At 35.3% G+C, this 57,671-nt stretch carries 36 protein-coding genes (2 of these 36 cut by a window edge); 20 read left to right on the top strand and 16 right to left on the bottom strand.

Annotation, left to right across the window (positions count from 1 at the left end; all coding sequences use genetic code 11):
• Together VB798_RS13970 and VB798_RS13965 are read left to right on the top strand one after the other, a co-directional pair.
• Positions 1 to 992, top strand: the end of a protein-coding gene (locus tag VB798_RS13970; protein ID WP_323259319.1) for a DUF7133 domain-containing protein. The gene continues 1,810 nt to the left of window position 1, outside the view; the window shows 992 of its 2,802 coding nt (coding positions 1,811-2,802); its start codon lies beyond the left edge, outside the window; it ends in the stop codon at positions 990 to 992.
• 1,004 nt (positions 993 to 1,996) lie between these two features.
• Positions 1,997 to 3,046 carry a sugar phosphate isomerase/epimerase family protein gene (locus VB798_RS13965; RefSeq protein WP_323259317.1) on the top strand — a complete coding sequence of 350 codons (1,050 nt, stop codon included), beginning with the start codon at positions 1,997 to 1,999 and terminating at the stop codon, positions 3,044 to 3,046.
• A 115-nt stretch (positions 3,047 to 3,161) separates the two neighbouring features.
• Here the strand turns inward: VB798_RS13965 and VB798_RS13960 are convergent, their stop codons facing one another.
• Both VB798_RS13960 and VB798_RS13955 read right to left on the bottom strand, forming a co-directional pair.
• Positions 3,162 to 4,256 carry an AI-2E family transporter gene (locus tag VB798_RS13960; RefSeq protein WP_323259315.1) on the bottom strand — a complete coding sequence of 365 codons (1,095 nt, stop codon included), beginning with the start codon at positions 4,254 to 4,256 and terminating at the stop codon, positions 3,162 to 3,164.
• Positions 4,257 to 4,453: 197 nt separating this feature from the next.
• Positions 4,454 to 5,338, bottom strand: a complete 885-nt coding sequence (locus tag VB798_RS13955) for a diacylglycerol/lipid kinase family protein (RefSeq protein ID WP_323259313.1) — start codon at positions 5,336 to 5,338, stop codon at positions 4,454 to 4,456.
• Between the two features lie 62 nt (positions 5,339 to 5,400).
• On the opposite strand from VB798_RS13955, the gene VB798_RS13950 reads away from it, so the two are divergent.
• The gene (locus VB798_RS13950; RefSeq protein ID WP_323259312.1) at positions 5,401 to 6,387 is read left to right on the top strand and encodes an App1 family protein; all 987 of its coding nucleotides are present in this window, start codon (positions 5,401 to 5,403) and stop codon (positions 6,385 to 6,387) included.
• A gap of 54 nt (positions 6,388 to 6,441) precedes the next feature.
• On the opposite strand, the gene VB798_RS13945 is transcribed toward VB798_RS13950, so the two are convergent.
• Positions 6,442 to 7,644 carry an MFS transporter gene (locus VB798_RS13945; protein WP_323259310.1) on the bottom strand — a complete coding sequence of 401 codons (1,203 nt, stop codon included), beginning with the start codon at positions 7,642 to 7,644 and terminating at the stop codon, positions 6,442 to 6,444.
• Between the two features lie 63 nt (positions 7,645 to 7,707).
• On the bottom strand, positions 7,708 to 8,274 hold the full coding sequence (locus VB798_RS13940) for a Crp/Fnr family transcriptional regulator (protein ID WP_323259308.1): 567 nt from the start codon (positions 8,272 to 8,274) through the stop codon (positions 7,708 to 7,710).
• 149 nt (positions 8,275 to 8,423) lie between these two features.
• Between VB798_RS13940 and VB798_RS13935 the strand changes: the two genes are divergently transcribed.
• The 5 genes from VB798_RS13935 (at position 8,424) to VB798_RS13915 (ending at position 13,404) form a co-directional block, all read left to right on the top strand.
• Complete coding sequence (locus VB798_RS13935; protein ID WP_323259307.1) at positions 8,424 to 9,845, top strand: MBL fold metallo-hydrolase; 1,422 nt, start codon at positions 8,424 to 8,426, stop codon at positions 9,843 to 9,845.
• Between the two features lie 141 nt (positions 9,846 to 9,986).
• A complete protein-coding gene (locus VB798_RS13930) occupies positions 9,987 to 10,397 on the top strand; it encodes a rhodanese-like domain-containing protein (protein ID WP_323259305.1) in 411 nt (136 codons plus the stop codon).
• 8 nt (positions 10,398 to 10,405) lie between these two features.
• A complete protein-coding gene (locus VB798_RS13925) occupies positions 10,406 to 11,500 on the top strand; it encodes a c-type cytochrome (protein ID WP_323259303.1) in 1,095 nt (364 codons plus the stop codon).
• Complete coding sequence (locus VB798_RS13920; protein WP_323259301.1) at positions 11,497 to 11,925, top strand: DsrE family protein; 429 nt, start codon at positions 11,497 to 11,499, stop codon at positions 11,923 to 11,925. Before VB798_RS13925 ends, VB798_RS13920 begins: the two co-directional genes overlap by 4 nt.
• An 81-nt stretch (positions 11,926 to 12,006) precedes the next feature.
• Entirely contained in the window at positions 12,007 to 13,404 is a 1,398-nt protein-coding gene (locus tag VB798_RS13915) for a hypothetical protein (RefSeq protein ID WP_323259299.1), read from the top strand.
• A 40-nt stretch (positions 13,405 to 13,444) separates the two neighbouring features.
• Here VB798_RS13915 and VB798_RS13910 read toward each other — a convergent pair whose 3' ends face one another.
• The 9 genes from VB798_RS13910 to VB798_RS13870 all read right to left on the bottom strand — a co-directional run bounded on the left by VB798_RS13910 (position 13,445) and on the right by VB798_RS13870 (position 31,756).
• Positions 13,445 to 15,010, bottom strand: a complete 1,566-nt coding sequence (locus VB798_RS13910; protein WP_323259297.1) for a M61 family metallopeptidase — start codon at positions 15,008 to 15,010, stop codon at positions 13,445 to 13,447.
• 127 nt (positions 15,011 to 15,137) lie between these two features.
• Positions 15,138 to 15,398 (bottom strand): hypothetical protein, encoded by a 261-nt coding sequence (locus tag VB798_RS13905; RefSeq protein ID WP_323259295.1) that lies wholly within the window; start codon positions 15,396 to 15,398, stop codon positions 15,138 to 15,140.
• A 248-nt stretch (positions 15,399 to 15,646) separates the two neighbouring features.
• Positions 15,647 to 17,353, bottom strand: a complete 1,707-nt coding sequence (locus VB798_RS13900; RefSeq protein ID WP_323259293.1) for a RagB/SusD family nutrient uptake outer membrane protein — start codon at positions 17,351 to 17,353, stop codon at positions 15,647 to 15,649.
• Between the two features lie 141 nt (positions 17,354 to 17,494).
• The gene (locus tag VB798_RS13895) at positions 17,495 to 20,635 is read right to left on the bottom strand and encodes a SusC/RagA family TonB-linked outer membrane protein (RefSeq protein ID WP_323259291.1); all 3,141 of its coding nucleotides are present in this window, start codon (positions 20,633 to 20,635) and stop codon (positions 17,495 to 17,497) included.
• A 29-nt stretch (positions 20,636 to 20,664) separates the two neighbouring features.
• Positions 20,665 to 21,573, bottom strand: a complete 909-nt coding sequence (locus VB798_RS13890; RefSeq protein ID WP_323259289.1) for a carbohydrate kinase family protein — start codon at positions 21,571 to 21,573, stop codon at positions 20,665 to 20,667.
• 34 nt (positions 21,574 to 21,607) lie between these two features.
• Positions 21,608 to 22,951 (bottom strand): sugar porter family MFS transporter, encoded by a 1,344-nt coding sequence (locus tag VB798_RS13885; protein WP_323259563.1) that lies wholly within the window; start codon positions 22,949 to 22,951, stop codon positions 21,608 to 21,610.
• A gap of 171 nt (positions 22,952 to 23,122) precedes the next feature.
• Positions 23,123 to 25,819, bottom strand: a complete 2,697-nt coding sequence (locus VB798_RS13880; RefSeq protein WP_323259287.1) for a substrate-binding domain-containing protein — start codon at positions 25,817 to 25,819, stop codon at positions 23,123 to 23,125.
• A 247-nt stretch (positions 25,820 to 26,066) separates the two neighbouring features.
• Positions 26,067 to 27,653, bottom strand: a complete 1,587-nt coding sequence (locus tag VB798_RS13875) for a glycoside hydrolase family 32 protein (RefSeq protein ID WP_323259285.1) — start codon at positions 27,651 to 27,653, stop codon at positions 26,067 to 26,069.
• A gap of 269 nt (positions 27,654 to 27,922) precedes the next feature.
• The gene (locus VB798_RS13870) at positions 27,923 to 31,756 is read right to left on the bottom strand and encodes a PAS domain S-box protein (RefSeq protein ID WP_323259284.1); all 3,834 of its coding nucleotides are present in this window, start codon (positions 31,754 to 31,756) and stop codon (positions 27,923 to 27,925) included.
• A 542-nt stretch (positions 31,757 to 32,298) separates the two neighbouring features.
• On the opposite strand from VB798_RS13870, the gene VB798_RS13865 reads away from it, so the two are divergent.
• Positions 32,299 to 33,354, top strand: a complete 1,056-nt coding sequence (locus VB798_RS13865; protein ID WP_323259282.1) for a glycoside hydrolase family 76 protein — start codon at positions 32,299 to 32,301, stop codon at positions 33,352 to 33,354.
• Between the two features lie 111 nt (positions 33,355 to 33,465).
• Here VB798_RS13865 and VB798_RS13860 read toward each other — a convergent pair whose 3' ends face one another.
• A complete protein-coding gene (locus VB798_RS13860; RefSeq protein ID WP_323259279.1) occupies positions 33,466 to 35,913 on the bottom strand; it encodes a glutaminase family protein in 2,448 nt (815 codons plus the stop codon).
• 282 nt (positions 35,914 to 36,195) lie between these two features.
• On the opposite strand from VB798_RS13860, the gene VB798_RS13855 reads away from it, so the two are divergent.
• From VB798_RS13855 to VB798_RS13810, 10 genes are all read left to right on the top strand, one after another.
• Positions 36,196 to 39,255: a ligand-binding sensor domain-containing protein gene (locus VB798_RS13855; RefSeq protein WP_323259278.1), complete on the top strand. Its 3,060-nt coding sequence runs from the start codon at positions 36,196 to 36,198 to the stop codon at positions 39,253 to 39,255.
• 18 nt (positions 39,256 to 39,273) lie between these two features.
• Complete coding sequence (locus tag VB798_RS13850; protein WP_323259276.1) at positions 39,274 to 40,044, top strand: response regulator; 771 nt, start codon at positions 39,274 to 39,276, stop codon at positions 40,042 to 40,044.
• 469 nt (positions 40,045 to 40,513) lie between these two features.
• Entirely contained in the window at positions 40,514 to 41,062 is a 549-nt protein-coding gene (locus tag VB798_RS13845) for an RNA polymerase sigma-70 factor (RefSeq protein ID WP_323259274.1), read from the top strand.
• 178 nt (positions 41,063 to 41,240) lie between these two features.
• Complete coding sequence (locus VB798_RS13840) at positions 41,241 to 42,209, top strand: FecR family protein (RefSeq protein WP_323259272.1); 969 nt, start codon at positions 41,241 to 41,243, stop codon at positions 42,207 to 42,209.
• Between the two features lie 286 nt (positions 42,210 to 42,495).
• Positions 42,496 to 45,864: a SusC/RagA family TonB-linked outer membrane protein gene (locus VB798_RS13835; RefSeq protein WP_323259271.1), complete on the top strand. Its 3,369-nt coding sequence runs from the start codon at positions 42,496 to 42,498 to the stop codon at positions 45,862 to 45,864.
• A 13-nt stretch (positions 45,865 to 45,877) separates the two neighbouring features.
• On the top strand, positions 45,878 to 47,254 hold the full coding sequence (locus VB798_RS13830) for a RagB/SusD family nutrient uptake outer membrane protein (RefSeq protein ID WP_323259269.1): 1,377 nt from the start codon (positions 45,878 to 45,880) through the stop codon (positions 47,252 to 47,254).
• An 80-nt stretch (positions 47,255 to 47,334) separates the two neighbouring features.
• Positions 47,335 to 48,462 (top strand): TlpA disulfide reductase family protein, encoded by a 1,128-nt coding sequence (locus tag VB798_RS13825; RefSeq protein ID WP_323259267.1) that lies wholly within the window; start codon positions 47,335 to 47,337, stop codon positions 48,460 to 48,462.
• A 118-nt stretch (positions 48,463 to 48,580) separates the two neighbouring features.
• The gene (locus VB798_RS13820) at positions 48,581 to 49,651 is read left to right on the top strand and encodes a PLP-dependent cysteine synthase family protein (RefSeq protein ID WP_323259265.1); all 1,071 of its coding nucleotides are present in this window, start codon (positions 48,581 to 48,583) and stop codon (positions 49,649 to 49,651) included.
• 28 nt (positions 49,652 to 49,679) lie between these two features.
• Positions 49,680 to 51,716, top strand: coding sequence for a protein-disulfide reductase DsbD family protein (locus VB798_RS13815; RefSeq protein WP_323259263.1), 2,037 nt, complete (start codon positions 49,680 to 49,682; stop codon positions 51,714 to 51,716).
• 79 nt (positions 51,717 to 51,795) lie between these two features.
• Positions 51,796 to 54,633 carry a M16 family metallopeptidase gene (locus VB798_RS13810; RefSeq protein ID WP_323259261.1) on the top strand — a complete coding sequence of 946 codons (2,838 nt, stop codon included), beginning with the start codon at positions 51,796 to 51,798 and terminating at the stop codon, positions 54,631 to 54,633.
• Positions 54,634 to 54,712: 79 nt separating this feature from the next.
• On the opposite strand, the gene VB798_RS13805 is transcribed toward VB798_RS13810, so the two are convergent.
• Positions 54,713 to 56,245: a SulP family inorganic anion transporter gene (locus VB798_RS13805; RefSeq protein ID WP_323259259.1), complete on the bottom strand. Its 1,533-nt coding sequence runs from the start codon at positions 56,243 to 56,245 to the stop codon at positions 54,713 to 54,715.
• Positions 56,246 to 56,536: 291 nt separating this feature from the next.
• On the opposite strand from VB798_RS13805, the gene VB798_RS13800 reads away from it, so the two are divergent.
• Positions 56,537 to 57,049 (top strand): RidA family protein, encoded by a 513-nt coding sequence (locus VB798_RS13800; RefSeq protein WP_323259257.1) that lies wholly within the window; start codon positions 56,537 to 56,539, stop codon positions 57,047 to 57,049.
• Between the two features lie 81 nt (positions 57,050 to 57,130).
• On the opposite strand, the gene VB798_RS13795 is transcribed toward VB798_RS13800, so the two are convergent.
• Positions 57,131 to 57,671 carry the final stretch of a sensor histidine kinase gene (locus VB798_RS13795; protein WP_323259255.1) on the bottom strand. The gene runs 1,139 nt beyond the window's last position, so only the last 541 of its 1,680 coding nucleotides appear in the window; its start codon lies off the right edge, out of view — the gene reads right to left on this strand; its stop codon occupies positions 57,131 to 57,133.

The raw sequence follows: 57,671 nt of genomic DNA, 5'->3' as shown, positions 1-57,671 counted from the left end.
GCAATATCAAAATGGCGATGGAAAAGAACAAAGCTCTAGGAGTAAAATTAATTGGTGAACAAATTATCACACCTCCGAAAAGCAGAAATATGGGTCCATTTGGTGCGCCAGAATTAAGTAAAGAACAAAAAGAAGTAGTAGCGAGAGGCGCAGTAATTTACAATGAATTATGTTCGCAATGTCACGGAAATAATGGAATGGGTACACCTGCTGGAGCTGGCAAATTAATGGCACCTGCTTTGGCTGGGTCACTTCGTATTCAGTCACATCCAGAGTATGCAGTAAGAGCAATTTTGCATGGAATGGAAGGTGCAATTGACGGTAAAACTTACACTGCTGGCATCATGGCAAGTATGAAAGAACAATCTGACGAATGGGTTGCAGACGTAGTTTCCTATATCAGAAATGGTTTATCGAATGATGCTTCTTTGATTACGCCTCAACAAGTAGCGAAAATTAGGGCTAGAACGGCGGAGCAAAAAACAATTTATCAACATGATAAATTATTAAAATCTGTTCCGAAAGAAATCTTAGTGCAAGATGGTTTGAAAGTTACTGCAAGCCATACAGCTTCTACTCGTATTGGCGGAAACGTTTCTCCATTGAGTGCCTTTACTTATGAAGGTTGGTCAACTGGGATTAATCAAGAAAAAGGAATGTGGTATCAAGTAGAACTTCCTACGGTTATGGCTGTTTCGGAAATACATTTTAATGCGCCACAGAATGTTAAAAAAGGTTGGCAGTTCAAACCCAATACTCCTATTCCGTTTATTCAAACCTATCCGAGAGAATTTATTCTTGAAACGTCCGTTGATGGCAACACTTGGCAAGAAAATATACCAAATATTAAAGGAAATGAAGGCGAGAATATCATTTCATTGAATTCCACAAAAGCTAAGTTTGTACGCATTAAACTAGAAGCAAGTGTTCCAAAAGATGGCGATGATATTCCTTGGTCGATGCGACAATTGAAAATTTATGGGCAGAAATAATGTCATGGCTTTCAGCTTTCGGTTATCGGCTGTCAGTGATTGCTGACAGTTGCTGACAGAAATTGTGTTTTAGAAGCATTTTATAAAGTATTTCCCCCCTGCTTGGGGTAGTGTTTTTCACTACGTCAGTGTGTACTACAATGTTACATTGCAAAAATGCAAGGCATTTTATAATTATTCCAAGTTGTGTACTTCATATACCACTAGCCGTTGCTTACTAGGTATTTCCTTCTAAGAAGGACTTACACTCTGACGTAGTCTAAGACTACGCCAAGCGAGGGGTATGCTATGGTTGATATCCAAGTCCCCAATACATATAAACAAAAAATACTATGATATTTATTAATATATATTTGGATGCATCATCAATATTTAATGACAATTTAAAGGTCTTTTTAAACAAGACAGCGAATAAAAATATTAGTAAATTTACTAATGAACTTAAAAATATTAATCCCGAAAACATTACACCAGTATAATCGTCAATAAGTAAAAATCTCATATTGTAGACAACACTAATATAAATATATAAGAATGCCATTGCATTAAAAATGGCTAAAAGTTTAATTATTCTATTAAAATCCATAGCAATCTATTTTATTTTTTAAGTATTTAATTACAGATTCCTTGGTAATACCATCAATATTATAATGATTGATTTTTTTTTAGGGCAGGTCGTTGGTTGAGCAAAGCACTCCTACAACCACTTAAAAATCTTACTTTACAAATCTATCAAATCTTAAGAATATCAGCTTATCTAAACTGAGTAAAATTTAAGATACTTTAATATTTACAAATGCTAAATAAATCGAAGCAATAGGCTTGATTATCTGTTATTCTCTGTCACTTGTCGTTTTTCGGCTGTTTTTTTATGATAAATGAATTACTTTTGAGAAAATGCAATTTATTGTACAATTATATCTAAGAATAATTAAAATAAATTGCTTTTGTACTTTCTTTTGAAAGATATTTCAACCGTATCAAAAACACTAAAACTGAACAACATGAAAAACGAACAAAGCTCATCCTCTTCTCGCCGCCAGTTTTTAGGAACTACTTCGGCTTTGGTTGCTGGTGCCGTATTAGGAGCTAACAAAATTTGGGCTGCTCCAGCCATTATTCGTAATCTTAACCAACCTAACTCGCTCATTAATGGAGTACAAATTGGCGTTATTACTTATTCTTTCAGAGATATGCCCGACCAAAGTGCGGAAGCTACGCTAAAGTATGTATTGGATGCTGGTGTAAGTGCCATTGAATTGATGGGTGACCCGGCAGAGTCTTTTGCAGGAAAACCTAAAAACCCAGTGGATATGCGTGCGGTTTTCCCATTAATGAGAAAAAGAAGTGAGAAAAAAGAACTTACTGAAGACGAACAAAAAACCTTAGCAGAAGCAGAAACGCAAATGAAAGCCTATAATACCGAAGTAAGTAAATGGCGTTTGTCGGCTTCGATGGATAAGTTTGAACAGGTTCGTAAGATGTACAATGATGCAGGTGTGAAAATTTATGCTTTCAAACCGAATGCTTTCGGAATGCAAAATACGGATGCTGAAATTGAATATGGTATGAAAGCCGCTAAAGCTTTGGGAGCAAGCCAAGTGACGCTCGAACACCCAAGTAATGATGCTCATACCTTGAAATTGGGAACAATTGCCCAAAAGTATGGTATCAAAGTTGGCTATCATGGTCACGAACAGCAAACGCCTACTTTCTGGGATACTGCTTTAGCACAGTCGCCAGCGAATGCACTGAACATAGATTTAGGACATTTTGTGGCTGCTGGTAATCAGAATCCTTTGGATTTTATTAAACAAAAGCATGATAAAATTGTCAGTATGCACATCAAAGACCGCCAAACACCAGAGCATGGCAAAGGCAATGTGATGTGGGGACAAGGCGATACGCCTATTACAGAAGTATTGAATTTGATGAAAACTCAAAAGTATAATTTCCCTGCTACGGTAGAATTGGAATACAAAATCCCAGAAGGTTCAACTTCGGTTGCGGAAGTAAAAAGATGCGTAGAGTATTGTAGAAAAGCTTTGAGTTAAATGTTTTTTCAGTCGAAAACCATTTTTTAAACGATAACGAGTGTCAAAAAAGCTTAGGAGTAAAATCTTAGGCTTTTTTGATTTTTATCATAACCTGCTGAATTAATTGTATGATTCATTTACGCTTACTGAGTTTTAATATTTGCTTGTTCAATTTTGTTAGCAAAGTATTCTCTTGGTTTTCGTATTCAATTTCGCCGATTAAAAAACCATAAGGTTTCAAAGATTCGATATGGTCGCACACAATCTTTAAAATGGCTGTCAATGGTATCGCTAAAATAATTCCCGGAATACCCCAAATCAGCTCGCCAACAACTAAAGCAATGATGGTAAATAAGGGATTGATTTTTACTTGTGGACCTAAAATAAGTGGTTCTAACACCCAACCTTGTATAAATTGAACGGTGCCATAAACTGCCACTATACCACCCAGTACAGAAAGAGGCGCACCGTGCAAAGCCGTTACCAAAACAGTAAGTGTAGTACCAGTAATGTTTCCAACGAAAGGTACAATTTCTAATAAACCACAAAGAATAGCGAAAAAGATGGCATTCTTTACGCCTAAAATACTAAACCCGATGCTATACATAATCCACAAGCAAACAATCATTTTTGATAAGCCGAACAAATATTGTTGTGAAACGTGAGTGGCTTTGCTGAGAATTTCGCTCATTTCTTGTTGCTGAGCAGGTTTCGCCAGTTTCAAGAAAAATTGTTTAATATGTTTCCGATAATACAAAAGGAAAAAAACATAAGCAAGTAATAAAATAAGGTTCGTAATCAGTGAAGTAATAGAGGAAAAAGTCAATTGCATAATACTACTGAGCGAAGGCTGTTCTTGCTTTAATATGTTAGATTGTTGTTCAACCGAAATACCAAGATGATTGAAGATGTACTCTTGAGCTTCAACACCTGAAGCAATCGCTTTTTGTTTAATTAATTCAACATCGTTGACCAATTCTGCAATTTTCCAAGCAAGCAAAGCCACTAATCCCGACATAATCAACACCAAAGTGAGCAGGCAAATAAAAGCTGCTAATACTTTCGGAATACCATATTTTTCAAGAAGATTACTAAAAGGAATAAAAAGTGTAGCCAAAATACTGCCGATAAATAAAGGAATCAAAAATGCTTTAGCAAAAATTAAACCTGCAATAACTAGAAAGATAAGAAGCGTTTTTTTGATAACAGAAGTGTTAGTAATAGTCATAATTAAATCTTTGGTTAGCAAAAAGCCAAATGAATTGCTTGGACTTCACAAGAATATTTTGGAAGAAATAATCGCTTCGCAATTTTCAAAATATTTAGGGTTTATCATATTATAGAAGTCATTTTAGGTAATTTTTTCGGAAAGTTTATTAAGATAGTACTACTTAAGCTTTAGTCCTGTAAGCTAGAAATGGCGGTCTATGACATTTCAGGAACAATAATTTCAAGCGCATCAGGAATGATGTCGGCATTTACTTCTTTTACTTTGCCCAAATATTCTCCATCAATTTGAAAATGTACTTTTCTGACAGAACGCATTTTGAGTGATGAGGTCTGAAAAATCTCTATTTTTTCAGCATCGTATTCATCATTCAAAAATGTCATTTTGAAGATTTCATAAGGTGATATTTTTTTCAAAACCACAACCTCAAACAGACCATCATCTAACTTCCCGATTGGATTAATTACAGCACCACTTCCATATTGTGTAGCGTTGGCAATCACAATCATTTCTGCCTTTAAATGATGGATTTCACCATTAGTTTCTATCTCTATTTGCATCAAAGGGTTTTGCCAAAGTACCTTTAAAGAGGCGATTAAATAGCCCCACATCCCTCTAATTCCTTGATGTTTAAATTTTTTCATCGCATAGGCATTCAGTCCAATATCGCTCAGATGAATACATAATTGTTCATTGATATTGGTTAAATGGACTTTCTTCGTTACTCCCATCAGTAGCGTTTCTAAGGCTTTTTCTGGATTATTGCTAATTCCTAATTCTTTTGCCAAGCCATTTGCAGAACCTGCTGGGAGTATCCCTAAAGGAATATGACTATGAATTAAAGATTCTGCAACCAATTTTACTGTTCCATCACCGCCAACAGCTACTACTTGACTAGGGGCAAACTGTGAAATTTTTTCTTTAATGCCCTCGATGGTACAATTCTTTTGTAAATCATATATTTCAATGATTGTTTTTTTTAAGACAAAGTATTCAGCGATTAATGAAGACCAATCTCTGGAGCTACTCCCTGCACCAGTATTGATGACAAAGAGTATTTTAAGGGTGTGTTTTTCAAGCATAAATAACTCGTTCATAATTGCGCTAAGCAATCTATTTTAGTACCTTTCAATTTTATATTATTATGACTAAAAAATCATACCAAGCCCCTGCCACCGTAAAAGTATATCATGGATATGGGCATCAAGATAATCTTATTGTTTATGGTCATGTTTTAGCAGGAAAACCGCCAAAGGCTTCCACAAGTAATGGCGTTTTATCAAATATCAAACATTTAATTAAAGTATTTTCTGTTAAACCTATTGCCGGTGTTAAAGTACGCTTAAGATGGGAGAATCAGTTTTTTTATAGCACCACAGCCAAAGATGGTTTTTTTAAGTTTGAATGGAAATCCACCCAAAAGATTACTGCGGGTTGGCATGATGTATCGGTGGATTTAGTAAACCCTGAAAATAAAATATTAACTACTGGCGAAGGTAAAATTTTTGTACCAGAAGCTACTCAATATGGCTTTATTTCCGACATCGACGATACCGTATTGGTTTCGCATTCGGCTTCTACAGGGAAAAAATTAAGAGTAATGTTTACTAAAAATCCACTGAGCAGAAAAACTTTTGCCGATGTGGTGAAGTTCTACAAATTACTTTCGTTGGCTCATACCGAACCCCGTTTATTGAATCCTTTCTTTTATGTATCCAGTAGCGAATGGAATTTGTATGATGATTTGAATGTCTTTTTTAAGCATAATCAATTACCAAAAGGTGTATTTTTATTGAACGAGATAAAACGTTGGTATCAATTATTAAAAACAGGGAAGACCAAACATCAAGGAAAATTAATTAGAGTTGCAAGGATATTTGAAGCCTTTCCGAAGCAACGATTTGTATTATTGGGTGATAATTCGCAAAAGGACCCGGCTATTTATGCAGGAATTGCCAATAAATATCCTGATAGAGTAATGGCAATTTATATCAGAAATGTTAGTCCTAAAAAAGTAGGAATCACTTCATCCTTGATGAAGGCTATAAAAAATAAAGCTATCCATACTTGTCAGTTTGAGCATACAGACCAAGCCATTTCTCATGCAAAATCAATAGGATTAATTGTTTAGTCTGTTATTTTTTGTCACAGATTATCGAACAAAATATTATATTCCATCAACGCATTATTTTTCGGGCATTCTCACTTGAATAATAATTGATGACAGAATGGTAAGTACACCAATGAAAACAATAGCATAATTCAAGCCCATCCGGTCGGCAATAATACCTGAAATGATAGCACCGAAAGCATAGCCTAAATCTCTCCAAAGGCGAAAAACACCAATGCTTTCTGCTCTTTGGCTAGGGTTCGTTGCTTGCCCAATACTGCTAAGAAATGTAGGATATACCAAAGCTGTGCCAATTCCCAATAAAGCGGAAAGAATAGCCAATAAGTAGAAATTGCGGGTATAAATCAGTAAAATAATAGCGATTCCTTGCAAAAACATTCCCCAAAAAAGCATTTTCTTTTTTGAAAGTACATCCGATAGGCGTCCTGTAACAATTTGCCCGACACCCCAAATACTTGGATAAATAGCCGTAATAATGCCAATCTGTGGCGTCGATAATTTTAATTGCCATAAGAGAATGGGCAATAAACCCCAAATCATCCCATCGTTCAAGTTATTGATGAGCCCTGCTTGGGTAACGGAACTCAAGGTTTTGTCTTTAACAGTAGTGTTCCAAAATACATTTTCAGCTTTGATGATGTTGGATTCTTTTCCTTCTTGTGCTACAAAATGGCGAGTATCTTTCACCCAAAAGAGAGATAAAATTAACCCAACAACAGCCATGAAAATGCCCAAGTAAAATGGATAAGGACGAATGCCATAATTGTCGGCAATATAAGCTGTGAGAAAAGCGACCATCCCAACTGATAAATAGCCCGCAAATTCGTTTAAACCCTTTGCTAAACCTCTGTTTTTTTCGCCGACTAAATCCATTTTCATTACAACGGTACTGCTCCAAGTAATCCCTTGGCTAAAACCCAAAAGCATATTGGCAACAATTACCCATTGCCAATTATTTGCATAAATCAAGATAAATGGAATTGGCAAAGCCATCAACCAGCCGATTGTCAAGAGATTTTTCCTTCCTATTTTATCAGCAAAACGTCCTGCAAAATAGTTGGCAACAGCTTTACTAAAACCAAAAGCTGTGATAAAAGAAAGTATCGCTACTTTAGAAACAATTCCAAATTCATGTTCCGCCAATTGAGGAATAATAGAGCGCTCTAAGCCAACCATTCCGCCCACAAATGCGTTGACAATCACTAAAAGTGTGAATTGTTGCCAGTTTTCTTTAAGCCCTAATTTTGCTTCCATCATTTTTAATCCTTTTTGCAAAGGTATGCTAGAAGATTTTTGCAAAATTTATCATAAGATAAATAATCATTTTATCGCTCTGATACGGCTTAAACTTACTTGAGTAATACCTAAAAAATAAGAAGCAATATATTTAAGCGGTACTCTTTGTAAAATGTTAGGAGATTCTTTCATTAAAGTATTATACCGCTCGTCGGCAAGATGAAATTGAATACTTTCCACTCGATTGACAGACTCTACATAGGCGGCTTCAAAGATTTTACGGAATAGTCTTTCAATCATTGGGAAGGTATCATACAATTTGAATAACTGTTTAGCATCAATGGCTACCAGTTCCGAATCTTCTAGCATTTGTATGGCTTTGCGAGAAGGTTTGTTTGTAAAAAGACTTTCTATTCTTGCCACAATAGCACCTTCAAAAGCAAAGCTCTCAGTAATATCCATTTCATCTTTAAAATAATAAATGCGAGCAATGCCTTTTTTGATAAAATAAATGGTTTTACAAGTATGACCTATTGGCTGTAAATCTTTGTTTTTTGAGAGATTGACTGGTTTGCAAATGGCAGTGATTGCCTCAATGGCTTCTTGAGAAAGTGGTTGGAAAGTATCAAAATATGCGATTAATTCTTTCAAGGAGATTCAAAATGCTTTTGACACAAATGTAGGCTTATTTTATAAAAACTGACAATAATCATAATGTTTATGTGAGAAATGTTACAGTAAATGTGTAAGGTTTCGACATACATTTGTTTAATATTTTTGTAAACAAACCACTAAAAACGATGAAAGTAGAGCAAATTTATACTGGATGCTTAGCTGAAGCAGCTTATTACATCGAATCAGAAGGAGAAGTTGCCATTATTGATCCATTACGTGAAACAAAACCTTATATAGACCGTGCTGAGCGTGACAAAGCACAGATTAAATATGTTTTTGAAACCCATTTTCATGCTGATTTTGTTTCGGGACATTTAGATTTAGCAGCAAAAACAGGAGCGAAAATTATTTTTGGTCCAATTGCTAAACCAGCTTATGAAGCTATCGTTGCGGAAGATGGACAAGTATTTAAACTCGGTAAAATCAGTATCAAAGTATTGCATACGCCAGGGCATACAATGGAATCGTCTTGTTATTTATTGATGGATGAAAATGGAAAAGATGTTGCCATTTTTTCAGGCGATACTCTATTTATTGGCGATGTTGGTCGCCCGGATTTGGCACAACATGTAATAGCGGACTTAACACAAGAAAAATTGGCAAGCTATTTGTATGATTCTCTTCGCAATAAAATCATGCCTTTATCGGATGATTTAATCGTCTATCCAAACCACGGAGCAGGCAGTGCCTGCGGGAAAAATATGAGTAAAGAAACCACTGATACATTGGGGAACCAAAAGAAAGTAAATTATGCTTTGAACCCCACATTGATGAAAGAACAATTTATAAAGGAAATTTTAACTGGCTTGACTCCGCCTCCAGCCTATTTCCCTAAAAATGTGTTGATGAACATTAAAGGTTATGAAAGTTTGGATACGGTAATAGACCGGAGTACCAAAGCCTTATCTCCTGAAACTTTTGAAACCGTAGCCAATGAAGTAGATGCCCTTGTTTTAGATGTTCGTGATGCTTCTGTTTTTGCCAAAGGTTTTATCCCAAAAGCCATTAATATCGGTTTAGAAGGACAATTCGCTACTTGGGTAGGTACTTTAATTCCAGATTTAAAACACCCAATTTTGTTAATTACTGAAAAGGGAAAGCAAGAAGAAGCCATTATTCGTTTAGCTCGTGTAGGTTATGATAATTGTATTGGCTTTTTGGAAGGCGGTTTTGAAGCTTGGGAAAAAGCAGGAAAGCCAATTGACCAAGTACAAAGCTTATCTGCAGAAGAGTTTAGTCAATTATTCAAAGAAAACCCAACATTGGCATATTTCGATGTGCGCAGAAAAAATGAGTATTTGTCTGAACACGTTGTTGGTATTGAGAATTTGCCTTTAGAAACGCTCAATGCTAATATGGCACAGTTAAAAAAAGACGAGCTTAATTATATTCATTGTGCGGGGGGCTATCGTTCGATGATTGCGATTTCAATTTTGAAAGCTCGTGGTTTTGATAATTTAGTAGATGTAAGTGGCGGTTTTTCAGCCATCAAAAAAGTAGGCAAATTAGCAGTGACAGATTACGTTTGTCCGACTTCACTTTTGTAATTAATCTTATAATTATACATTTTAAAAAGGGTTTGGTATCTTCAGGATATTAAACCCTTTTTCATTTCTGTAACATTTATCACTGACAAGCTAGAGGAAGATTTTGCTATTTTACTTTCTCATATTTTAAAATTATTCATCATGAAAAAAAGATTGTTCTCAAAGATTGATTATTGGTTTGTGGTTTTATTCCTTGTTTTAACGAGTTGTTCAAATACACAATCCCTTAAAAATATCAATAGTGTAGAATTTAAAAGCTTAATAGTGAGCAATAAGAATCTCCTAATTTTGGATGTAAGAACAGATATAGAAGTAGCATCAGGCATTATTCCAGAAGCGATACAAGTAGATTATACCGCCGATAATTTTGAGCAAAAAATAGCCCAATTAGATAAAAATAAAACGGTATTTGTATATTGTGCCACAGGAGGAAGAAGTGCTGCGGCTGCCAGTGTTTTAGCAGGAAATGGGTTCGAGCATGTTTATAATCTTGAAGGTGGTATTGAGGCTTGGAAGGAAAAAGGCTTTTCGGTTGTAAAAAATAATAATTGATTGTCGTGATGAAATCTTCAGAAATACAAAAAACGCTTAGTTCTTTGTCGTCATCTTTTCGGTGGTTATCAGTAACGATTATCGTTTTGGAATTACTCTTCGTTATTTTCCTATTTCAAATGGCTTTGAGTGAAGTTATGCCCAATCAAACAAGTACAGAAAATAAGCCAAAGTATGTCATGCCAGATACAAATTTCAGCCATCTTTGGCAAGCACCAGCCAACTGGCGATTGATGCAAGTTGACAATGAAACAAAGAAAAAAATACAATATGGCGAACAATTGATTGCTCATACCGCTGAGTATTTAGGACCTAATGGAAGTGTAAAAGCAATATCTAACGGAATGAATTGTCAAAATTGTCATTTAGATGCAGGCAAAAAAGCTTGGGGCAATAATTATGGTGCAGTAGAAGCTACTTATCCTAAATTTAGAGCTCGTTCGGGCAAGATTGAAAATCAAATTAAAAGAGTTAATGATTGCTTTGAAAGAAGTTTGAACGGAAAAGCTTTAGATTCAAACAGTAGAGAAATGCAGAGTATTTTAGCATATATCAAATGGATAGGTTCGGATGTTCCTAAAAAGAAAATGCCTCGTGGAGCAGGTATTTTTAAAATTCCAATGTTGAGCCGTGCCAGCGACCCCACCAAAGGAAGATTAGTTTATGAAGCCAAATGCCAAACCTGTCATCAGGCCAATGGAGCAGGAGTACTAGCCGAAAATGCCAAAGCTTATACCTATCCACCTTTATGGGGAAAACATAGCTATAATACTGGTGCAGGTTTGTTCAGAATCAGTAATTTAGCGGGTTATGTAAAATATAATATGCCTTTGGGCGTAAATTATGATAGTCCGCAATTAAGTAACGAAGAAGCTTGGGACGTAGCGGCTTTTATTAATTCGATGCCAAGACCTGAAAAGGATTTAAGTAAAGATTGGCCAGATGTTGCCAGCAAACCCTTTGATCATCCTTTTGGTCCTTATGCTGACCCTTTCACGGAAGAACAACATAAATTTGGTCCTTATAAAGCCATAAAAGATTGGCATAAAAGCCACGATAAAAAGAAAAATCAACTTAATAAAACCCCAATAGCTTCCTTATGAAAAATGTATTTATGGGCATTTTTGCCTTAATATTAATGACTTCAAGTTCATTAATGGCACAAAAACAGACAAGTATGAAAGAACACAAAATCGTATTTCATTTATCAACAGCAGATACTTCTGCTTATCGTTCTTTAACGAAACAATTAAATAATGTTTTAGCAGTTTGGACAGACGCAAAATTAGAAGTAGTGGTTCACAACAAAGGCATAGACTTTATGCGCAAAGATAAAAGTGTTTTAGAATCGGAAATTCAGGCTTTGAAAGATAAAGGCGTAGTTTTTGCCGTTTGTGAAAATACCATGAAGGCTCAGAAATTATCAAAAGACCAAATATTACCACAAGCCATTTACGTACCTGTTGGTTTAATAGAATTAGCGTTAAAACAAGAAGAAGGTTGGTCTTATATTAAGGCTGGCTATTAATTTTTAGTCAGTGTAACATTTGTCACAAAACTTGGTTGGTGCTTTTTATAATTTTGAATTAATAACAATTCAAAACCATTAATGACCAAACGATTGAGTGTCTTTTTGCCCATTATCTTGATGATTTCGCTTCAAGGTTTTGGGCAAAATTCTTTGGTTTCCACAGTGAATCCTAAAGATTCTATCAGCATTAAAGATATTTTTATCAAAGGGAAGTGGAGTGGACAAAGTCGATTAATGTCAATGGCTACCGACAACGAAGCGAAGCTTTTTGATTACGCTGCCATAGCCATTGGTTTTGGCTTAGCTTATCGTACTTTGGCATACAAAGGTTTTCAGTTTGGGATAAGTGCTTTTGTAAATCAGAACATTAATTCTCCGGATTTTACACAATTAGACTCTATCACCAAAACACCCAATCGTTATGAAATAGGCTTGTACGATGTCACGGATGTTAATCGAAAAGATTTATTGTTTCGTTTGCAAGATTTTCACATAAAGTATCAATTCAAAAAAGGTACAATCATCTTAGGAAATTATTTACCTAAAAATTTATTTATCAATGCCCAAGATGGTAGAATGTCGCCAACTTATGTGCAAGGTTTAGGAATAGACTGGAAAGTAAATAAGCAATTCAAAATTAAGTCAGATTTGATTTGGCGAATCGCTCCACGTTCTACAACTCATTGGTATTCTGTTGAAAACTCCATTGGTTATTATCCTTCTGGCGTAAATCCAGATGGGAGTAAATCTCAATATGCCAATCAAACACAAAGTGCTGGTTTGGGGATATTAGAAATTTATTATCAACCAAAACCACAAATTACGGTAATCTTAGGTGACATTTTGGTTGAAAATGTTTTCAATACGGCTTATCTGAAAACAGAATACAGCTTGCAAAAAGTAAATCATCGTTGGTTTTTCGGTACTTTATTAGTTAGACAAAATGCTACAGGAAATGGCGGAAATGCTGATATCGTCAAAGCATATTTTCCTGTAGATAATTGTTCTTTGATTATCAATACTCGTTTAGGATATAATTTTGATACTTGGGAAAGTTCTTTGAATATGGGAAGAATTACGGGCGAAGGGCGTTTCTTAATGCCCAGAGAATGGGGCGTTGAACAATTTTATACTTTTTTAGCCAGAGAAAGAAATGAAGGTGCGGGCGATGTTTGGGCTTACTCAACAAAATTAGGGAAATCATATTTTAAGAAAGCCTTAAAAGTAGAATTGGGCTATGGATATTATCGTTATCCAGATGCCAAAAATACTCGTCTGAACAAATACGGTTTTGCAGATTATACACAGTTTATTGGCAATATCAATTATCAGTTTTCAGGCTTTTTGAAAGGACTTACGGCACAAGTATTATTTGTCAGAAAAGATAATCGAGGAGAAACGTATAACAATAAACGTTACGTGATTAACAAAGTAAATATGTCGCAATGGAATGTGATTTTCAACTATCAGTTTTAATTTTAGAGGCTGTTTTTGATTAAAACAGCCTCTAAAATCATTATTCTCCTAACCAAGATTTTAAGATTTGTTCTTGTAATGGCGTTGGCTTTTCTAATCTTGCAATGCTTATTTTTCTTTTTCCATTCAATTCAATTTCTTCTTTAATGCCTAGTCCAGCAAAGGCTAAATATTTACGATAATCCAACTCTTTGGTCGTATTAATGTATTCAAAAACATTTGCTAAGGATGCACCAGCAGCTTGTTCACAAGCAGTCTGGAATTCAGCATCAGTAAAGCCACGATTCTGTTTTTTGTAATATTGCCAGTAAAGTAAGCGCATCACATCATCCAATGATTTCGTATTCTGACTAGCATTTCTGATAGCGAAATCTAATAATAATCCTACTAAAGGTCCTTTGTCGTAATATGAAATTGTTTTACCAACTTCTTCGCCTTGCGTACCAAAAGGGCCATCTTTCCAAGTATTATAACTCGCCTGACTCAACGATTGATAGAAGCGACCATTGTTATTTTCTACAGCATTAATATTATGTTCTAAATTATTGAAAAGCGTTTTTTCATCCATCAAACCCGCTCTTTTTACAACCAAATATTCGTAATAAACCGTCAAGCCTTCACTTATCCAAAGTAAATTACTTCTGCTTCCTTTGTCGTAATCAAAAGGGCCTAATTCAAAAGGACGAATGCGTTTTACATTATAATGATGGAAGTACTCATGCGCTAGAAAATTCATTACTTGTCCCATCGAAGCGGTGGTTGTCAGTCCAGTTCCGTCAAAACTAACAGTTGTATTATTCAAATGCTCGATTCCTCCCCTTCCCGGTCCAATTCCGATAAAAGTATATTCATTGTATGGAATATCACCCATGATTTTCACTGCTGAACCGACAATTTTTTCAAGATTTTCATTGAATAATTCACGGTTGAAAGTACCCATTTTATAGGCAATAAATTGATGATTAATACCCTTTACTTTAAAACTAGGCAAGGATTCTAGTTCCCCAATGAGTAAGGGACAATCATACAAAATATCAAAATCTGGCGCTGTGAATTCATTACTTTTCCCGGCTACTTTATCTAAACCTGTAGCAATAATATGCTTTGGTTGATTGGTTAAAACCTTTATGCTAACGGGAGTATTCAAAAATCCATCAATATAAAAAAAGGTATTCGTACAGATTACGTAAGCATGTTCACTGTCTAAATAACTATTCGCTACAAATTGCCTTTTCGTTTTGATGTCATAGCTAACTGTAAAAGCTTTGTTTTTAGCACCAGTAAGCTTCCAAGTATTTTCATTGCTTTGTACAATGCTAATTTTTTTGCCTTGTTGGTCTTTTGCGGAAATGTTTTCTACCGATTTGGCATAATCCATTATCTGATAATAGCCCGGCATCCATTTGGGCATTTTCAACGATAAAGTATCTTGCGACCAGCCATTTGCTTTCAATTCTATATGAAAAGTATGATTTTCAGGTTGAGGCATTGATAATGTATAAGCTAAGGTTTTTTTGTTTTGAGCCTCAACAGTAAGAGAAATTGTTGAAGAGAAGATTAACAATATGAGTGAAATAAATTTTAGGAATGTGTTAGTTTTTTTCATTTCGATAAAAAGCCTTGTTGAAGAAGATGAATTTAGGTTGGTTTAATCATCAAATATTCATCATTATTCTTGAATAGCAAAGGAGTCTTTAAAATTCAGGTAATTATACTTAACTCAGGGGTGAGGGCTATTTAATCAAAAGGCAATTCTTCATTAAATCCATTGCGTATTTTATATAACCTGTTTCGATGGGTTTTTTACCGTTGATAATGGCGTAAAAAGTATTTACTTGGGACTCTTGTAAGGATAAATGTTTCATCATTGAATCTCTGAATCTGCCCGACCTAAATTTTGCATTTCGCCCTCTTTGAAGGGTTTTCCATTGTGCTGTAAGGATGGCTGGGACAAATGCTTTTTCTTCCATAATGATGATTAAATTCTGGTGCAATTTACGATTTAAGTAGTGATTTATAAATAGTGATATAAATTAGTGTTTCAAGTTTTTAATGATCAGCTATTTACGACAAATAAAACTGTACAGATTACTTCTTTAGATTTTCCTAGAACAAGAAAAAAGATAGCCCTTACGAGACTATCTTTTTTGCAATAATAACCCAATTTATTCAAATATTAATTACTGTATATCAGCATTTTAAAGTGCAGCATCGGCAACTCATAATTCACAATTCATCACGCTTAATACCCTGGATTTTGTTTGTACAAACCGTTAGTGAAAGTAATTTCAGCTTGTGGAATCGGTAAATACTCATCTCTTCCTGCGGTAAATTTCGCTGTTGCCAAGTAAGTTCTTTTTGTTTTCTCTACATTGATATAGGCATTTAACGTTGGTTCTGCAATGCCCCAACGTACTAAATCAAAGAAACGTGAACCTTCTGTCGCAAACTCTAAACGACGCTCCCATTGCAAAGCTTTACGAGCAAAATCTTGTGTCCAACCCGTTGTTGAATACTGTTTTACATTGTATTTTGATGCAAAAGTGCCATCAGCTTTTTTCAATCTACCAGTACTTTCTGAGGCTCTTTTCCTGATTTGATTGATGATAGGCAAGGCTTTATCTTGCTGCCCTAATTCAATATACGCTTCTGCTTGAATCAATAGAATATCATCATAACGAAGAATATCATAGTTTTTGGCAGTTCCCATAAATGGACCTAATTTGAAGTATGAACCGCTTGTCGCTAATTGTTGGAAACGCATCGAGTGAAAATTTCCATAAACACCTGCATCACGCACCCAGCTATTACTAAAAGGTTTTGTGTTATCATACTTGTATGGATGTCCGTCGATACCAACTGTATGGTCAAGACGTGGGTCAACAGTTGCACTTGCTAAATCTACATTACCCGTATTAAAAGTATCAAATTTTGGCAAACCATTTTCATCAGTTGTGTGTGCATTGACCAAGTTTTGGCTTGGTGCATGAAAACCGCAACAGCCATATTGTGGTGCTCCGTGTGGGTAATTTAAACCATCTTCGAAACTCAAACGACCAGCAGTTGTTCCATCATTGATTGTAAACTGAATCGCAAAAATTGATTCTGGACCATTTTCAGTTTCAGGTACAAAATTATCAGCAATATCGTTACTCAAACTGTACTTTCCTGATGAAATCACAGCTTGCGTTAAATTCACTACTTCTTGCAATCTCGTTTTATTAATAGTCGTTACTTTATGATTACTGTCTTGCTCATAAGCTTGATACAATTTTAATTTTGCCAAATACGCTTGTGCCGCTACTTTGTTTGCTCTTCCAATTTCAGCTTGATTTACAGGTAAATTATCAATCGCAAATTGAAAATCAGCCGCAATTTTATTCCAAGATTCATCATTAGTCAAAGTATTTGACACTTTTAAAATGTCTGCTTCCGTAGCTGTTTCATCAAAAATTGGAATGTTTTTGTACAAAAGTTTCATCGTGAAGTAACTGTGCGCTCTTAAGAAACGTAATTCTGCCAAACGAATCTTTTTATTTGGATAACTCGTTTCAGAAAGCGTATTCACCGCACGCAAAGCTACATTACATCTTGAAATTGACTTAAAAAGGTTTTGCCAAGTACGTGTTACAAACGAACCCATTGTTGGTGTAACCAAGTTATAATGCTCTAAAGCATCAATTTCGCCAACGTCGCCCGTTCCACCACCACCTTTGTAGGCATCGTCTGAACGAACACTTCCATAAACCCAATTGCTATAGATTGGACCAATCATGTCGCCATTACCAATTGCCGCATAAGCAGAAGTAACCAAGCCATCTATGGCTGTTGGAGAAGTTAAATCTGAGGATGATAACACACCCGTTGGCGTGTATTCAAGGGCATCTTTACAAGCATTTAAAGAAAGTAAGCCTGTAACTAATATGAGGGAAAATATCTTCTTTTTCATTTTTTGAATCTGTTTTAAAAGCTGTCGGACTTCGGTAGTCAGCTTTCAGCTTTAAAATTTATACAACAACTACTTTTGAATAGTATTAATGCTAATCATTTATCAAGAAAAGCTGACATCCGATAGCAGATAGCCGAATGCCTAGAATGACGCATTTACACCAAATGTGAACGTTTGTGGAATTGGTACTGGACCAAGGTCTATGCGTTCTGGGTCTGGACTTTGGTAGCTACTACTTTTAATCCAGAATAAGTTTTCAGCCATTACAAATAAACGAAGTCTTGAGAAAACCGTTTTTGTTGGAAGCGTATAACCCAATTGGATATTACGTAATTTGAAGTAAGAAGTATTTACCATGAAGTAATCAGAAGTACGTCCTTCATTGTTATTGTCCTTCAAAGTTAAAGCTGGAACAGTTGTGTTGGTATTTTGAGGTGTCCAACCATTGAATACTCCCGGACCAACGTTTTCTCTGCCTTTCATCAAGTTGTTGAACAAAGTATAAACATCAAAACCAGTTCTACCTGCTACTCCTGAACCAAAAATGGCGATGTCAAAGTTTTTGTAAGAAGCATCAATTCTTAAACCATATTCAAGTGTTGGAAGTGTAGTTCCAATCCAAGTTCTGTCTAAGTCGTCAATTTTTCCATCACTGTTAATATCTACATAACGAATTCTACCTGGACCAGCTCCCACTTGTGTTGGTGCTGCATCTACTTCAGCTTGCGATTGGAAAAGTCCGTTTGTTTTATATCCAAAAATATCAAATTGCGAATGTCCGATGATAGTATTAACCAAGTTCCCTGCATAAGCTGGACGAACATTTTCTGGTAAATCAGTGATTTTATCTCTGAAATGTGCAAAGTTTGCCGTTACATTATACTTCAATCCATTTTCAATTTCTCCGTGATAACCCAATACAAATTCCCAACCTTTGTTAGATTTTGATGCTCCGTTTACTGCTTTCGATTGTCCTTCACCTAAAGCAGAAGCTACAGGAGGAGTAATTAAAATACCTGATGTTTTACGAGAGAAATAATCGAATGAACCAGAAATTTTATTGTTTAAGAAAGCAAAGTCAACACCAGCGTTGATTTCTTCTGTACTTTCCCATTTCAAAGCAGAGTTCGCTGCTTGTGTTTGTACAAAACCAGAAGGCAAAGTTCCTGTATTAGCACCCGACAAAGAGTATGCCGTTCCGATATTCATATACTGCTCCCAGAAACCGCCAGATAATTGTGCTTGCGTAGTTCCATATCTTGTGTCAAACAAACCAAAACGAGCCAAATCTCCAATTTGTTGGTTACCCACACGCCCTACTCCTACTCTTGCTTTTAGCTCAGAGAACAATTTGCTACTTCTCATGAAATTCTCTTGGTCAAGTCTCCATCCAAAAGATGCCGCTGGGAAAATACCATATCGGTTATCAGTACCAAAACGAGACGAACCGTCACGACGAATCGTTAATGCTAATAAATACTTATCTTCTAAATTATAATCTACACGTCCAAACTGTGAAAACAAACGATGGCCCGTAGAACCACCAGATACTGTTGTATTTCCAGTACCAGCATTCAAGGTAAAGTAATCTTCTGTTTGCAAAGCATAACCTTCTTTTTTAGTAGCTTGGAAATCTAAATCTGTTTTGATGTATTCTGTTCCTACCAAAAATTTGAAGTGATGGTCAGTATTCAAATCCCAGTTGTAACGCAAAGTATTCGACCACGTAGTACTGATAAAATGGTTTTGATCAAAAAGTAAACTGTTTGTAGTACGGTTGAAAGCTCCTTCCGAGAAGGTTGGCGTTATTACTTTGTTCAAATATCTTGAATCATCTGCACCAATATTACTTTTGAAAAACAAGTTTTTAATCGGTTGAACTTCAATAAAAATATTTCCGAAAGTACTTAAACGATTCGCATTGTTCCATTTTGCAATGTCTTGCATGTGCAATGGGTTATTTCTATCAGAATATCCACCGCCAGAAGCTCCCGCATAAGTAACGCCATCTTTTTGATACACTGGAATAGTTGGTACAAGCGTAACCGCTAAACCTGTTGTACTAGCACCACCCAAATCGGTTGAAGTTAAAGTTTCATTTGAATTGGCAATACGCAAACTAAGACCAATTTTTAATTTGTCATCAAAAGCACGAGTAATGGCGTTGATACTTCCATTAATACGGTCATAATTGGTAAATTTCAACATACCTGTGTTTTTCAATTGACCAAAGTTTACTTCAATTGAAGATGCCTTATTTCCTGTTGAAATCGTAAAATCATTTCTTGTAACAATGCCTGTTTTATACATTACATCTTGCCAATCTGTATCGCCAGCAGGAGTATTTGGGTCGCCACCAACGAATGGTTTTACCGAAACACCATTCAAAATTGGATTAGTAAAGCTTTTATTCCAGTCGAAATTATAGATTTCTCCATAACCAGCAGCAGGGTCTTGTCCATCGTTTACTGAAGCTTGCCAAAGTGCTTTTCCTCTGTCAACTGCATTCAACATTTTAAAACGCATTGCTTTTTCAGACTGGACAGAAACGCTACTATTGAATTGGAATTCAACTTTTCCGTTGGTATTTCCGCCATTTTTTGTCGTAACGATAATTACACCGTTAGAAGCTCTAGCTCCATAAATTGATTCCGCAGAAGCATCTTTCAATACTTGTACTGATTCAATGTTGGTAGGACTGATGTTTTGGAATACTTCTGGACGAGTAGTAGGAATTCCGTCGATGATATACAATGGGTCATTATTTCCTAAAGTATTTGCCCCACGAATTAAGATTCTGCTATTTGAACCATTTGGTGAGCCGTCTTTTTCAATGTACAAACCAGCCACACGACCTTGCAAAGATTGCATCGGGTTACCTGAGCTGATATTTTTTAACGGTTTCATATCCACTACGGCTACTGCTCCTGTTAAATCTTGCTTTTTAGAAGAAGTATAACCTACTACCACTACTTCACTCAATTCCTTCCCAGCAGTAAGTGAAATCACGATATTGCTAAGACCTTTGATTGAAACTTCTTTGCTGTTGTAACCTACGTAAGAAACTGATAATGAAGTAGCACTTTCAGGTACAGTCAATGTAAAAGTACCGTCTGCATTACTTGTGACACCTTTTGATGTTCCCGTTACTAGAATGTTTGCCCCAATAAGGACTTCGTTCGATTCGGCTGCGATTACTTTTCCCGTTATTGTTCTTTGCTGAGCAAAGGCAAAGTGGGTAGTAATAAACAGCATGGTGATGCTGAGTAAATAGTTTTTCATGTTGAAATTGTTTAATTAAAAAGGTTATTTTATATGTTAGAAAAAGAGTTTAAGTGCGCTTCAATCATTGTTTTTACTTCGTTTTCATTAATGTTGGGAGTAGCACCTTGATAAGTAGCTACTAACGAACCCATAGCACAGGCGAATTGTAAACTTTCTGTAGGACTATTGTTGGCTAATAAATTCTTGAGTAAACCTGCTAAAAAGGCATCTCCGCTACCTATTGTATCTTTTACAGTTACCGGAAAGCCTTCGTTTTGATAAAAAATACCATCTTTCAAAAGAATTGCACCGTCGGCTCCGAGTGTCACACAAAGTGTTTGAATGTCAAATCGTTTGGCGATTGCTTGCATCGCAATTTCTAATTCCGTAGATTCTTCGCACCAAGTAGCAATTTGACCGAGTTCTTGCTCATTCATTTTCACCATATTGGCTATTTTTAAATAAGAAAAGACGAGTTCAGGTGTGTAAAATGGCGTTCTGAGATTCACATCAAATACTTTGAATTTAGCTTTTGACAAAAGAGTATTCAAGGTTTGAGCCGTTTGTTCACTGCGAGCAGATAAACTCCCAAAAATGAATACATCTGAATTTTCAACAGCTTCAATTAAACTATCTTCTACTTGGATATAATCCCAAGCAACGGGATGCACAATTTTATACGTTACCTCATTTTCATCACTTACATTGGCTTTTACAACACCTGTCAAGTGGGTTTTTCCATGTTGAACAAGCTCGGTTGACAAACCTTTTTCAGTGATAAATTGTATCAATTCTTCCCCTAGTTCATCATCGCCAACACGGCTAATTACGCTTGGGTTAAGTCCTAAATTTTTTAGTTGAACAGCTACATTCATGGGCGCTCCACCCGCTTGTTTGCCAGTGGGAAGCACATCCCAGAGCATTTCGCCAAAGCAAATGATAGTTGGATTGGTCATTCTTTCAATTGTTTTAAGGTTAAGGTTTTATTGCTTAATGAAGCACTACTGCTCTTTCCATTCCTTCCAAAGAAGTTCCTTTGGTTTCAGGCATTACTTTCCAGACGAATAATAATTGTAAAATCATCATCGAAGCGAAGAAAGTAAAAGTGATTCCACCTCCAAAAGTTTCGGCGATATAAGGAAAAGTAAAAGTGATGATAGCGGCTAAAATCCAGTGCGTGAAACTGCCTAATGCTTGTCCATAAGCACGTACTTCGTTCGGGAAAATTTCTGAGATAAATACCCAAATAACAGCCCCTTGTGAGAAACCAAAAAAGGCAATAAAGATGAATAGATAGAAAGAAACATTGATGCCGATATTGCCACTAAAAAATGCTTGAGCAACCAAAACTAACGAAGTAATCAATCCTAAAGAACCCCAAAACATCAATACTTTTCTACCAAATTTATCAATCAATGAGATACCAACAAGTGTTGAAACAAGATTGATTAAACCAATTCCAGCCGATGATAAAAGCGCTGAATCTTTTCCTAAACCTGCCATTTCAAAAATACGTGGCGCAAAGTAAATAATGGCGTTGATTCCAGACACTTGGTTAAAAACTGCGAACAATACCGCCAACATAACTGGTTTGCTATACGCTGGTTTGAATAAATTGGTAAAGCTATTTGAAGAGTGACCTTTTGCCTGACTTTGAATGGCTTCAATAATGTCTTCCGCAGTGGCGGCATCAATGGTTGCTAAGATTTTTCTAGCGGTATCAACAGCTCCTTTTTTCAAAATTAGCCATCTTGGACTTTCTGGAATAACTAAAACCGTCACTAAAAATAGTACTGATGGAAATGCTTGTACACCCAACATCCAACGCCAAGCGTTTTCGCCAATATCAACCAACAAGTAATTTGAAAGATAAGCAATCAAAATTCCGAATACTACATTGAATTGGAACATGGCAACCAAACGACCTCTTTTGTGTGCAGGTGCAATTTCTGAAATATACATGGGTGCTACCACCGAAGAAACCCCAACGCCTAATCCGCCAAGAAATCTAAACACCAAAAAGATACTCCAGTTGGGTGCGTAAGCCGTTCCTAAAGAAGAAAGTAAATAAAGAATCGCTACTAATAATAAGGTTGTTCTTCTTCCGTATTTTTCGGCTGGAATTCCACCGATTAAAGAGCCTAAAACTGTTCCTATTAAAGCGATTGAAACCGTAACGCCGTGTTCAACTACGCTAAGATTCCATAGTTTTTGAAGCGTTTGCTCTACGCCTGAAATTACTGCGGTGTCGAATCCGAAGAGAAATCCTCCTAAAGCTGCGGATAATGCCCACAAGAATATTTTAATATTTTGATTCATGTTAACTTTTGGTATAAGTTTTTTGATGAACCAAAATTAGTACTTAGGATAACGAAGGGCTGTCAGTATTCTTTCAAAGAGTATTTAATTTGATACATTGTTTTAAATATTTGACAATCAAGAATTTAAGCATATTTAAAATAATTGAATCATTAAATTTGATACAGCATTTTAATAAATGTTACATCAAGAATTTCGCCATTCTGATGGCGTTTGATTGGTTTTTTGTTTAAAGAAAGTAGTGAAATAACTTGGGTTGTTAAAGCCTGTTTCGTAAGCTACTTCGGCAATGGTTTTATCGGTTTCTTTCAACAGTGCTTTGGCTTTTAATAATTTAAAATCTGCTATATAATCGGTAACATTTTTATTCGTCAAAGCAGAAATTTTACGGAATAATTGTACTCTCGACATTCCCAATTCTTTACTTAATTTCTCTACTGATAAAGAGCTATCGTTCAGATTTTTTTCAATAAGTAATTCAAATTCTACTAAAAATTTACGTTCTGTTTTTTGAATTTGACTAGGATTGGTGATTTCGCTAGAAAAACGGCGACGCATTCTATCTCGGTTTTCTAAAAGTCCTTTGATTTTTTCTTCTAATAATTGCTGATTAAACGGTTTTGAAATATAAGCGTCTGCTCCAGCTTTTGCTCCTTCAATTTGGCTTTCCATTTGTCCTTTGGCGGTCAGTAAAATCACAGGAATATGCGAAGTACGGAAATCATTTTTGATTTTTTGGGTCAACGAAAATCCATCCATTTCTGGCAACATCACATCACTAATGATTAAATCTGGAATATTATTCAGAATTTCTTCCCAGCCTTTTTCCGCACTTTCTACGGGAACAGTATTATAAGCGATTCTTAACTTTTGGGTTAAAAATTGGTTTAAATCTTGATTATCTTCAATCAATACAATTGTATTATCATGAACAACAGAATTATTTGCGAATATTGGTGTAATTGGTTCAACACTTTCACGTAAATAAGCATTTTCTTTAACCGACTCTTTTTCAATACTTTGACATTCAACATAGGGCAAAATAATTTTAAAAGTTGTTCCTTTCCCTTTTTCAGATTCTACTTCTATATCACCTTGATGAAGCGAAACGAATTCACGAGAAAGTGCCAAACCCAAACCTGTTCCCAAAGAAATATTCTGATTTCCACGATAAAATAAATCGAAAGCTCGCTCTTTTTCTTCTTTACTCATCCCGATGCCATTATCCGAAATCAAAATCTCTATTTTCTCAATATTTTTTAAGAGCGACACGTGAATTAAACCACCAACTGGCGTGTATTTAAAGGCATTTGAAATAATATTGAAGAGTACTTTATCCAATTTTTCAGCATCGAAACCGAATGGCATTTGTGCAAATGGACAAATAAATTGTAAGTCGATATGTTGTGTTTTTGCTTTTACATTAAAATCGGAAACGATGTCTTTCACAAAAGCTACCAAATCTTGTTGACTTACTTCCAATTCCATTTTGCCTGCATCAACTTTTCTTAATTCTAGCAGTTGATCAACCAAGCGGAGTAATCTGTTGGCATTTTTATAAATTAATTGAAGCGCATTTTTGGTTTCTTTTGCATCAACCGATTTACGATGTAAAATATCTTCCGTAGGCGTTAAAATCAAACTCAAAGGCGTGCGAAATTCGTGCGAGATATAAGAGTAAAAACGTAATTTATCTTCTGTAGCTTGTCGGGCAAGTTGCGAAATTCGTTCTATTTCATCTTTTTGTTCCAAAATCGCACGATTTTGGTTGGCTAAAACTTGATTCGATTTCTGTTTTTCTCGTAAAAGATAGAATAAAATTCCTCCTAGAGAAATAACCACCAGCAAGAAAATAACGGTTAAATAAAGTGTATTTTGTTGGGTTGAAAAGATACGAGTCAACTCTATTATTTTACTAGCTTGTCGTTTAATGTCGTCTTGTTGTTCTTTGATTTTTTGGTATTGAGCCAACATAATGCCTACGTTTTCGGCATTGATGATGGTTGTAAATAATTGATTTTCCTTTTCAAAAGGTTGTTTTGTCAAAATTTTAACAGCCGTTTTGATGGCTTCTTCTCCGCCAGTAGGATATAAAATGGTTGCAGAAATAATGCCTTTCCTCACCAAATCAATGCCTTGATTTGCACCATACAAACCATCAACACCAATGATTTTTTTGTTCAAACCCAAGCTTTTACATACGTTTGCGATGGCGTGAGCTAATCTATCATTGTGAGCATAAATCAAATCGACTTTAGGATGCTGACTTAGAAAAGCCCGAATTTCTTCTTGGAAATACTGTGGTTGTCTTGCAGAAAAGAGTGATTTCACCAATTTTAATTGAGGATTCTTATTGATTATTTTCAGAAAACCTTGGTGTCTGTCTATCGTCGGAGACGTTTTTGCACCTTCGCCTACTTCAAAAATTGTTCCTTGTCCTTTCAGGATGATGTTTGCATAAATCCCAGCATTTTGTCCGATGAGTTTGTTATCTGCACCAACAAAAGCCGTATATTTTTCAGAAGTAGTTTTTCGGTCAACGATAACCACAGGAATTCCTGCATCGAATGCTTTTTCAATAATAGCCGTCAGTGGTTTGGCTTCATTGGGTGTAACGATGATTAAATCTACTTTGTCATCAATAAATTGCTGAATCTGAGCGATTTGCCTAGTACTATTACTGTTTGCATTGGCGATAGTCATCCCGATATTATTATGAAAAGCCAATTCACTTTCCATTCCTTCTACCATTGTTTTACGCCAATTATCGTTCATGGTACATTGGGCAAAACCAATTTGAAAGGTCTTTTTTTCGGACTTATTACAAGCGTACAACATCAAGATGATCGATAGTGCTACAAATATTTGATAGATTTTTCTCATCTGTTTTCTGTTATAAAATGGTATAAATTTTTGAGTTTTGTTTCAATGAAAATGCTAAAATACGAAAGCTTTATAAACAAGAAAAAGATAAACTACTGGGTTTTAATCCAGTAGTTTATCTAAGTATTCTATATAAAATAAACGAAGTTATTCTATGAATTAAAGTGATATATACCTGTATTTTTATATTCATCACTCACAATTCACAACTCTTAACTTATTAGTTGTACGCAACATTAATGGAATCTTATTTCCAAGTACTTTTCAAATTCCAGACTTTGAAGGTCTTTACTTTGAAAGTTTTTTCAGAAGTATTGATTTTCATTTTTGTGTAATCTTCATTCGGAAAGAAAATATCGGTAATTACTGTTTCGCCATTATCTGCAAATAACTCAGCTGATGATACGTCGAAATAAACGTGTAATTTGATAATTTTGTCGCTCGCTAATCTTGGTGCAAGATGTACTTTTTGAGCAAAAGTATCAGAAAAATCTATTTTACCAGATTTGGTTCTATCGCTAAAGAAAGTATTACTTTCACTATCATAACCAATGATATATTTTTCACCTTTACTGTTTGAGAGTTCTACTTCTACCTTCCCTTTTTGTGGTTTTTCAAAGGATAATTCTAGTTCGGATAAAGTTGGCTTAAAGTTCAATTTTGAAGTAACATCTAGCGAACCTGCAAAGGTTAAATTACTTAATTGTAAAGCTTTTTTAGTGGGATTTCTCAAAGCTTGAAGTTCTTTAACAGGCGTAACGGATACTCTGTAACCTTGGCTAGTTGATTTTAAGTTTAATACTCTGGGAAGTGTAGCGGCACTTCTCCATGCTCCAGTGGGAACAATATTGGCATATTGCCAGTTACTCATCCAACCGATTAAAATTCTTCTACCATCAGCTTTTGGAATATCCGACCAAGTTACGCCCGCATAATTATCTCTGCCATAATCCAACCAAAGTCCGTTGCCATTTTTCACAAAAGGCTTAAGGGCTTCGTCAAGAATAAAAGTTTTTCCATCAAAATCACCCACGAAGTATTGTGTTCCTGAACCACCGTTTGGTCCGCCCGGATTAATGTTTACAATCAAAACCCATTTGGTAACATTACCATCTTTTAACGGAAACATATCTGCACATTCCCAAACGCCACCGTGATTACCCCATTCTTTGCCAAAACTTCCTGTATTTTCCCAATCTTTCAAGTTTTTAGAAACCCAAAATTCATGATGATCTTGTACCGCAAGCGACATTACCCATTGATTATGAGCTTCATCCCAAATTACTTTTGGGTCTCTAAAATCACGTGTTCCTGTATTTTTAACAACTGGGTTTCCTGAATATTTTGTCCAAGTGCGTCCTTTATCGTTACTATAAGCAATTCCTTGATTTTCAAAATCATTTCTACCAGCCTTTTCACCTTCCATATTATGATAAGTAAAAATAGCTACTAGTGGTGGTTGATTATTGATGCCAAAACCACTTGTATTTTTCCAGTCAACCACGGCACTTCCTGAAAAAATATAGCCTAAAGTATCAGGATAAAGTGCAATAGGTAGGTTTTCCCAGTGTGTTAAGTTTTTACTAACTGCATGTCCCCAGTGCATTGGTCCCCAAACGGTTTTATCAGGATAATGTTGATAGAATAAATGATACTCCCCTTCGTAAAAAAACATTCCGTTGGGGTCGTTCATCCAGCCTTTGGCAGGTGAAAAATGGAATTGAGGTCTGTGTTGTTCTTGGTATAATTTTGATGTTTCATGATGCTGTCCAAAGCCTTCTGTTGTCAAAAACAAAACGAAGACTATGCAAAGCAAGCTTATGTGTTTAGCCATTTTAATGTAAATCATTTTTCCATCATTTAAATAGTGAGTGAATGCCAAAGTTTACCTTTGTGCTTTTCTATGATTCAAAATTACTGGTAGATATTTTTTAAATGATGTACTAATCTTTCCAAAAATTCCAATTTTGATACAAAAATCAACTAGCTCAATATCAATAAATTAGCTATTCATCAAAACATTAAACTATTAAATATGTTACCAAAATTCAATTCATGTTACATCCATAAATCTCTTGCCTTTTATTCCCTACATTTTGCAGCTTAACAAGCTTTTGTTTTGGCATCATAAGGGAAGGTTAAGGTAAAAGAAGTGCCTTTCCCTTCGGTACTTATAAATGAAATTTGTCCGCCTAAAATATTGGTAAATTCTTTGGTAATGGTTAACCCCAAGCCTGTTCCTTCGATTTGTAATACATTATTCGCCCTGAAAAACAGTTCAAATAAATGCTCCTGATCAGCCACAGGAATCCCAATTCCATAATCGGTAATGATAAGGTTGAAAGTATCTTGAGCAAAAACTAATTCTAAACTTGGGTTTTTAGCATTTGGTGAATACTTAAAAGCATTATTCACCAAATTACTGATGATATGGTTCAAGAATGAAGTATTAGAAGTAATCAATCTGTGTTTTTCTGGCAATATTAAATCTAAACTTCTACCGTCTTTTCGGTCGATATAATATTGATTATTTACATGATGAATCAATTGGATAATGTCAATGGATTCAACATTGTACTCTTCGTGATTCACGCTAGTTTTTTCCAATAATAAAATATCTCTCAACATTTCTGTAAGACGATTCGACTGAAACACGATTTTGCTTAAATGTTGCTTCGTTTTTTCTTTAAGCGTTTCATTTTCAATCATGTTTACATAAATATCCAGAATATCAATACTACTTACAATGGTCGCAATGGGTGTTCTGAATTCATGAGAAGCAAGTGCTGTGAAACGATTTTTAAGGATGTTCATTTCACGTTCTTTCTCCAACGACAACTCTAATTTTTTAAGTTGTTTCTGAGCTTCTTCTGCTAATTTTATTTCGGTAATATCTCTTTCAATGGAAATCCAATGAGTAAACCAACCCGTTTCGTCTGCCACTGGAATTACAGTGAAATTTATCCAGAATTCCTCTCCATTTTTCTTATAATTGATGGTGGTAATTTCGCAAGGTTCCCATTTACGCAAAGACTTACTTAAACGAGCTAATTCTGCTCTATCAGATTTTGGACCTTGTAAAATACGAGGCGTTTTTCCTATTACTTCTTCAGAAGTATAGCCAGTCATGCTGGTAAAGGCTTCGTTTACATACAAAATTCTTGGTCCGGGTTCATCAAAAGGTTCTGCTTCGGTAATCATTACCGCATCATTTGTATTTACCACGACAGACTCTAACAATTTCAATTGGCGTTCTCTTTCCTTTTGTAAAGTAATATCCTGTATCGCACCTACCATTCTAATGCCTTTTCCTTGCTCATTTCTGATGAGGAATCCCTTATCAATCACATGCGCATATTTGCCATCAGCTCTTTGAAAGCGGTATTCATCGTACCAATTATTTCCAGTACCTTCAATAGAAAGGTTGATACTTTTAATGACTCTGTCCTTATCATCAGGATGAAGGTAGCAAGTCCAAGAGTCTAAAATAGTTGTAGGAGATTCATGTTCATGACCAAACATATTGCGGTATCCTTCTCCCCAAAGAATAATATTATTTTCTAAATCCCAATCCCATATAGCATCAGAAGTTGCTTTAGAAGCAAATTGGTATCTTTCATTACTTTCAATGACAGATTTTTGAGCTTCCACTTTATCAGTAACATCTACCACAGTAGAAATCATCAAATTTTGTTCGTAAATCGGAATATTTTTGGCGTTTACAATGCGTTTTTCACCAGTTTTAGTAGTGATGGTTATTCCTTCCCAACTCATTCTACTCTTATCTCCACTTAAAATATCCGTCATAATGCGTTCGCTTATTTCTTTTCTATAAGCTTCATCAGGATATATTTTTTCAAAGAAAGTAGTAATATCTAAAATATCTTCATTTGTCCAGCCATAAATTTCACTAAACTTTTTGTTCATCAAAGTGGCTGTTCCTTCATCTATTTTATTTACTGCAATACCTATCGGCAAGTTTTCTAAAGCAGTTTCAATAAACTTATTTCTTTCTTTTAATGCGATTTGACTATTTTGATATTCGGTAATATCCTGTACCGTTCCTTCTAAAAAGAGTGGATTACCAGCTTCATCTCTGATAATTTTCCCGATTTCATAAATCCATTTGCTCGAACCATCTGGCAAAATAATGCGGTACTGTATGTCAAGGTCTTTTTCTCCTTTCAACGCAGTGGCTTGTTGCTCGATATAATGCGCTCTGTCTTCTGCTTGTAAAGTAAGTAAGAACGACTCGTTATTAACCTTAAATGATTGTTTTGAAAGTCCCCAAATAACATATACTTCATCTGACCAATACAGACTTTGCTCTTTGATATTTACTTGCCAGTAACCTAATTTAGCAATATTAGTGGCTGCACGCAGTTTTATTTCATTATCTCTTAATTCTTGTAAAACGTTCTCTTTTTCAGTAACATCATTTATTTGTACTAAAACTACTCGTCTTCCTTGATAGTCCATTAAACGTCCCAAGCCTTCAACTTTTATGAGTTCCCCATTTTTAGTCTGATGAATTCTTGTTTTCTTGTAAAGTCTCTTATAGCTTTCTTCGCTATATATGACCTCAAACATCTCTGGAATTTCAGACATTGGTCTTAAATCTAAGATGGTTAATGCCAAAAATTCTTCACGAGTATAACCATATTTGGTATGGGCTACTTCATTGCAATCCACAATCTCAAGAGTTTTGAAATCCCAAATAAACATTGGAGCAGGATTGTTTTCAAAAAGATGTTTGTATTGTTTTACCAATTCTACCAACGCTAATTCATTGGCTTTTTTTTCAGTTGCGTCTTTAGCAACGCTGTAATAAAGTTGGTCTATTTCGTCCCAAGTACTCGACCAAGTAATTGGCACTGTCCAACCTTCTTTATGAATATATCTGTTCTGGAAATTTGTTGTTTCTACACCACTTTTTATGATATTTTCTCTTTCTATTGTTCGATTGCAATCTTCTGGGTGTACATAATTGATAAAATGTTTTCCTATCAATTCTTCAGGTTTATAGCCTAAAATTTTGAAAGAAGCATCACTTACTTGTATGAATCGTCCTTCTATATCAATGGTACAAATCATATCCAAAGACGATTGCATGATTTTATGAAGCTCTTCTTTGGTTCTTTGTAGGGCAAGTTGTTGAATTTTTTCATCAGTAATATCTTGAAAAACGCCAAATAATTTTATAGGTTTCCCCTCTTGATTTTTAATCAAACTTCCTCTCGAAATAATGTGTTTGATTGTCTGGTCTTCAAGAAGAAATCTTTTTTCAACCCTGTACTCCTTCCCCGTTTGCATGGCACTTTCCATTGCTGCAATAGCCATTGATCTATCTTCTGGATGAATTACGCCCAAACCTCTTTCAAAATTTACTTCAAAAGCTTTTGGCTCATAACCACAAATTCGATAGACTCCGTCTGACCAATGTAGTTTATTCGTTTTAAAATCTAACTCCCAAGTACCAAATTTTGAAATGACTTCAGCTTTATTCAGTAGCTCAGTGTTTTTGCTAATGATTTCATTCGCCTGTTCTAATTGTTGTTTCTGCAAAACACGTTCACTAACATCCACTAGCGTTTGCATAACGAATTGTACTTGTTCGCCTTCCAAAATAGGAGTATGTGTTATTTCCCAATATTGGTCTTCTTTGTTTAACACTGCCGTTGGCGAAACAGAAATTGTATGAGGTATTTTCTGTTGAACCACTTTTGCTAAAGAAAGCCTAAGTGATGAGCGTATTTCAGCTTGTGTTCCTTGTATCTCAAAAATGCTTTTTCCAATTAAATCAACATTATCTAAAGCGCACATTTTTAAATAAGCATCATTAATATCGATGATTTTAAAGTCTTTTTCATCCATTGATAATAGTAAGCATGGCGAAGGAAGAACTTTAAAAATGTTGTTTGGAAATGCTAGATTCATAATGATGAAATGTTAAATAATCTAATAAAGTAGTTAGGATTTGTATTTTATGAGCTAGCTCATTTATTCAATATTGATGGAAATCTCGCTTTAAAAGCACTTTAATGCCAAATGTACGTGATTGTTTCGTAAAATCTTAATGGAAAAATGGCTAACAGTATTTCCATCAAAAAGGTATTTCAAAGGGAAATTACAGAAACAAATCTTCATTAAGTTAAATAAATAATTGAAATTATCTATTTTGTGTCATTTTGAATATAATATGAAACATATCACCAAAGTATTTGTTCATCGTTTTTTAAACTTTACGCAAATTTGATAGCACATTTTTCTTAGAAAATGCCCGTCTTTTTTCCATGAGATTTTAGCTTTATTATTCCTCACTGGTTGATTCTTTTTTGAGATTTTTTATTGACAAAAGGGTATTTCTCAGCTGAAAGATAATCAAGGGCTAATAAGGATTTATCAACTATTTACAGTCAAAATACTTGAATGAAACCACTTTCGGATTCCAAAATTAATTTACGCTAAACAAAAAAACGATGAAAATCAAACAACACTTTACTATTATCATCACTTTATTATTGATTAATCAAATTGCTTACAGTCAAAAATATCAGCAAGAAGCACTCAGTTTATATGAAAAAGTGCAAGAGCGATTTTATGACAAAAACGCAAAACTCTATACGGATGTCGATACCCTTGAACGAAAGTTTTCGCATTTATGGGGTTTGTGTTGCATGATTCAAGTAGTGAATGAATTAGAAAAAGCACAACCTAAAAAAGACTATATGTCTGATGTGATGAGCGCCATCAATGCCTATTATTCTGAAAAGAATTCAATCGGCGGCTACGATTCTTACTTGGTGAAATTGGGCGGTGGCGATCGTTATTATGATGATAACCAATGGGTTGGTATTGCTCTTATGGATGCTTACGAAAGAAATAAGAGAAAAGATTACTTGAAAACCTCGATAATGATTTACGATTTTATGATGACGGGCTACGACGAAGCCGCTGGTGGTGGACTTTACTGGCGTGAAGTAGATAAAATAACCAAAAATACTTGTTCGAATGCACCGGGTATTATTTTGGCTTTGCAATTGTACAAGGCTACGAAAGACAAAAAGTATTTGAAGGTGGCAGAAAATCTTTATGATTGGACAAACAAAAGGTTGCGTTCGCCAGAAGGTATTTTTTATGATAATGTAGTCATCAAAACCGATGTGATTGACAAGCACGCTTATACTTATAATACTGGTGCGATGCTTCAAAGTAATGTTTATTTATATGAAATCACGAAAGATAAAAAGTACTTGATAGAAGCGAAAACCATTGCGGAATCATCTTTAAAAACTTTTTATGCAAAACCAAAATTCAAAGATGATTATTGGTTTAATGCAGTGATGTTGAGAGCATTTAAACATCTTTACAAATATGATAAAGATGAAAAATACCTGAATGCTTTTAAAACTTGTACAGATGTTGCTTTAACAAACGACTTGAATGCACAAGGATTAATGGGAAAAAACAAAGCTGTCAATTTGGTTAATCAAGCAGGAATGATTGAAATTTTATTGAGACTTTCTGAAAAGTAGTAAATTGTTTTTGGCTGTAAATAAAAAAATGGAGCAAATTTGCTCCATTTTTTTATGCGATGCCATTGCTAAATTGGATAATAGTAAACGACATCATAAACTGATTCCTCTCTATTTATTTTTCAATTTTTGTTCTAATACTTTCATGTAATAACCGCCAACAACACTTCTAGCCTGAAAACCTACCATTTTGCCCGTTTTAGTTTCGTGCCAATCGCTAATCGGTACTCTTGAATTAGTTTTAACAGCATATTCAAACATTGGGTTGACTAAAGCTTGAAAATCTTTGTCATTGTTAGTTAATACCGATGTCCAAATTACCCAGTCTGATTTTGTATAAGTCGCTCTGCTATCAAGTGGCAAACCAAATTCATTTTGTTTCGTTAAATAGTATTTTACTTCAGTATCAAAAACTTCTTTCGGGAAGTAATTCAAATTCAATACTTTATCCCAAACCAAATTATATTTTTGACTCCAAGTTCCTTTTTTATCGAAAGTCAAAGCATAGTGGTCACCATCTTTTGCCATTTCTATCCACTTCGTTACAAAACCTTTTGTGATAGCATCATACTTTTGGTAAATAGCGGTTTCGCCCATTTCTTTGGCTAATTGCGTGAACGTTTCAAGGGCCACAATGGCTTTGACAGAAAGGTTAATATTACGTGCTAAATGTCCTGCAAAATCATCTGTACACAATTGATTCGCTGGGTCAAAACCTTCTTTTGTTAAGAAATCAGCCCAAATTTTCATGACATCCCAATGTTTTTTTGCATAATCGTTGTTGCCTTCTGCTTTACAAATAGCGGCGGCTAAAATCATCATATTACCACATTCTTCAACTGGCATGTCTTCGCCATAAGTTTGTCCGTTGGCTAATGGATAAGTCCCTAAATCATGCGCTGGGAATGGTTTTGCCCATTTGCCGCTTTCGCTGTAATAGAAAATACCATTTAACATTCCTCTCATCAATTCTGGATTATAAGCCAAGAAAAGTGGCGCCGAAGGATAAGTAACATCAACTGTATTGATAGAACCATTACTGAAATTTTCTTTCGATAAAAACAAAGTTTCTCCCGTTGAACTTTTCAATAATTTATGTGCCGCAATACTTTGACGATAAGCCAATTCACATAATTTGGCATATTTTTCTCCGCCAGCATTCAAAGCATCATTATAAATGGTTGCGTTTATTACTTCACATTTTTTGATGATTGAATCATACTCTTTTGACGCTAAATCTAGCTGACTTTCGATACTTGTTGTACCATTATTATTCCACCAAGGACGAAGATTTTGTCCAAAATATTGGATGGCATATAAATCGTCGTAACCCAACATGATTACTTGTTCTTTTTGAGAAGAAGTAATTTTGCCCATGTCAACGATTGTATTCAATACCAAACGCTTTCCTGATGAAAGTTCCGTTCCTGTTGATTGAAATGGATTAACAGGCGTATTGCTAATAGATTGTTTTACATTCGCTCCCGTTTTGGTAGCTACATACATATAACCCCAATCAATACGAAGATCATCACCTCTTTTCTTTAAAATGGCTTGCTCTTCCGTTCCAGCTTTTAAAATACTGAGATGACTACTGTTATATTTTTCGGCTTTTACTACTTGTGCAGTCGTGTTAGTAGCAATATCCGTCGAAGCACCCAAGTACAATTGTACTGCATGTTGCTTGCCATCGTTAGCTTTTACTTTGGCACTGATGTAAGAAACAGGTCTAGCCAAAATATCGAGTTCATTGATTAATAATGGCGAAGTAAACGTAAGTGTAAGGTCTGTTTTGCCACAAGTAAACTCATAAATGGTTTGTGTTGCGTTCAATTTTACACTTTTTTGTGTTGCCAATTGAATTGACGTTTCAGCAGGATTGATTGCTTTTTCCACAATTCCAGCATCTAGTAGGGCTTCACCACCAGTGTTTTTTACGTGAATTGCTAAAACGTTTTTACCTTTTTTGAGCTTACTTTTCATCTCGTTGGACATCGGTAAGTAAAGGAATTTTCCAGCACAACAACCTGCGGTGTAAATCAAATCACCATTCAGATATACTTTTACATCGTCGTCGTGTTGTAATTTTAAAATCGGCTCTTTGAAATTTAGGTTATCAAGGGTGAATTCTCGACGAACCCAAATGTCGTTCGTCAACCATAAAGTTTTTGAAGTACCTCTTACATTACCGAAAGGCGCTAAACCGTTTTTCCATTGTTTATCATCAAAATTTGGATTCATCCAATCTTCTGAAGGCGTTGTTTCTGTGTATTTTGCTGTATAATTTACTTCATCACCTGCTGGTAAAATACTGCTATAATTTGTGCTTAGCGCACCTAAAAAACGGTAAGTTTGTCCATCAACTTTTAACATTCCAATCAAAGAATGGTCTGTACCCGTCCAATGTTTGGTTGGCGAAGCATTCAAATTGTCGCTATTCGACCAAATACTAAAATATGGGTCATGCGTAATGAGCGGATAAGCAGGGGCTTTAGTACTTTGGGCAAACGTAAAGGCTGTTTTGCACAATATCAAGCCGAATAAAATCAGTTTTTTCATGTTAAAATGATTTGGAAAAATAATGTTGTTGGGCATCTATACAACTGAATTGAAGAGATGGCTACAAAATTAGCGTTTCAATTTTCCACACTTAATTCAATAAGTATCATTATTTCTCCATAATGTTTCATTTTATATTCTTTGTATTATTATTTCATAACTTTATTGTCACAAAGGCAATCATTCATTCTCAGATTCAATTTATACTTTTTGAAAAAACAGCAACATATCGTATTTCTGCTAGGCGTCACCCTTATTTTGTCTTTTTATCTGAACAAAAGTATGGCGCAATCTTACTTTTTTAGGCATTATCAAGTAGAAAATGGACTTTCTAATAATACAGTTTATTGCAGCGCACAAGACAAAAATGGCTTTCTTTGGTTCGGAACAAAAGACGGGCTAAATCGTTTTGATGGCTACCGCTTCAAAACCTTCAAAACTACCGAAGGAAAACAGACTTTTAATCCAGATTTAGTTCATTGCATGAAAACCGACCATCGTGGCGTTTTATGGACTGGAAATACTAAAGGGCTGTACTATTTTGATAATGAAAAAGAGCAATTGATTCGATTTATCAAATCTGAATCTGTAGATGAAATAAACGGAATTGAGCAAGATGGGAAAAATCAACTTTGGTTTATTTCCAGACAAACACTTTGCCGATATAATTTTGAAAAAAAACGACTAACGGCTTTTCCAACCTACGATTTCTTTGAAGCAACATCCTTAGCAGTAGATAAAGAAGGCAATCTCTGGGCATCCACGAATAATGGTCTGTTGAAAAAATTTAATGAACAAACGGGTACATTTTCAACTTATGATGTATTTAATCACTCGCCGAAAGTCTCTTCTAATTGGATTCACACAATGTATTTTTCGGATAAAAAAACATTATTTATCGGTACAGCAAGCCAGGGAATTAAGCGCTTTAATGTTCCCACAGCTATTTACGTGGATGTTCTGAGTACCAATCCTGATAAAACAAAAGTACATGTTCGTGATATTAAGCAATATACCGAGCATGAATTATGGTTTGCTACAGAATCAGGCATTTTTATTTTAGATACACGTACAAATCATTTCACCAACCTCAAAAAGAAGTTTTTAGATCCATTCTCTTTATCAGACAATGCTGCTTACTCGCTTTGTAAAGATAGAGAAGGCGGCATTTGGGTAGGTACCTATTTTGGGGGAATTAATTATTATTCGAAGAAAAATGCCTTGTTTCAGAAGTATTTTGCCGATAATTCTAAAAAATCAATTAGTGGAAATGCAGTAAGAGAAATTTGTGAAGACCGTTTCGGAAATATTTGGATTGGCACAGAAGATGCTGGATTAAATAAATTCAATCCAAAAACAGGAGCAATTACTCAGTTTTTACCCAAGGGTAAAAAAACGAGTATTTCTTACTCTAACATTCACGGTTTGTTGGCGGCAGGAGATGATATTTGGATAGGTACTTTTGAACATGGTTTAGACGTACTCGATATTAAAACAGGAAAAGTACGTCGCCATTATAACGCTGGTACTGGCAAAAATGATTTTCGACATAGTTTTATCGTTAGTTTTTTAAAGACTAAATCGGGCGATATTTATGTAGGAAGTGCCGATGGAATGTATAAGTATAAACCTAATATCGATGGTTTTGAGGCAATTAAATCTATACCGAATGGTACTTGGGTTTCGAGTATTGTTGAAGACCACGAACATACTATATGGGCGGGTTCGCATGGTGGTGTTTTTTACTTCAATCCAATTACGAATGAAAAAGGACACATCAAGCATCATAAAAATAGTAAAGTTAGCTTAACCAACATTGATATTAATGCTATATACGAAGACAGCCAGCAATGCCTTTGGTTTTCTACAGAAGGAGGCGGACTCTGCAAGCTGAGTAAAGACCGTAAAGTAATGACAAGTATTACAGCCAATGAAGGCTTACCTAGTAATTTTGTCTTTAAAATATTAGAAGACAAACAGCATAATTTATGGATTTCCACTGCTAAGGGGCTTGTAAATTACAATCCCAAAACCAAAGAAATGGTTACTTATACCAAAAACAATGGTTTATTAACCGACCAGTTTAATTATAATTCTGGCTACCAAGATGCCAATGGCAAAATGTATTTTGGTAGCGTAAAAGGAATGATTACTTTCAATTCGAATGATATTATAAAAACATCTAGTTCGGCTCCGATTTATATTACAGGTTTTAGCGTAGAAAATAAAGAACAGGAAATTGATGGTCAGCATTCGTTATTGAAAAAGTCGATTATTTATACCAATGAAATTACTTTGCCTTATGATAAATCATCTTTCAATATAGAATTTGCCGCATTGAGTTATATTTCGCCAGAAATGACGGAGTACAGTTATTTTATGAAAGGCTTAGATAAAGAATGGACAGCCATCAAACCCAATCGTAAAGTATATTTTACCAATCTTGCACCCAGAAAATATACTTTCCACTTAAAGGCTTATATTAATGGCAATTGGAGTAAAGAAGAAAAGGTTCTGATAATCAATATTTTACCCCCTTGGTGGGCTACAATTTGGGCGTATTTGTGTTATGGAATCATCACAATTTCGTTGATTTACTATTTATTAAGAACTTATTTAATCATCATTGATGATAAAAAAGCAAAGGAAATTTATGAAGCTAAAATCGATTTTTTCACCAATTTGGCTCATGAAATCAGAACACCACTTACTTTGATAAAAGGGCCAGTGGAAAATCTTTTAGAACAAGTTGAAGAAAATCCAGATATTAAAGAAGACGTGGTGATGATGGAAAGAAACACCAATCGTTTAATTGCTTTGGTGACCCAAATTCTGGATTTCAGGAAAGTTGAAACCAAAAGTTTTACGGTAGATTTTATCCGAATAAATATCACAGAAATGCTCAAAGATTCGTATAGCAATTTCACTTTGCTGACTAAAAAACGAAGACTAGCGTATAGCATTGATTATCCACCAAATGATATTTTTGCTTTAGTCGATGAAGAAGCTTTAAACAAAATTTTCAGTAATCTTTTTAGCAATGCCATCAAATTTGCGCAAAAGAAAGTAGCGATTCGTCTTTTGCCATTACAGGAAAATGCAGATTACATCACTATTGAATTTGAAAATGATGGATTGAGTATTCCTTTTGAGATGAAAGAAAAGATTTTTGAACCTTTTTATCGCCTCAAAGAATCTAAACAAGAAGGAACTGGCATTGGCTTGGCTTTGGCTAGGTCGCTGACAGAATTACTTCATGGCGATTTATTTTTGAAAGAAACAGCCGACGGCTCAATTGTTTTTGTGCTGCAATTGCCCCTTGAAAGAACCAATAAAGCTTAAAAATTAATGACAAACGATATGCAACCCGTCGTATTATTAGTAGATGATAATGACGAAATTTTGGAATTCTTGGAAAGAATGCTCAAAAGTAAGTACGCCATCCTGAAAGCAGAAGATGGTGCAGAAGCTTTGAAAATTTTGGAAAGAGAGTCCGTACAATTAATTATCAGCGATGTGATGATGCCCGTGATGGATGGTTTTGAATTGTGTAAAAAAATTAAATCAAACGTTGAGTTTTCGCATATTCCGGTAATTTTATTGACTGCCAAAAACGCTATTCAAGCCAAAGTAGAAGGTTTGGAACTAGGTGCTGATGCCTATATTGAAAAACCATTTTCTAAAGAATACCTCCAAGCACAAATTGCCAGTTTACTGAATAATCGAAATATCATTCGAGAATATTTCGCCAATTCTCCATTGATTCACATTAAAAGTATGGCGCATTCAAGGGCAGACGAGTTATTCTTAGAAACGCTTCATGATACTATTACCAAAAATATTGAAGATACAGACTTAGATGTAGAAAAATTGGCGGAAATCATGAACATGAGCCGCATTACGCTTTATCGAAAAATAAAAGCCATTTCAGTACTCACGCCCATCGAACTCATTAACATTACTCGTTTGAAAAAAGCCGCTGAATTATTGGCACAAGGAAATCACCGCATTTTCGAGGTTTCTTACATGGTCGGTTTTAGTTCGCAAAGTAATTTTGCCCGAAATTTCCAGAAGCAATTCAATGTTACGCCTACCGAATACATGAATTCTAAGCAATTAGAAAAGAAGTAAAATTACCTTTTATTCTCTTCATTTTTCTTCCATTTATTCTCCAAAAATCAATAGCATTTCTTATCCTTTGTGCAATTAATCTTGTAAAAAACAGGAATATGATTGCGCTATTGATTGTATTTTGTAATTTTGTCTATAGTTTTTATAGATTATGCATTATAACAAATGTCTTCAAATAAAAACAACAGGTTTAATTTTCAATATTTTTCAGCTATTTTTTGTCAATCAAATACGTTGAGCTTGCGAAAAGATTTATATTTTGACTTTTTTTTGTTTTTTTATTAAAAATCAGTTCCATTTATACATTTTTTGGAAAAAACGTCAATCCTAAATAAGATGTTTGTAGCTTTATGATTCAGATTGAAAATCCTCATATTTTTTGTAATTTCACAAAATCGAGCTTGAAAAAATTCATAACCCTAAAGCGATAAATAAAACGATATTACATACTGACCAAGAATTATTTGCTTTGATACAGCAAGGCGATACTTTAGCTTTTGATGAAATTTATGAAAAGTACTGGGCTAAATTATATGCTTTTGCTTACAATCGTCTTAGAGAAAAAGAAGCCTGTGAAGAAATCATCCAAGATATTTTTGTTTCACTTTGGTCAAATCGTGAAAACCTTCAAATTACCAGCTCGCTTTCAGGCTATCTTTTCCAAGCAGTAAAGTACCAAATGTTGAATTTCATGAAATCAACACAAGTACGAAATAGCTATATTGATAGCTTTAACCATTTCAGAGATGCCCTTTTTGATGATTCAACCAACGAACAAATGGCATTGAATGATTTGAAAATGATGCTAGAAAAAAGCATAGAAGAGCTTCCAGAAAAATGTCAAGAAGTATTTCGACTCAGTAGAATTCATCATTTAAGTATTCAAGAAATTGCGCTTCAATTAAACATTTCTCATAAAACCGTCGAAAATCATCTTAGCAAAGGACTCAAACATTTGCGTAGTTCCTTGGGCGATTTTTTAGTTTTCAGCATTTTTTTTGAATTATTTATACACTAAAAAACCTGTTTTTTTAGCCGTATTAAGCTATTTTAAAAAAAAGATTAAATATTTTCATTTTGAAATAGGTGTATTTCGCCTTTGCATTTACTTCACTATAAGAGGATACATAAAATAATATTTGGGCATTCATGAATCTTCCGAAATATTATTTTATCTACTCATTTTTAAAACAGCAATGAAAGATTTAAAACTTATAGTACTTATTGACAAGTACCAACAAGGCAACTGTACGCCAGCAGAAAAATTAATTGTTGAAGAATGGATGAATTCTTTAGCAATTGAGGAAAACGCCTTTGAGGAAATAAATGAAAAAGAAAAATTGGCTATCAAACAAAGAATGTTTGCCAAAATCAAGGAAGAAATTAAGCCCTTACCCAATGAAACGGTAAAGCTTTTTAATTGGGCTGCTTATGTTAAAATAGCAGCAGTTTTAGTTGTTTTTATCGGTTTGGCAGTTTCATTAGTACTTGCTTATGATGTATTTGATTGGAAAAATGAAACATTACAGGCTTCGTCGGAAGGACAAACCAAAAAAATAATGCTTCCTGATGGCAGTATTATTTGGTTGAAAGGAAAAAGTACTTTGGCTTACCCAGAACATTTTGACCAAGCCACTCGTGAAGTAAGTTTAAGCGGTGAAGCACTATTTGAAGTAGCCAAAGATGCAAAGCATCCTTTCATCGTTCATTCAGGAAATATGGATACTCGTGTGTTGGGAACAAGTTTTAACATCAGACCCATCGGTAAGCATATCGAAGTCGTAGTTTTTACTGGGAAAGTAACCGTTTCATTGGCTAACACGAATAAGCAACTGTTGATACTACCTTCAGAAAAAGCTATTTGCATGCCTGCTGAAAAGGAAATTAAAGCCCAAACGAACGTTCAAAAAGAAGAATATTTGGCAAATACTGAATACAACATGAATTTTGAAGATGCTCAAATGAGTGAAATCATCAAGAAAATTGAAGCAAAATTCGATGTGAAAGTAAAACTAACAGATAATACTGTAGCCAATTGTTTGATTACAGCAGATTTCACAGATCAGTCTTTAGTAAAAACCTTTGAAGTACTTTGCCAAACCTTGAATGGCACTTTTGAGATAGAAAACAATAGCGTGTGGCTGAGAGCAGAAGGATGTAAATAGAGTGATGAGTTATGAATTATAAAATATGAATAAACAGGTTTATCAATTATTCAATGCCTAAAGCTTACCGCCCAAAGCCTAAAGCAATAAAAATAAAACCAAACTAAATAATCAACAAACCCCAATATAATCCTTAATGACAGAAAAAAAATCGTAAAAAAAGGCAAGAGTGTTCCCAGCACTCCTGCCTTGGCTCAATCATTTCATAACACCGTTTGGAAAACGGTGATGAGAAACTATTGTCTTATTCCTCCATTTCAACAAAGAATAAAACCCAACCAAAGGTATGATAGAAAATTATCGAATCAAAGACTTAACCCTAAGAATTATGCGGTTTACCATGTATCAAGCCATCATAATTATGGTTTTTACTGGAATCATCAATGCTCATGTAAATTTTGCACAAGGAGTTCTTAATCAAGGTGTTTCCATCAAAATTGAAAACGTTTCACTCAAAAGTGCTTTGTCACGTTTGGAAAAAGAAGCGAAAATAAAGTTTGTTTACAGTAGCAGTCAAATCAATTTGAATCAAACGGTAAGTGTTACTTCTTCTAAAGAATCTTTAGGAATTTTATTGGATGGATTACTTAAACCGATGGGCATAAAATATGCCGTGAAAGATGAACATTTGATTATTCTTTCTCGTAGTGCCAACAATACTCCTTTGAATTTATTGAAAGGAAGTACTGTAACGAGTACTTCTAGCGAAGCAGTAAAGGAAGACGTTACAGGTATTGTTACCTCTGCCGAAACGGGCGAACCTTTAATAGGGGTATCTGTAACTGCCAAAGGTACACCATTTGGAACTATCACAGATGAAAACGGTAAATTCCGCATTTTGGCAAAGAAAGGATACATTCTTTTGTTTACTTATGTTGGTTTTGAATCATATACAATCACAGTTGGAAATGCTACAGATTTAAAAATATCGCTGAAGCCTTCTCAAAAAGCCTTGGATGAAGTAGTGGTAATTGGTTATGGAACTTCATCAAAAAGAATCAATACGGGTTCTGTTAGTTCAATTACTTCGGCTGAAATTTCAAAACAACCAATCGCCAATGTATTGGCTGCTTTGCCGGGACGTATTCCTGGAGCGCAGATTGCACAAAATAACGGACTTCCAGGAAGTGCCGTACAAATCCAAATTCGTGGTCAGGGTTCACTTTCTTCAGGTACAATTCCTTTGTATGTAATTGATGGTGTGCCATTTACAAATTTCAACGGTGGTTCGCCAGCGACAGACAATTTGAATGCTTTTGGTACTTCTGGTGCAAATGGTGGCGTGAGTCCATTTAGTATGATTAATCCAGCCGACATCGAACGTATTGATATTTTGAAAGATGCTGATGCTACTTCAATTTATGGTTCTCGTGGTGCGAATGGCGTAGTATTGATTACGACCAAAAGAGGAAAATCAGGTAAAACGAAATTTGATGTAAATGCGTCAACGGGTTTTAGTGAATTGAATCGTTTTATTCCGATGTTAAATCCTGAACAATATTATGATTTAAGAACACAAGCATTTAGAAACGATGGCATAACGCCAACAGTTAATAATGCGCCAGATTTATTGGTTTGGGATAAAACTAAAACAACCGACTGGCAAAAGTTTTTATTGGGTGGAACTGGTAAAATCAATGATATTCAAACAACGCTTTCGGGCGGTGATGCCAATACTCGTTTCTTGTTTAACGCAGGTTACAGAACTGAAACAACAATTTTTCCGGGCGATTTTTCAAACAAAAGATTTACCAGTCGTTTGAATTTAGACCATAATTCAAAAAATAGAAAATTGAATGTTGCTTTTGCTGTAAGTTATTCGAAAGACAATACCAATCTACCACAAAGTGATGTGAGTATGGTGTATAATTTACCGCCAAACTTGCCATTATATGATGCAAACGGAAAATGGTTTTGGTCATCAAATTTCACGAATCCCTTATCAACTTTGGGAAGAACTTATTTATCAAATAGCTCTAACTTAATTGCTAATGCAAGTGTAAAATATAATGTGTTTTCTGGCTTCAATATCAAATCAAACTTTGGTTATACCATTACTGATTTAGACCAGAAAAATTTAACGCCTGCTTCGGTATTGAATCCTGTTTCAAACCCAACAAGTAATTCTGTTTTTGCGAATAATAAGGCACAAAACTACATTATTGAACCAACAGCAGAATATACAAAAGAAATTGGCGAAGGTAAATTATTAGCAGTAGCAGGAGCAAGCTGGCAACATAATACTTCAAATGGATATTATATCACAGGAAGTAATTATAGTAGCGAAGCATTATTGAATACGCTTTCGGCAGCAGGTTTAATTACCATCAATTACAACAACATTGTAGAATATAAATACAATGCACTTTTCGGTCGTGTAAACTATGATTGGAAAGGAAAATACTTTGCGAATGCTACTTTCCGTAGAGATGGTTCTTCTCGTTTTGGTCCAAATAATCGCTTCGGTAATTTTGGTGCAATTGGTGCAGCTTGGGTTTTCAGTGAAGAAGATTTCGCTAAAAAATTACCCGTATTGAGTTTCGGTAAATTAAGAGCAAGTTATGGAACTACTGGTAACGACCAGATTTCTAATTACTTATATTTACCACTTTACAGTACTTCAGGAACGTATTTGAATAATCCTGTGATGAACCCTGCTACTTTACCAAATGCCGATATTCAATGGGAAACAACAAAGAAATTTGAATTGGCCCTAGAATTAGGTTTCTTGAAAGATAAAGTATTATTAACAGCAGAATATTATAATAACCGTTCAAGTAACCAAATTGCTTACTTGCGTTTGCCAACACAAACTGGTTATAATGCCATTCTATCAAACTTACCTGCTTTGATTGAAAACAGCGGTTTGGAATTTGATTTGAATACAACGAATGTTTCTGCTGGCGACTGGAAGTGGACTTCTACCTTCAATATTACTTTACCGAAAAACAAATTAGTTGAATTCCCAGGCATAGAAAATACTTTCTCTAGTGGTTCTTATGTAGTTGGACAACCTATCAACTTTACAAAAGTCCTTCACTATTTGGGTGTTGACCCAAAAACGGGAGCTGCTCAATATGAAGACATCAACAAAGATGGTGTGGTTACTTTTGATGACCGTTATGTAGCGAAAATCGGAACGCCTTATTATGGTGGTTTAGGAAATAGTGTTTCTTATAAAAACTTCCAATTAGATTTCTTCTTCCAATACAATCATCGTTTCGGACAAACCAATATTTTAAATAACAGACCGGGAACGTTGAATAACCAAAATACTTCGTATTTGAATGTTTGGAAACAAGAAGGTGATGTTACGAATATTCCAGCAGCAACGACCACAGCAGGTACAGCTTTGTATAATTCATATAATTTCTTCAGTTCGTCGGATGCTTTCTGGGGAGATGCTTCTTACTTGAAATTAAGATCAGCAAGTATTGCTTACAATGTTCCTAAAAACATTTCAAAAGTATTGGGAATGACCAATTGTAGAATTTATGTACAAGGACAAAACTTGTTTACGTGGTCTAAAAACAAATACATTTTAGATACAGAAACTACTGTTGGCGGTGGCCCTCCAGGTTTAGGAACAGGTACAATTGCACAGGTTTTACCGCCACTTAGAACGATTTTGTTTGGTATCAATTGCTCATTTTAATTAAGGAAATATCATGATAAATATCCATAAAAAATTCAAAGGAGTATTTTGGGCGACAGCCATCACTTCCTTATCGCTTTTTTCTTCATGCGAATCGTTTGTAGAATTAGGCGCACCGCCTACGCAGGTTGTTTCTGAAGATGTTTTCAAAGCTGATGCCACGGCTTCAAGTGCTATTTTAGGTTTGTATTCAGGAACAAACATGAGTCAATTTGTTCAAGGATGTACTTTCTTTCCGGGCATGTCGGCGGATGATATTCAGTATAATGCAGCCAATACATCTTATGATGAATTTGAAAATAATGCTTTGAGTACCAATAATTCTTTGGTTGAAAACACGATTTGGGCTTATTCTTATCAGCAAATCAAAAATGCAAATAATGCTATTTCAGGTTTGAATAAATCGCAAACTTTAACGCCAACAGTAAAAGAACAATTATTGGGCGAAGCAAAATTTGTGAGAGCATTATCGTACTTCTATTTGGTGAATTTATTTGGCGATGTACCGATGTCGCTAACACCAGATGCTGACTATGAAGCAAAAGCAAGTTTACCAAGAACACCCGCTACTGCTATTTGGGCACAAATCATCACTGATTTAAAAGAAGCTCAAGCACATTTACCTGTTACTTATGTGGGTACTTTCAAAGGCCGTGTCAATAAACATGCCGCTACTACGTTGTTGGCACGAGCTTATTTGTACAGCAAAGATTGGGCAAATGCAGAAAGCCAAGCAAGCCAAGTAATTACGGCACAGGCTTATACTTTGCCAGCACCAGCCGATGCTTTTGTGAATACAAGTAATGAAATTATTTGGCAAGTAGCCAACACAACGGGAGTTTCTATTTTCGGAGGGAATTACTTGGCAGCGACAGGTGTCATTCCAGCTTTTTCACTTTATGATACTTTGTACAAATCGTTTGAAGAAGTTGATTTAAGAAAAACCAATTGGACTGGCGTAACCAAAATTGGTACAAACAATTATTACTTCATCAACAAATACAAAGTAAGAACAGGTACAGGCAATGAATACAGCGTTGCTTTGCGTTTTGCCGAATTGTATTTGATTCGTTCAGAAGCAGCAGCACAACAAGGTAAATTGACAGAGGCGAAAGCTGATGTCGACATCATTCGTAAAAGAGCAGGATTACCAGCTTTATCAAGTTCGTTGACCAAAGAACAATTATTATTGGCAATTGAACAAGAACGTAAAGTAGAGTTTTTCGGAGAATGGGGACATCGTTGGTTAGACTTAAAACGTAGCAACAGAGCCGATGCTGTTTTGGGTGGTTTGAAAGCAAAAACGTGGAAATCAACCGCAGTACTTTATCCAATTCCTGAAAATCAAAGACTTGCTAACAGAAATTTGACACAGAATTCAGGATATTAAATCAAATAGGAATGGGATGAATCCCATTCCTATTGATAAAAATTGAACTCAAAATCATTCACAATAAACAAGTAAAGGTTATGAAAAAAATATCAATGGCATTAAGCTTTTTAGCTTTGTCAATCACAGGTGCTTTGGCTCAAACTAAGCCAACAGCAGTAAAAGAAGAAGTATTTAGCCTTACAGGAAAAATTGAAGGATTAAAAGATGAAAAAATCTTTCTTTCACACTATAATGGAAAAGGTTTCGACATAGATTCTTTGGTAAGTACCGACGGAAAGTTTGCTTTCAAAGGGAAATTAGCCTATCCATCTATCTATGGTTTATATTTGAATCCTAGAAAAGAACGCCTAAATATTTTTGTACAAGGAGGAGCTATCACTGTACAAACTACTAAAGATTCTATCAGCAAAGGAACGGTAAAAGGTTCGCCTTTGCACAACGAATGGATGATACACCGCAAGCAAATGGAAGGTGCGTATGCCATTATGAGTCAGTCGGATAAATTATACAGAACTACTGTAAAAACGAATAATCCAGATAGTGTTGCCATCAGACAGAAGGCTCATACACTATTTGTTGCTGGGGAAACTTATGCAGATAGTATTTGCAGACAATTTATTACAACTCGCCCTAATTCTATGATTAGTGCATTTATCATCAATAGCTATTTCATGGGTGCGGGTTCTGAAAACAAAGCAAAAGAATATTATAACCTTTTAGCTAAAAATGCTCAGTCTTCATATTATGGAACAAGCGTTAAAGAGTTTTTAGACAAATCAGCCAAAGTTGATGTTGGTAGAATGGCTCCAGCTTTTAGCATGGAAGATACTACTGGCAATGCTTTTACTTTAGCATCGCTTAAAGGTAAATATGTATTGGTAGATTTCTGGGCAAGCTGGTGCGGTCCATGTAGAAAAGAAAACCCAAATGTTGTAAAAGCGTATAATGAATACCGTGATAAGAATTTTGAAATTGTGGGTGTTTCTTTAGACGATAAAAAAGCCAATTGGTTAAAAGCTATCAATGCCGATAAATTGACTTGGATTCACGTTTCAGATTTAAAAGGTTGGCAAAATGAAGCAGCAAAAATGTATGCTGTAAGTGCTGTTCCGATGAATTTCTTGTTGGATAAAAATGGTAAAATCATTGCCAAAAACCTTAGAAGCGAAGAGCTTCATAAAAAACTAGCTGAGCTAATCCATTAATCCAATCAACAGTATTACTGATTATTTTCCTTGGGTTGCATATGTACCATTACATATACAACCCAAGGAAACCTTATTGCCTTAATGTAACAATTTGCTAGTCAAAATTGAAAACCTAATGCACTCATCAACACAAATAAATCCATTAAAAAAGGACTTACAAGAAAAATTTAATCACCTTTGGCATTTGGTGGGCAATACGCCAATGCTTGAGATTTTCTATTCATACAAAAACAGTATTCGTTCGCTGTATGTAAAATGCGAACAGTATAATCTTACGGGAAGTATCAAAGACCGAATGGCTTTGTATATTCTTCAAAAGTCATATCAAGAAGGTAAAATTTCTCCGAACGATTTAATCGTTGAAGCCACCAGCGGAAGTACTGGTATTTCTTTTTCTGCCATTGGTCGCACGTTGGGGCATCCTGTTCAAATCATCATGCCCGATTGGCTCAGTAAAGAACGAATGGACATAATTGCCAGTCTCGGCGCTAAAATCACATTGATTTCTAAAGAAGAAGGTGGTTTTTTAGGAAGTATTCGTCTTTCAGAACAAATGGCGGCAATGAATACTAATATTTTCTTACCCCGTCAATTTGCGAATGATTATAATGCTGATGCTCATCAAGTTACTACTGGAAAGGAAATCTGGTTACAATTACAAAATATAGATATTACTCCCGATGCTTTCGTTGCAGGTGTCGGTACTGGCGGAACAGTAATGGGCGTGGGACGCTACCTAAAATCTAGAAATCCTGCTATTTGTGTGCATCCTTTAGAACCCGAAGAATCTCCTACACTTACAGCAGGTAAAAAAATAGGAACACACCGTATTCAAGGAATTTCTGATGAGTTTATTCCTGAAATTATCAAATTTGATGAACTAGAAAAGCCTGTTCAAGCCAGCGATGGAGATTCTATTATTGTTGCCCAAAAACTAGCTCATCAATTGGGTTTGGCTGTTGGTATTTCTTCTGGAGCAAACTTGATTGGGGCAATTAAATTACAAGAGAAAATGGGTGCTGATGCTCGAATCGTCACGATTTTGTGTGACGACAATAAAAAATATTTGAGTACCGATTTGATGAAAGAGGAAAATCCAAAAGAAGGCTATCTTGCTACTGAAATAGATTTTATTAATTATCGTCCTATCAGTCGTTTATCTATTTTATCTCCTCGTATTATTTAACCATCGTTGTAATCAAAAACAACTCTTTATGAAAAAGATATTTCTTTTTTTATCACTATTGCTATGCTTTTGTTCAGAAGCTCAGATTGAAAAACCTGTGAAATGGACTTTCAAAGCAAAGCCGATTACTGGGCAAGAAGTAATGCTTACTTTCTCCGCAAACATCGACAAACATTGGCATATTTATTCACAACATATTAGTGACGGTGGACCAGTCCCAACTTCGTTTATTATCAGTCCATCGCCAGCTTTTGAACTTATTGGGAAAGTAATCGAAGAAAGTAAAGTGATTAAAGCTTACGACCAATCTTTCAGTATGGACTTACTTTGGTTTGAGCATACCGCTAAGTTTTCTCAGAAAATAAAGCTCAAAGAAAGTACAGCCTTGGTAAAAGGAAGTGTAGAATTTATGGTTTGTAACGATGTACAATGCTTACCGCCAGACCAAGTAGCCTTTGAAATTCCTGTAAAAATTACTGCGAAAATTCCTCTTCAAAAAGATACCGCTTTAGCACTCAAAACAACAGATACGCTTGTCGGACAAGTGCAAAATCAAGCAACAAATATTCAAGATACATCCGCCAGCAAATCAACAGTTACAACTATTTCAGTAGAAAAAGCTACCGAACCCAAACCGCTTTGGCTGACTTTTTTAGCAGGTTTATTAGGTGGTTTTGCGGCTATTTTAATGCCTTGTATTTTTCCGATGTTACCTATGACGGTGAGTTTTTTTACCAAAAGAGCAGGAACAAAAGCCGAAGGCATCACCAAATCTTTAGTTTACGGTTTATCAATTATTGTGATTTACGTGAGCTTGGGGCTGTTGATTACTATTTTCTTTGGTGCAGATGCCCTTAACGATTTATCTACCAATGGCATTTTCAACTTCGCCTTTTTTATCTTGTTATTGGTTTTTGCCGCTTCGTTTTTTGGTGCTTTCGAAATCATGTTGCCAGCTTCTTGGCTCAATGCTTCCGATTCAAAAGCTGATAAAGGTGGTTATTTAGGCATATTTTTTATGGCTACTACGTTGGCTTTGGTCTCATTTTCTTGCACAGGACCAATTATTGGCACTTTGTTAGTACAAGCCGCTACGATGGGACAAATACTTGGACCAGCCATAGGAATGTTTGGTTTTGCTTTGGCATTGGCTTTGCCTTTTACTTTGTTTTCAATGTTTCCATCTTGGCTAAATGCGCTCCCAAAATCTGGTGGTTGGCTGAATAGTGTGAAAGTTGTTTTAGGCTTTTTAGAAGTAGCACTTGCTCTAAAATTTTTATCCAATGTAGATTTGGCTTATCACTGGCAATGGTTTGATAGAGAGATTTTCCTAGCCCTATGGATTGTTATTTTCGGTTTGCTAACCTTATACTTATTAGGCAAAATCAAATTTTCGCATGATAGTCCTTTGGCTTACCTTTCTACTTCTCGTTTGTTTATGAGTATCGTTACGGCTGCTTTTACGGTTTATATGATTCCGGGTTTATGGGGTGCTCCGCTTGATGCCATTGCGGCATTTTTACCCCCACAACATACCCAAGATTTCGATTTATATACTTCCCGACTCGGTACAAACAGCTCAAAAACTTCTGAAAGTACCCATAAATACGCTGATATTTTCCACGCTCCGCTCAATTTGGATACTTTTTTTGATTATGAAGAAGGAATAGCTTTTGCAAAAAAACAGCACAAACCTGTGATGATAGATTTTACTGGTCACGCCTGTGTGAATTGTCGTAAAATGGAAGCAACCGTTTGGTCGAAGCCAGAAGTCTTGAAGTATTTACAAAATGATTATGTATTGATTCAATTGTATGTGGATGACAAAACAGAACTGCCTTCACAAGAACAATATTTGTCGGATTATAGTCAAAAGAAAATCACCACAATAGGAAAAAAATGGAGTGAGATGCAAGCTAAACGCTTCAATACCAATTCACAACCATATTATGTTTTGCTAGATTCCGAAGGCAAAGAATTAATTAAACCCCAAGGTGCAAATTATGAAGTAAACAATTTTGTACAATTCCTAGAAAGTGGGTTGAAGGCTTTTAGGAGTTTATAAATTTTCCATTCGGCGACGAATTAATTCGCCTTCGAATAGGAATTATTATATTTTTTCAAATTCAGAACTTAAAATATTTATGAAAAAAACACAAGCTATCATAGCATTATTACTGGCTTTAAGCAGTACTTATATCAGTTTTTCTCAGACCAAATTGGTCGAGAAAGTCACCAAAAAAGGAAATGAATTGGTGATTCCTTATGAGAAATATATTTTGCCAAATGGTTTAACCTTGATTATTCACGAAGACCATTCCGACCCTGTTGTTCATGTTGACGTAACCTATCATGTGGGTTCGGCAAGAGAAGAAATCGGAAAATCGGGCTTTGCACATTTCTTTGAACACATGATGTTTCAAGGTTCTGACCACGTAGGCGACGAAGAACATTTTAAAATTATTACTGAAGCAGGTGGCAATATGAACGGTACGACCAATCGTGACCGTACCAATTATTTTGAAACTGTTCCGAGTAATCAATTAGAAAGAGCTTTATGGCTAGAAGCCGACCGCATGGGTTTTTTATTAGATGCCGTAACACAAGGCAAATTTGAGATTCAACGAGCTACAGTGAAAAATGAAAGAGGACAAAATTATGATAATCGTCCGTATGGTTTAGGAAGTGAATATGTTGCGAAAACGCTTTATCCTTATGGACATCCATATTCTTGGTTAACAATAGGTTACATTGAAGACCTGAACCGAGTAAATGTAAACGACCTTAAAAATTTCTTTTTACGTTGGTATGGACCAAACAATGCCGCTTTGTCGATTGGTGGAGATGTTAATCCTAAAGAAGTAATCAAATTGGTTGAAAAGTACTTTAGTTCAATTCCTACTTGTCCTGCTGTCGATAAAACAATCGTTCCAGCAGTGGCTTTATCAACCGACCGTTATGTAAGTTATGAAGACAATATTCGTTTTCCGATGTTGCAAATGGTTTTTCCAACCACGCCTGCATTTCATAAAGACGAAGCAGCATTAGATGTTCTCGCTCAGATTTTAGGGGGTGGCAAAACTTCCCTTTTCTACAAGAATTTTGTGAAAAGTCAAAAAGCTTTGCAGGCAGGAGCCTACAATTCAACGTCAGAATTAGCAGGAGAATTTACGATGACGGTAGTTGCTTTACCCAATACTCCTTTGAACCAAATGGAGAAAATGATTAGAAGTACTTTTGATGAATTTGAAAAAAGAGGCGTAAACGACGACGATTTGGCACAATTCAAGGCAAATTATGAAGCAAGTACGGTTCGAAATTTATCAAGCGTATCAGGTAAAGTTTCTCAATTGGCAAATTATCAGGCATTAGCTGGAGACGCTGGTTTGTTGACAAAAGAATTAGCAAGCATTCAGGCAGTGACCAAAGAAGATGTCATGCGAGTATATCAGCAATATATTCAAGGGAAAAAAGCTGTTATTTTAAGTGTTTATCCAAAAGGTAAAAAGGAATTGATTGCTTCAGAAAATAATTTTGTTGCTCAACCAGAGAATTACCAAGCACCTAATTATGGTTATGATGGATTGAAATATGTAAAGGCAAAAGATATTTTCGACAGAAGTAAAAAGCCAACTACGGGAGTAAATCCAGAAATGAAATTGCCAAATTATTGGAAAGAAAAATTACCAAACGGCATCAAAATCATTGGGACAAATACGAATGAAATACCAGCCGTAACACTTTCTTTTACGATTAAAGGTGGACATTTTTTATCTGCCAATGATTTATCAAAAGTGGGAATCATGCCTTTAACCGTTGCCATGATGAACGAAGCAACGAACGAACACACAGCAGAACAACTGAGTACTTCTTTACAAAAATTAGGAAGTTCCGTTTCATTCAATTCAGGTTTAGAAGGCATTTATGTACAAGTAAATTCTTTAACTAAACATTTAGACGCTACTTTGGCGATTTTAGCAGAAAAACTTTTGAGTCCAAAATTTGCTCAAGAAGATTTTGACCGTTTGAAAAAACAACAATTAGAAGGCATCGCCAATCAAAGTACTCAGCCCGTTGCCATTGCCGACCAAGTTTTTGACAAAATACTTTATGGTAAAGAAAGTATTCAGTCGTATTCTATGAATGGAACAGCGGAAACGCTAAAAAATATTACCTTAGAAGATATAAAAACCTTTTATCAGCAATACTTTTCTCCATCGGTTACAAACTTGATTATTGTCGGTGACATTACAAAAAATGCAATCATGCCAAAGCTTTCTTTCTTGACGCAATGGAAAGCCAAAGAAGTAAAAATGCCTGTGATTAATCAAGATAGAAAATCTTTAAAAACTAAAATTTACTTGGTGGACAAAGAAAATGCTGCTCAATCTGAAATCAGAATTGGTTATGCTACCAATTTACCTTACAGTCCAGTAGGTGAATATTACCAAACGTATGTGATGAATTATATTTTGGGCGGAGCATTTAATAGCCGATTAAACTTGAATTTAAGAGAAAACAAAGGTTATACTTATGGTGCTCGTTCGTCATTTAGTAATACCAAAATTGCAGGAAGTTTTACAGCGCAAGCGGGAGTAAAAGCTTCTACAACAGATAGTTCAGTTGTAGAGTTTATGAAGGAAATCAAAAACTATGCAGAACAGGGAATTACGGCAGATGAGTTACTTTTTACCAAAAATTCTATCGGACAAAGTGATGCGCTAAAATACGAAACGCCAGTTCAAAAAGCTTCATTTCTAGGTTTAGTACTTGAATATGAGCAAATTGACAATTTTGTAGAGGCTAGAAAAAATACGTTAAAAAACCTTACTCAAGCAAAAGTAAATGCTTTAGCCAAACAATATTTACCTTACCAAAATATGGTAATTGTAATAGTTGGCGACAAGAAAAACATCAAATCAGGTTTAGAAAAGCTTGGTTATGAAGTAGTGGAATTGGATAAAAGTGGTGTTGAAATATAGTTTTTTGAAAATTTTATGTTTAAAAATAAGCTCATCCATTTCTTTACAGGAGAAGTGGATGAACTTTAAATAAATTCTTCTAATCTCCCGCAACTCTGTAAGTCGGGTCTTCCAGAATATTTACAACGATTACTTTATCGGCTCTGGCTAATAATTTTCTACAATCTTCACTCAGATGTTTTAAACGAACCGTTTTGTTTAATTGAGCATAGCGTTCAGTAATTTTATTGACCGCTTCAATGGCGCTCATATCTGCAATTCTACTTTCTGCAAAGTCAATTACGACTTCATTTGGGTCGTTTACAACGTCAAATTTCTCTGTAAAAGCAGTCGTTGAAGCAAAGAAAAGCGGACCATAAATTTCATAATATTTTACGCCTTTATCATCGACATATTTTCTTGCTCGGATGCGTTTGGCACTTTCCCAAGCAAAAACCAAAGCAGAAATAATTACGCCCATAAGTACCGCTAAAGCTAAATTATGCAGCCAAATCGTAATGCCTGCCACTAGCATTCCAACAATAATATCCTGTTTAGGCATTTTGTTGATGATTTTAAAACTCATCCATTCAAAAGTGCTAATCGCCACCATAATCATTACGCCTGTGAGAGCCGCCATCGGTAAATTTTCAATCAGTGGCGAAGCAAAAAGAATAACCGACAAAATAGTAAGTGCAGCGATGATTCCTGAAAGTCTTGCTCTTGAGCCCGCAGAAATATTCACTAAGGTTTGGGCAATCATCGGGCAACCACCCATCCCAAAGAAAAAACCATTCAAGATATTGGCTACTCCTTGCGCTAACGATTCTCTGTTTCCGTTTCCTTTTGTCTTAGTAAGTTCATCCACCACATTGAGCGTCAGTAACCCTTCGGTTAAACCTACACCAGCCATTATCAAACCATAAGGCAAAATAATTTGCAGTGTTTCAAACGTAAAAGGAATATTGGGAATGTGAAAAGGCGGAAATCCTCCCGAAACAGAAGCAATATCTTTTACTGTTTTGGTTTCTATTTTAAGCGTAAAAACCAAAATTCCCACCACAATAATTGCCATTAATGACGCTGGAACAGCTTTACTGATTTTAGGAAAAATCAACACGATAGCAATCGTCAAAGCTACCAAACCAGCCATAATATAAAGCGGAGTACCTGATAACCAAACAGTTTGCCCATCAAGTACCGTTTTAAATTGCTCTATTTGCGCCATAAAAATGATAACCGCTAAACCATTTACAAAGCCAAACATCACTGGTTGTGGTACTAAACGAATGAATTTGCCCAACTTAAACAAACCTACAATAATCTGAAATACTCCTGCCATTGCTACTGCGGCAAAAACATATTCTAAACCATGCGATTTCATCAAGGCAATCAATACAACTACTGTTGCGCCTGCTCCGCCAGAAATTAATCCAGGTCTTCCGCCAAAAATTGCTGTTACCAAACCCATAATAAAGGCTGCGTAAAGACCCATTAATGGTGGAAAATCAGCTAAAATGGCAAACGACAGCGATTCTGGAATCATCGTCATGGCTACAGTAAGTCCCGCTAGTACTTCTGTTTTATAATTTACTTTTTGATTAAAATCAAATAAGTTGATAGACTTTAACATTATTTTAAAATTGATTCTATAAAATATTACCTCAGGAAAAGTAATTTTCTAAATACAAGTAATTGTCATTGAAGAAAGTTTGGAGAGAAAAATCATCTTGAAATGCTATCAAGATGAAGTAATAAACGAAGCTTTGTTAGCTAGTTTTTCCATTATTTCACACAAAAGTACCTTCTGAAGGTTGAAAATCAAAGAGAATAGGATGTAGCCTCTTCGCTCCTATTTGAATAATCCTTTTTTTAAACAATATTTGAGTAATCGAAAATCATCATCCTTACTAATTTATTCATCATGAAAAAACTTATCTTACTTTGCCTGTTATTTTTCTCTGTTAAAGTTCATGCTCAAACGCCTGAAGAGCAATTAACAAAATTAGGCATCACGCTTCCCACTGTGAGTCAGCCAGTGGCTAGTTATGTAAATGTCGTGCGAACTGGAAATCTTTTATTCCTTTCAGGAAAAGGTCCTTTAAAGGCTGATGGGCAATATATTAAAGGGAAATTGGGGAAAGATTTAACCATTGAAGAAGGTGCAAAAGCGGCTGAATTAGCAGCAATTCAACAATTAGCAGTACTAAAAGCCACTTTGGGAGATTTAAGCAAAGTAAAAAGAATTGTAAAAGTTTTGGGTTTCGTGAATAGCGATAGTGAGTTTTTTGACCATCCAAAAGTAATAAATGGTACTTCTAATTTAATGATTCAGGTTTTTGGCGAAAAAGGGAAACACGCACGTTCTGCGCTTGGTGTAAATGCTTTACCCTTCAATATGGCAGTTGAAGTAGAAATGATTGTAGAAGTAGAATAGCTGAAAATATTTGTCCGAATTAATTGAGGATATAAACTTATAAGGATTTGAGTATAAAAATCCTTATAAGTTTTTTTAAGCCTAAACCTTCAACGAAAAGTAAAAAGTACTACCTTTCCCAATTTCAGATTCTACCCAAATTTGTCCGTTTTGTGCTTCTATAAACTGGCGAGCGATGGCTAATCCTAAGCCTGTTCCTTTCTGACTATCAGGCGTTTGGAAATACTTGTCGAATATTTTTTCTAAGTATTCTTGTGCGATTCCTTTTCCAAAATCTTGTACAGAAAATACAACGGTTCCATTTTGACGAATGGCAGAAACGATAATTTTGCTATTTTCTGAACTATAACGAATGGCGTTGGTCAGTAAATTCACCAAAATCCATGCTGACTTTTCAGCATCAGCTTGTACTTGTGGAAGCTTGTCTGAAAGCTGAATTTCAATTTCTATATTTTGTTGCTGTGCTTGAAACTGTATTGCCGAAGTTGCGTATTCAATGATATTTTGCGGTGCTACGGCTTGTAAATTCAAACTGATTTTGCCACTTTCCACTTGGGTCAAATCCAACAATTCACCTGTAATATTTAACAATCTCTGACTATCTGATTTGATATTTTCTAAC

Origin of the sequence: Arcicella lustrica, from assembly GCF_034930985.1 — a bacterium.
Taxonomy (GTDB): Bacteria; Bacteroidota; Bacteroidia; order Cytophagales; family Spirosomataceae; genus Arcicella; species Arcicella lustrica.
The sequence above is the reverse complement of the archived record's forward strand: the minus strand, read 5'-3'. Positions and strand labels throughout refer to the sequence as shown.

What these genes read in the sequence shown, in the direction of transcription:
- VB798_RS13965 (WP_323259317.1), top strand. Translation starts at nt 1,997, where the DNA reads ATGAAAAACGAACAAAGCTCATCCTCTTCTCGCCGCCAGTTTTTAGGA.
- VB798_RS13960 (WP_323259315.1), bottom strand. Translation starts at nt 4,256, where the DNA reads ATGACTATTACTAACACTTCTGTTATCAAAAAAACGCTTCTTATCTTT.
- VB798_RS13955 (WP_323259313.1), bottom strand. Translation starts at nt 5,338, where the DNA reads ATGCTTGAAAAACACACCCTTAAAATACTCTTTGTCATCAATACTGGT.
- VB798_RS13950 (WP_323259312.1), top strand. Translation starts at nt 5,401, where the DNA reads ATGACTAAAAAATCATACCAAGCCCCTGCCACCGTAAAAGTATATCAT.
- VB798_RS13945 (WP_323259310.1), bottom strand. Translation starts at nt 7,644, where the DNA reads ATGATGGAAGCAAAATTAGGGCTTAAAGAAAACTGGCAACAATTCACA.
- VB798_RS13935 (WP_323259307.1), top strand. Translation starts at nt 8,424, where the DNA reads ATGAAAGTAGAGCAAATTTATACTGGATGCTTAGCTGAAGCAGCTTAT.
- VB798_RS13930 (WP_323259305.1), top strand. Translation starts at nt 9,987, where the DNA reads ATGAAAAAAAGATTGTTCTCAAAGATTGATTATTGGTTTGTGGTTTTA.
- VB798_RS13925 (WP_323259303.1), top strand. Translation starts at nt 10,406, where the DNA reads ATGAAATCTTCAGAAATACAAAAAACGCTTAGTTCTTTGTCGTCATCT.
- VB798_RS13920 (WP_323259301.1), top strand. Translation starts at nt 11,497, where the DNA reads ATGAAAAATGTATTTATGGGCATTTTTGCCTTAATATTAATGACTTCA.
- VB798_RS13915 (WP_323259299.1), top strand. Translation starts at nt 12,007, where the DNA reads ATGACCAAACGATTGAGTGTCTTTTTGCCCATTATCTTGATGATTTCG.
- VB798_RS13910 (WP_323259297.1), bottom strand. Translation starts at nt 15,010, where the DNA reads ATGAAAAAAACTAACACATTCCTAAAATTTATTTCACTCATATTGTTA.
- VB798_RS13900 (WP_323259293.1), bottom strand. Translation starts at nt 17,353, where the DNA reads ATGAAAAAGAAGATATTTTCCCTCATATTAGTTACAGGCTTACTTTCT.
- VB798_RS13895 (WP_323259291.1), bottom strand. Translation starts at nt 20,635, where the DNA reads ATGAAAAACTATTTACTCAGCATCACCATGCTGTTTATTACTACCCAC.
- VB798_RS13890 (WP_323259289.1), bottom strand. Translation starts at nt 21,573, where the DNA reads ATGACCAATCCAACTATCATTTGCTTTGGCGAAATGCTCTGGGATGTG.
- VB798_RS13880 (WP_323259287.1), bottom strand. Translation starts at nt 25,819, where the DNA reads ATGAGAAAAATCTATCAAATATTTGTAGCACTATCGATCATCTTGATG.
- VB798_RS13875 (WP_323259285.1), bottom strand. Translation starts at nt 27,653, where the DNA reads ATGGCTAAACACATAAGCTTGCTTTGCATAGTCTTCGTTTTGTTTTTG.
- VB798_RS13870 (WP_323259284.1), bottom strand. Translation starts at nt 31,756, where the DNA reads ATGAATCTAGCATTTCCAAACAACATTTTTAAAGTTCTTCCTTCGCCA.
- VB798_RS13865 (WP_323259282.1), top strand. Translation starts at nt 32,299, where the DNA reads ATGAAAATCAAACAACACTTTACTATTATCATCACTTTATTATTGATT.
- VB798_RS13860 (WP_323259279.1), bottom strand. Translation starts at nt 35,913, where the DNA reads ATGAAAAAACTGATTTTATTCGGCTTGATATTGTGCAAAACAGCCTTT.
- VB798_RS13855 (WP_323259278.1), top strand. Translation starts at nt 36,196, where the DNA reads ATGGCGCAATCTTACTTTTTTAGGCATTATCAAGTAGAAAATGGACTT.
- VB798_RS13850 (WP_323259276.1), top strand. Translation starts at nt 39,274, where the DNA reads ATGCAACCCGTCGTATTATTAGTAGATGATAATGACGAAATTTTGGAA.
- VB798_RS13840 (WP_323259272.1), top strand. Translation starts at nt 41,241, where the DNA reads ATGAAAGATTTAAAACTTATAGTACTTATTGACAAGTACCAACAAGGC.
- VB798_RS13835 (WP_323259271.1), top strand. Translation starts at nt 42,496, where the DNA reads ATGATAGAAAATTATCGAATCAAAGACTTAACCCTAAGAATTATGCGG.
- VB798_RS13830 (WP_323259269.1), top strand. Translation starts at nt 45,878, where the DNA reads ATGATAAATATCCATAAAAAATTCAAAGGAGTATTTTGGGCGACAGCC.
- VB798_RS13825 (WP_323259267.1), top strand. Translation starts at nt 47,335, where the DNA reads ATGAAAAAAATATCAATGGCATTAAGCTTTTTAGCTTTGTCAATCACA.
- VB798_RS13820 (WP_323259265.1), top strand. Translation starts at nt 48,581, where the DNA reads ATGCACTCATCAACACAAATAAATCCATTAAAAAAGGACTTACAAGAA.
- VB798_RS13815 (WP_323259263.1), top strand. Translation starts at nt 49,680, where the DNA reads ATGAAAAAGATATTTCTTTTTTTATCACTATTGCTATGCTTTTGTTCA.
- VB798_RS13810 (WP_323259261.1), top strand. Translation starts at nt 51,796, where the DNA reads ATGAAAAAAACACAAGCTATCATAGCATTATTACTGGCTTTAAGCAGT.
- VB798_RS13805 (WP_323259259.1), bottom strand. Translation starts at nt 56,245, where the DNA reads ATGTTAAAGTCTATCAACTTATTTGATTTTAATCAAAAAGTAAATTAT.
- VB798_RS13800 (WP_323259257.1), top strand. Translation starts at nt 56,537, where the DNA reads ATGAAAAAACTTATCTTACTTTGCCTGTTATTTTTCTCTGTTAAAGTT.